Below are 57,671 nucleotides of genomic sequence, written 5' to 3' on the forward strand. Positions count from 1 at the left end.
ATGACCCGCGTCCGCGAGGAAGCACTGCAGATCGGTACGCGCCGAGGTGTTCTCCGTGGGCTCACGGTCACCGGCGGAGTCATCACCTCGGCCGGCGTGGTCCTCGCGGCGACGTTCTCCGCCCTGGCGGTCATCCCGCTGATCTTCTTGGCGCAGATTGCGTTCATCGTCGCCTTCGGCGTCCTCCTCGACGCGTTGATCGTCCGGACCCTGCTCGTCCCGGCGCTCGTCTACGACATCGGCCGTCCCGTGTGGTGGCCCAGCGCGCTGGCCAAGAAGGAGGATGTCCCGGAGGACGACAAGTTGGTGGAGGCAGGACCAAGGCAGAGCTAGGAAAGTCCGGACTCTTCATACCGAACAGCCGACGGTCCCGGCCCTCAGGAGCCGGGACCGTTCGACCGCTGGCAGGATCAGCACTCGACCTGGCCGATGACGGCGGTGCTCGCGATAGGATCGGTCCCGATGAGCCGGAAGAACAAGCAGTCCCGTGGCGCCAAGCGGACCGAGAAGGCGAAGAAGCGGGCTGCCCGCCGAAACAGCAACGTGATCCCGATCCGGGGTCGCGACACCTCGGAGATGGGCGTCCTGTTGCGCGAGTTCGAACGATGGCTGCCCAGCGAGGAATTCGAAGACGATCCGGACAAGCAGGCAGCCATCGTCGACGCCGTCAGAGCGCTGGACTTTGCCGTCGGCTACGCATTGCCAGACCATCGGCCCACCGAGTGGTCGCTCGATGAGGTCGATGCGGCAATCGACTTCGCCGAGTACATGGAAGAGGAAGAGGACGACGCCTTACCGGCAAGCATCGCGGTCTTCGCACTGCGCCTGTTCATCGATTTCCTCGTCACCACTTCCAGGTGGACAGGAGCCATCAGCGCCGATGTCGTGATGGGGGCTTGCCAGGGATACCTCCTCGACTCCATGGGCGGGCTGAAGGTCGAGGTCGACGACATCGACAGCTCCGCCGAGCGCGATGCACTGGAAACGGTTCGGGTTTTGCAGCGGCTCGATGTGTTGATGGACTGGATCGGCCACAAACGGCCGGTGACGCCGAGTGGATGGCTCAAGCCGGCACTGCTTCCGGACCTTCTGCAGGCCCTTCAGATCGAGCAACCGTCAGCAGCACTCAAGGCAATGAAACATCATCGCGTTCTTGCCGAGATCTGGGAGCTCGCCCGGGATGCCCAGTTGATCGCAATCACTTCATCCCATGTCTACCCGGGCCCGGCGGCCGCGTACTGGCGTGGACCACAGTCGCTGACGACGCGACGCAGCACGCTGGCTGCGGCCGTCGGCAGGGCGTTGACCTCTGATTCGAGTGCAATGGCACAGTTTGTGGACGGTATCGTCGCGCGCGTCGTATACCACGGGCTGACGATCATGCCGTTTGCCGCCGATCGCTTCGCCGCCCTGCGCGATGACGGGCTGATCTCACCGGAGATTCCCAAGGCTCATTCTCGCGTCGAGCACATCATCGAGGACGGGTGGCTCGTCCTCAACGATGACGGTGACTACGTCGTCCCCGAGGGGTTGCGACCCGCGGTGTGGGACGGATTTCCGGAACGTCACAATCCGGAAAGCGGGGGCGAGGCGACCATGATCACGGTTCGCGTCGAACTCGCCGGCGTACGACCCAGAGTCTGGCGACGGATTCGAATTCTCGCGCTGGTTCCATTGAACGAACTCCATGAAGTGCTCCAAGCTGCTTTCGCCTGGGACGACGCGCATCTCTACGCCTTCACAACGCCGTGTTCTGGCCACGCGCACCGGTACCTGTCCGACGAAGCGATGGACACCGCACGGGTCGACCGATACACGGAGTCTGTCTTCGACTCGACCCTGGGCGAGCTGATCGACGAACCCGGCGACGTGGTGACCTACGAGTACGACTTCGGCGACGGCTGGGAAGTGAGCATTGTCGTCGAGGCATTCGCGCCGATGAACGACGACGAACCGCCGGTGACGTTCATCGACGGTGGTGGAACCGCCCCGTTCGAAGACGTCGGCGGAGTGCCTGGATGGGCGGACTTCATCGAGGCGGTCAACGATCAGACGCACCCTCGCCATCTGGAGCTACGCGAGTGGGCGGGCATGTCACCTGGTTCTGCCTTCGACCCGACGTCTTTCGACATCGATGCGGCGAGGCGCCGCCTGGGGGTGTGATCCTCTGCGGCGTCAGGCCGACGCGGCGGACCGGGATGTTAGACGACGGACAGCAGCGCCGATGACCGTGATCGGGTGATTGAGCAGCGTGGCGATCCGGCCGGCGAGGGTGTTCGGATCCCGCGCGACCCCGAGCTGCATGAACATTTCCAGACGGTCGAAGTAGGCGCGCTCCGCAACCAGATCTGAGCCCGCGAAGGTGAACACCGCGACGATGGGCAGGTCGAGAGACCGACCCGTCGGGGCGAGCCCGCGGTATGGGCCCAGATGTGTTCCGCGAACTCGCGTCTCACAGATGACTCGATCGTCGTGATGGCACAGCGTCTCGGGGTCGACATCGAAATGCATGTCCGGCAATGCGGTGAACAGTTCGTGATACGAGGCCGACACCGCGTCGTGGCCATCGGCGATCTCACCGGGCAACTCGGTACGTGCCGCGCCGTCTTTGAACGTCGCCAGCGTGGCACCGACGTCGTGCCGATTCTCGGCCTCGAGATGCGCCAGAACGGTGGCCTCCCGCGTCGCGACGAGCGCTGCTGCATTCGGATCGGTTGGGTTCATGAGGTCCCCGCAGTCATCGGCCCCGCTCCGAACAGCGGGTATGCGCAATCACGGTACCGGGCGGACGCAACGTGTGCGACCGAGATTCGCCGAATGGACGACGAGCACGTCCGCCCGGACCGCCGACGGCTCAGCCGAGTCGCTCGTAGATCGTCGCGTTGGCCAATCCGCCTGCCTCACACATCGTTTGCAGGAGGTAACGACCGCCGCGCTGTTCCAGCGCGTTCAGTCCCGTGGTCGCGAGGCGGGCACCGCTGGCACCCAGCGGGTGGCCGAGCGCGATCGCACCGCCGTTGACGTTGACTCGATCCACGTCCACCCCGAACTCCCGCGACCACGCCAGTACCACCGGCGCGAACGCCTCGTTCACCTCGAACAGGTCGATGTCCTCGACTCGCAAACCACTGCGTGACAGTGCCTTCCGCGTCGCCGGGATGATGCCGGTGAGCATCAGGAGTGGGTCGTCACCGGCGACCGCGATGGTGTGCACACGAGCGCGCGGACGCAGACCGAGTTCGGCGGCTTTCTCCTCGCTCATCAGCAGCACCGCCGACGACCCGTCGCTGATCTGACTCGCACTCGCCGCGGTGATCCGCCAGTCGATCTCGGGGAACCGGTTCGCGATCGCCTCGTCGTAGTAGGCCGGTCGCAACCGGGCGAGGTCGTCGAGGTTGCCCCCGAGCCGGATGCCCTCGTCCGACGTCAGCCCCGCGATGGGGGCGAGTTCGTCGTCGAAGAGTCCGTTCTTGGTGGCGGTGGCGGCGAGATCGTGTGACTGCAGCGAGAATTCGTCGATCTCGCGTCGCGAGATGTCCCAGCGGGCGGCGATCAGTTCCGCCGAGATCCCCTGACCCACGAGGCCCTGCGGGTATCGTTCGCCGAACGCCCGTCCGTTGAGATCGGCGGTACCGGCAACGGCCGAGCCCATCGGGATACGGGACATCGATTCGACACCCGCGGCGACCGCGATGTCGTACGTGCCCGCGATGATGCCCTGCGCGGCGAACGCGATGGCCTGTTGCCCGCTTCCGCATTGGCGGTCGACGGAGACCCCCGGCACGGATTCGGGGTAGCCGGCGGCCAGGAGCGCGCGCCGCGCGATGTTGAAACTCTGCTCCCCCACCTGACTGACGACACCGGTGATCACGTCGTCGACGAGTTCGGGATCGACACCCGAACGGTCCACGACTGCTCGGAGGCTGTGCGCGAGGAGGTCGACGGGATGAACGTCGTGGAGGGCGCCGGTGGGCTTGCCCTTGCCGATGGGTGTGCGAACAGCGTCGACGATGACCGCAGATCTCATGACTGATCCTCCGTCAGTGTGCGGATCGGAACGCAACCCGATCCGGATGATGGCTGACTTTTGTCTGCCAAAGTCAGGTCTACGCTCTGGCTATGGTCTTGTCAAGTCAGGGTAGGCTGGGGGCATGATGCACCTGAAGGGCCCGCTGGCCGAACGCGACAGCTGGGAGGCGAGCGGCTGCTCGATCGCGAAGGCGATCGACCTGGTGGGCACCCGGTCGGCGATCCTTATCCTGCGGGAGGCCTTCTACGGCGCCACCAGGTTCGATCAGTTCAGCCGGCGGGTCGGGATCAGCGACGCGGTCGCGTCGGCCCGCCTGCGCGAACTCACCGAGGCCGGGATCTTCACCAAGGTCCCCTACCGCGACGCCGGCCAGCGCGAACGGTTCGAGTATCAGCTCACCGACATGGGCCGCGATCTGTTTCCCGTGGTGATGTCGTTGATGCAGTGGGGCAACGACCATCTGCAGCCCGACGGCCCGCCGCTCACCGTCACCGACCGAGCCCAGGCGCCCGTACGCGTGGGCGTCGTCGCCGAACCCACCGCGGTTCTCACACCCGAGGACGTCGAGGTGCAAATCGCCCGGCGCCGCCGCTGAGTCCGTGCCGGCAGAGAGGTCGCGATGATCCTCCCCACAGTGTTCGACCCCCGCTTGGTCACCATCCGTCGTGGCGGGACACTCACCGACGCCGATCACCACTTGCTGGCGCTCTGGGCGGCACGGTGTGCGGAGCACGTTCTGCCCTTGTTCGAGTCGGCACGGCCGGATGACGCTCGCCCCAGGGAGGCAATCGCGGCGGTCCGCGCGTGGACCCGGGGCGAACTGGCGATGATGGAGTCGCGCGCCGCCGGCGGACACGCCATGGGTGCCGCCCGCGATCTACGTGGCGCACCGCGGTTCGCCGCCTACGCCGCCGGGCAAGCGGCGGTGACCGCGCACGTCGCATCGCACGACCTCGGTGCCGCGGCGTACGCGATCAAGGCGGTCCGGTCCGCACACGGGGTCGACGCGGGTAGACACGAATGCGCTTGGCAGCGAAGACATCTCCCTGTTCGGGTACGCGAGTTGGTGCTCGACGACCAACGTGCCCGCAATTACCTGTGCTGGCAGGTCTTCATCGACGATCGACATCAGGTCGGCAATCGGTGATTCGCGTTCACCGGGGTGTTCCTGTTACTGTCGCAGTCACGCTCCTGCGGTGCTGTAACCCGCATGTCGAGCCAGAGGCCGGGGTGATTACAGAAACCCCCGGTCTTGTCCAAACTTCGAAGGTCGTCCCGGTTTGCTGCCGCGACCACCGGGTACGCGTCTCGTCATGACCTTCCATCGTGACGTCGTCCCCGGCATCCACTGGCTCGAGTACGCCTACACGAATCAGTACCTGATCGAGGACCAGGACCGGCTGATCCTCGTCGACTGTGGACTCCCCCGTTCGTACGAACCCCTCGTCAAGGCCATCCGGGAACTCGGCCGTGACACCGATGCCGTGACCGACCTGATCATCACGCATGGTCATTTCGATCACGTCGGCACCGCGCGCCGCCTGGCGCGCGAGTGGCGGATCCCGGTCCACGTCCATCGCGACGATGCGTGGCTGGCGTCCCATCCCTACCGCTACGCGCATCAGAACGCGACCAGATTCGGAGTGCCCCTTCGTCATCCGCGTTCGCTACGCCTGCTCGGACGCATGGCGGCGGCCGGTGCGTTCACGGTGCGCGGCGTCGATCACCTGGATGTGACGCCTTTCGGCGATGATGCCCTGCTCCCCGGTGGCGCGCAGGTGGTGCCGACTCCCGGTCACACCTACGGCCATGTGTCGCTGCACTTTCCATTGCGCGACGCGGTCATCGCCGGCGACGCGCTCGTCACCCTCGATCCGTACACCGCGGCGACCGGCCCGCGCATGATCGCCGGTTCCGCAACCGCCGACCTCGATCGCAATCGGGCGTCGCTCGACGCGCTGGCAGCGACGGACGCGAAGTCTCTGCTTCCCGGGCACGGGGTGCCGTGGCATCACGGGGTGGCCGTCGCGGTCGACCGGGCGCGTCAGACCAACGGCTGACACGTCGGACAACCGGCCGCCAGATCACGAGCCGGACAGCGAGACGGGCCGACGCTTCCGCATCGGCCCGTCCGGCCATCGCCGATCGTCCGGCTACTCGGAGGCGGTGCGACGCAGCTTGGTGTTGACGAACTCGCCCATGCCCCAACGCCCGAGTTCGCGACCGTAGCCGGACCGTTTCACCCCGCCGAACGGAAGGCCGGGCAGCGTGGTGCCGTGTTCGTTGACATACGCCATGCCGACCTCCAGCTGATCGGCGACCTCCTCGGCCTTGCCGATGTCACCGCTCCACACCGATCCGCTCAATCCGAACTCGACATCGTTGGCGAGCGCCACGGCGTCCTCCGGAGAGGACACCTTGTAGACCATCGCGACCGGCCCGAAGATCTCCTCGGAGTAGGCGTCCATGTCCGGGGTGATGTCCGTCAGCACAGTGGGTTCGAAGAAGGCTCCGTCGCGCTCCAGCGGCTTTCCACCCGTCCGCAGGGTGGCGCCCTGTTTCACCGCGGTCTCGACCTGTTCGGCCACCGTGTCGCGCGCCGACAGGGACGACAGCGGACCCATCTGAGTGGAATCGTCGGATGGATCACCGACCACCGTCGACTCGAACTGCTTGACCACACCGTCGACGAAGTCGTCGTACAACTCGTCGAGAACGATGAACCGTTTCGGCGAATTGCACGCCTGGCCCGCGTTCGACAGCCGTGCGCCCGCCGCGATCTTCGTCGTGCGTTCCATGTCGGCGGAGTCGAGCAGGATGAACGGGTCCGAACCGCCGAGCTCGAGCACGGACTTCTTCAGGTTCTCCGCCGCAACCTTTGCCACGGCTGCACCCGCTTTCTCACTGCCGGTGAGCGATACGCCGCGTATCGCGTTGTGCGCGAGCAGGTCTGCGATCTGATCACTGCTTGCATACGCGTTGATGTACGCGTCGGCAGGGACACCCGCGTCGTGCAGGATCTCTGCCATCAACGCCGACGAGGCCGCGCAGATCGACGCATGCTTGAGAATGACGGTGTTGCCGGCCAACAGGTTCGGCGCGACGAAACGTGCGACCTGGTAGTAGGGGTAGTTCCACGGCATCACGCCCACCAGTGGTCCGATCGGCGCGACCTGCACGATCGACGCGTCCGCGCCCTGCGGGTCGAGGACCTCGGTCTCGAGCAGATCCGGTCCGTGCTCGGCATACCAGCGATAGATGTCCGCGGCCAGCTGAACCTCTCCCGCCGCCTCCTTGGCGGGTTTGCCCATCTCGGTCGTGATGACGGCCGCGAGCTCATCGGCTCGCCTCTCGTACTCGTCAGCGGTCCGGGAGAGAATTGCGGCCCGTTCGGATGCCTCGGTCGCTCGCCACTCCTGGTATGCCGCGAGTGACCGTTCGGCCACGCCGGCCACCTCGTCGTCCTTCAGTCCGGGAAATTCCCGATCGGTCGTACCGGTGGTCGGATTCGCGGTGACATATGTGCCCACCAGAGCACCTACCTTCCTCTGTCGTGTGAATCCCGACTGTCCACAGCCCGGGATCATTCGGGTACCCGGGTCCCTGTACGCAAAACCTCGGTCGTCGGCGCGCTTCGGTCACACGGCGGCCCCAGACCTGCTCTAATGGGTCCGCGGTCCGTGTCCGGACCCGTGATCGACCGACACGCGGCGAATGCCGGACGTCGACCTGGGGGTGGGTCGCCGGTCGTGACGGCAGTGTCCGAGGGGGAACGAAGAGTGTCACGCTGGCAGCGAGCCGCAGGGCTCGGTTGTGCATTTCTGATCGCGGTCGTCGCGAGCGTCTCGACGGGGCAGCCGGCGGGAGCGACCCCGCCGAGGCTCGGCGACTCGGCGCGGATCCTTGCGGTGTCCTCGGAGACGGCGACACGCACGACGATGACCGTGTATTCCGCCGCCATGAAGCGGCCCGTTCGAGTGAGCGTGCTCGCCCCCCGCGAGCGGACCGGCCCACGGCCGACCGTGTACCTCCTCGACGGGATCGACGGTGGGGTCTACACCAGCTACACGCAGAGCGGGTGGACCTTTCAGACCGACATCGCGCGCTTCGTCGCCGACAAGAAGGTCAACGTGGTTCTGCCCATCGGGGGTACGGGCTCGTACTACACCGACTGGCGCCGAATCGATCCCGTCCTGGGTCGGAACATGTGGGAGACCTTCCTGACCGAGGAACTCCCTCCGCTGGTCGACGGACGCTTCCGGGGCAACGGACGGAACGTGATCGGCGGGCTGTCGATGGGGGCGCTGGGCGCGATGTCCATCGCGGTCCGCAACCCAGATCTCTACCGGGGTGTGGTCGCCTTCAGCGGGTGCCTCGATCAAGGGTCGCCGGAGTTCCGGCAGGCGACCGCCACATCGGTCACGACGAGAGGCGGGAACCCGGAGAACATGTGGGGCCCGCTCGATCACGACAACTGGGATGCCCACAATCCCGCCGGTCACGTGTCCGCGCTACGCGGTAAGCCCGTGTATGTAGCGGTCGGCAACGGTCTGTCCGACCCGGCCCTAGGGCTGGCCGGGCTGGCCTCACCCGTCGGAGGCGTGCTCGAGGGCATCGTCGCCCGATGCACCGAGAGCTTCAAGCGTCGCGCAGACCGAGCCGGGGTCGACATCACCTACGACTTCCGTGCCGGTCTCCACTCGTGGGGCTACTGGAACCAGGATCTGCACCGAGCCTGGCCCACGATCGCCCGGGCACTGAAAAGCGCGGGCTGACGCGAGCGTCGGCGTCAACGCGCGCTTTTCCTCTTCCGAATCAACGAGACATCCTCGAGTGCCCGTTTTCGCTCACGACGTTCCTTGAGTTCTTGCCGCCGCTTTTTCGAGCTCGAATTCTTTTCCGCCATTTATCCTCGAATCGGTCGTGGTCTACAACGGTTCGCTCCCGCTCTCCTTCGTGACCATAGCCCAGAAATGGCAGAAGTCCAGCCCGTCCGATCTGATGCCGACTTGCCGACTTCATACGTTGTCACACAGTACGTTTCATTTACTGTGGGCCTGCGAAATGCGCCGGACTGGCTTTTATTTTTTTCTGGGCTAGAGTCCATGGCACCGGTCGCAGATGGCCGGTAGCAGCGAAAGGAAGAGTGGCCGTGAATGCGGTTGTGATGGAGTGCCGAATACGCGTGTGTGGCTCCCCCGGTCGGGTCAGAGAATTCGTCGAGCAAGCGTCGACTCGCGCGCACGACGCCTTTTCCCACCCCGCCAGGTGTTCGGTTGTCGTCGAGGAGTCGGAGTCGTTGCTCCTCCGACGGCAATGGCACCGCGAGAACGACGTGGACGTGTTCGGAATACCCGAGGGGCGGGATGTGTGCTTCGGTTTCGCGGACTCGTCCGGACGACTGACCGTCGCGAGACTCGAGAGCCTGTCACGCGACATCCTGGCCCACCTCGAACTGGATCCGTGGGTGTCCGACGACGCCGAGTCGGTGCCTTGGATCCTGACGCTCACCACTGGTGCCGATCCGACGTCCAGGCATGAGATCGTGACCCGACATCCGTCGCTCCAGGTGCGACGACCTGTTCTGGCCCGCGCGTGATCCGCGCATAGCGGTGCCCGACCGGACTGCTCCGCAGGTGAGCGGGTCCGACCACCTCACTGCGGACACACCGCGGTCGTCGTCCGACGGACCGGTCTGCGGTCGAATTCCTGTCACTCGATAGGGTGCGGGTGGCGGCGTGCTCACCTGGGCACGTCGCCGTCCCACACCTACGGAGAAGGAAGTGGTCGCCATCGTGCTCGACGAGAAGATCAGCGATCTGTACGCGCAGGTTGTTGCGCGGAACCCTGGGGAGGCCGAGTTCCACCAGGCCGTCCGGGAGGTCTTCGACAGTCTGGGTCCGGTCTTGGCGAAACATCCCCACTACGCGGACGCCGGGATCATCAAGAGACTGACGGAGCCCGAGCGCCAGATCATCTTCCGAGTGCCGTGGGTCGACGACCAGGGGCAGGTGCAGATCAACCGCGGGTTCCGGGTCGAGTTCAATTCCGCACTCGGCCCCTACAAGGGCGGCCTTCGATTCCACCCCAGCGTCTACCTGGGCGTGATCAAGTTCCTCGGGTTCGAGCAGATCTTCAAGAACGCACTGACCGGGCTCCCGATCGGCGGCGGCAAAGGCGGCGCCGACTTCGATCCCAAGGGACGCTCCGACGCGGAGATCATGCGGTTCTGCCAGTCGTTCATGACCGAGCTCTACCGCCACATCGGCGAGTACACCGATGTACCCGCGGGTGACACCGGCGTCGGCGGTCGCGAGATCGGTTATCTCTTCGGCCAGTACAAGCGCATCACCAACCGTTACGAGTCCGGCGTGCTCACCGGCAAGGGACTCGCCTGGGGTGGGTCGCAGGTCCGCACCGAGGCGACCGGGTACGGCGTGGTGTTCTTCGTCCGCGAGATGCTCGCCGCGGCCGGTGATGATCTCGACGGCAAGACCGTGGTGGTCTCGGGCTCGGGCAATGTGGCGATCTACGCCATCGAGAAGGTGCAACAACTCGGCGGTCGCGTGATCGCGTGCTCGGACTCCGGGGGCTACGTCGTCGATGATGCCGGTATCGACCTCGAACTGCTCAAGGAGATCAAAAACGTTCGGCGCGGCCGTATCTCGGATTACGCCGACGCCCGCCGCGGGTCCGCCCGTCACGTCGACACCGGATCGATGTGGAGTGTGCCCACCGACATCGCCATCCCCTGCGCGACGCAGAACGAACTGAACGGGGTCGACGCCACTCAACTGGCGAAGAACGGATGTCGCATCGTCGCCGAGGGCGCGAACATGCCCAGCACCCCCGAGGCGGTGCGCATCTTCGCAGACGCCGGCGTCGGCTTCGCCCCGGGTAAGGCCGCGAACGCGGGCGGCGTCGCCACCAGCGCACTCGAGATGCAGCAGAACGCTTCTCGGGATTCGTGGACGTTCGCGCACACCGAGGACCGATTGTCGGAGATCATGACGGCCATCCATGACCACTGCCTGCACACGGCAGACGAATACGGGGCACCGGGCAACTACGCGACCGGCGCCAACATCGCGGCGTTCACTCGCGTGGCCGACGCCATGCTCGCACTCGGTCTCATCTGACCCGAACGGACGCCGACACGGTTCCACTTGACCTTCAGGTAGGTCGAAGCCGGATGATCTGCGATATGCCGTCCGTTCCCGAAGTCAGCGAACTCGTCCCGATCGGCGCGTTCGCGCAACGCACCGGCTTGACCGCGTCCGCGCTGCGGTTCTACGACGACTCGGGGTTGCTCACCCCGGCCGCCGTCGACGCGTCGACCGGATATCGCCAGTACAGCGCGTCGCAGGAGCGGCACGCGATCGCACTCCGGCGACTCCGCGAGAACGGGATGTCGCTCGCCGACATCCGCACGGTCCTCGCCGCCGAGCCGGGTACCGCCGGCGGACTGATCGACGAACACGTGCGCACCGTCGCTGCCGAAGCCGATCGGGTTCGGCGCGAGGCCAGGACGATCAAGATGACGATCGCCGCGGAGTCGACAACCCTGCTCGCCACCGTGCGTGGACCGATCCTGGCCGCCGCGCTCGGCCAGGTGCTCACCGCAGCCGCCCGTGACGTGGCCCATCCCGTCCTGGACGCTGTCGAACTCCGGCTGGAAGACGGGGCCGTCACCCTGACCTCGACAGACCGCTACCGGCTCTCTTCCCGGTCGCTACCGACCGTCGAACCGTGCGGCACCCGGTGGTCGGGAACGCTGTGTGCGGCCGACCTCCGTGATGGTCTGTCCGACCTGACACGGGGCGGCGTCGTCGACATCGACGCCGCGGCCGGCGCAGTTCGATTCCGGCTCGACGGTCGGGACGACATGTGGTGCCGCCTACTCGACGGGCCGTTTCCCGCGCACCAGGCGATGATCGAAGCCCTGCCCACGGTGACCATGCGTGCGAGTGTCGCGAAATCCGCTGTGTTGCAATCGTTGGAGCGCTGTGCAACCGACCGGGTGCACCTGGACTTCACGTCGGCGGCACTCACACTGAGCGACGCCTCGTCGGCACAACTCGCCGTCGTGCCAGCCGAGACCTGCGGCCCCCCGATCGCACTGTGGTTCGAGGTCTCGACGCTCTACCCAGCGGTCCATGTGTCGATCGGGGGCGAGATGATGATCGACGTCCGCAATCGGGACCTCCCGATGACGATTCGGTCCGCAGACGGCGGCGACCTCACCACGGTCGTCATGCCGGTTTCCCACAGCCACCACAATGACTGAGCAGCAAAGGATCTCCGGGAGTGTCAGGATCCGACGCCTGAGCGACGGGGCAACGAGCAGCCGCTCAGGTCACGGCGATCTGCGCCGTACCATCTCGGCGATCCAGACCGGCGCATACGGCGAAGTGCAGCCCGGGGAGGTCGGGTAATCCTCCAGCACTCGCAACCGCTCACCGATGTCGATTGCACGAGAACGGAAGTCGGGATTCTCGATGCCGATGGTCGCCAGGCATGTGTTCATCGCCCACTGCAGGCGTGGCGGCGCGTTCCCCATGTCGGACTCGATGGTGTCGAGCAACCCGGCCATGTCGAGGTCACCGGGCTTCTTGACCACTCGATCAGCGGTCAGGGCCCATCCCGCCGCGGCGACACCGGGCTCGGCGTCGGCCATCCACGACCTCCGCAACTCCTCGGCATGCGGACTCTTTTTGACGACGTAGTTGACGAGCCAATCGTGGACCTTCGGCCGGTCGGCCTCGCGGATCATCGTGTCGAGCTGCGCGGCGTCGAACGCCCGCGGGCGACAGATCAACAGTGCAAGCAGGCGCGGCGCGGTGTCGCCCGTCGCCCACAGCTCCGCGGAAAGTTCGGGCTGCGTTCGCAGTCGTTTCGCGATCGCCCTGAGCTTCGTGAGATTGACCCCGTAGTCGTCGCCGTGTTTCTCGTTGACCGCTCGGATCCGCGGGTCGTCGAGACTGCGGAGCTCGCCGAGGACGTCGGCGAGAGTCTGTTGGATGTCGGACATTCCGGTCATGATCCCCTCTGGAAGTGCGCACACAGCCTACGACGCTCGATGTGGCCGCGGGTTGTGTGCTCATCAATCCGGAGGGCCCGCCAATATCCGCACGTCGGCGACGTCGTACTCGGCAACGGACGCCGACCGGATCGCCCGTGACTGGTCCTCGCCGACCCCGTCGCCACGGAACGCCTCGACCGCCGACTGCGAGTCCCAGCGCTCGAAGATGTTGATCCGGCCGGGGTCCATCGAGTCCGCGGAGATTGCGAAATCGAGACACCCCGGTGCCCGACGGGCGGCACCGACCACCTCGTCGCAGCCGGCGATGTACGCCGCGCGCTGGTCCGGGTCCACTCGCAGACTGCCGGCAACGATCACCATTGGTTGCTCCTCCATCGATACTCCGGTGCACCGGTGTCCCGGCGCGAGACGTCACCGCTATGGTGAGGGCGACAGGAGTGCAGACCGGCACGACCCGGCGAACTCATCGCTCACGATCGACGTGGCCGCGCGACGCCGCGCCACGGCCTACTCTGATCGAATGGCTTTGGTTCTGGGTCCGATCCTCCGGCACGTCGACGAAACCTCCGCGCTGATCTGGGTGCAGACCGACGAACCCGGCGAGGTCGAAGTCCTCGGCTGTGCGACCCGGACGTTCGAGGTGTCCGGTCACCACTACGCGCTGGTCGAGGTCAGCGGCCTGGTGCCCGACACGGTCTCCGAGTATCAGGTCCGCGTCAACGGCGCCCTCGAGTGGCCCCTCCCGGACACCGAGTTCCCGCCCAGCGTGATCCGGACCCGGGGACCGGACACCGCGGACCGGCACCGGTTCGTCTTCGGGTCCTGCCGGTATCCGCGGGCCGAGGACCCCAAGCTCGACGAGAAGCTCGGACTCGACGCATTGGACTGCTACGCGGTCCGAATGCGCCACCTCCCGGTGGAGGAGTGGCCGGACACCCTCATTCTGCTCGGCGACCAGGTGTACGCGGACGAGCTGACCCCGCAGGTGAAGGAGTCGCTGGAGTCGAGCCGGGCCTCGACCGCCGGACCGTCCGACGAGGTCGTCGACTTCGAGGAGTACGAGGGACTGTATCGGCACACCTGGGGAGACCCCGAGATCCGATGGATCCTCTCGACCGTGCCGACGGCCATGATCTTCGACGATCACGACATCCGTGATGACTGGAACACCTCGGACACCTGGCGTCGGCAGATGAGCGAGAAGCCGTGGTGGCAGGACCGGATCCGCGCCGGCCTCGCGTCGTACTGGGTGTATCAGCACCTCGGCAACCTCTCCCCCGCCGAACTCGCCGAGTCCGAGGACTACCGCCGCGTCCGCGAGATCGACGGTGACTGCTGGCCCCACCTGGTCGAGGTCGCGGATCGCGCCGACCGGGAAACCGACGGAACCAAGGGTGTCCGGTTCAGTTTCCGGTGGAACCTGGGCAACACCAGGCTGGTCATGATCGACTCCCGCAACGGTCGCATCCTGTCCGACGGAACACGAAAGATGGTGAGTGACAACGAATTCGATTGGGTAGAGAGCCAGGTCGACGACGACATCGAGCGACTCGACCACCTGGTCCTCGGCTCATCACTGCCGTGGTTGCTCCCGCCGGTCATCGGTGATGCGGAGACTGTGAACGAGATCGGCGCCCGGCGGCCGGGCGGTCGTGGACAGCTGGCCGAGAAGATCCGGCAGGGTGCCGACCTCGAGCACTGGCCGGCCTTCTTCGATTCCTTCGTCCGGCTCAGCGAGATGATCCGGCAGGTTGCGGCGCGCGACCCCGGGCCCGCGACCGTCAGCGTGCTGTCCGGCGACGTCCACCACAGCTATGCCGCACGTGCGGTTTTCCCGGACACGACGAGCGCCGACGTCCACCAGCTCGTGTGTTCGCCGGTGCACAACGCGATCCCGCCGTACATCAAGGTGGTGTTCCGGTTGGGGTGGTCGAATCGGCTCGCCTCGGTCGTCCGGCGTTGGGCGCGTCGTGGTGGCTCACCCGAACTGCCCGTCGCCTGGCGGAACACCCTGGGCCCGCTGTTCGGCAACACCATCGCGACGCTCTCGGTTCAGGGACGCTTCGCCGAGGTCACTTTCGAGCAGCCCGACCTGGACGGGACGCTCGGTAGAGCCGGAAACATCTGTCTGACACCGGAATTCGTGGCAACAGAGCGCACATAGCGCGCATTGTCGCCACGAAATCCCTAGTCCAGACAGAACTCGTTGCCCTCGGGGTCGTGCATCACGATGTGTCCCTCGCCGAGCGGAGGTGCGGGGTCGTGTCGTTCGACCCGGGTCGCACCGAGTCCGACGAGCCGGTCGGCTTCGGCCTCGAGGGCGCGCATCCGGTCGTCGCCACTCAGGCCAGGGGCAGCACGGACGTCGAGGTGCACCCGGTTCTTCGCCGTCTTGCCCTCGGGTACGCGTTGGAAGAACAACCGTGGCCTGCGCTCCTCCGGGTCGATAACGGCCGAGGCGTCGTTCCGACGCTCCGGAGGCACACCGAATGCGTCGAGCGCCGACTCCCAGCTGTCGAATCCGGTAGGCGGGTCCTGGAGCCGGTAACCGAGCACCTCGGCCCAGAATGCGGACAGAGCAGCCGGGTCACCACAGTCGAAGGTCAGTTGAAAGTCGGTTGTCATGAGTCCACTGTGCGACACGACGAGGACAACCCGGGTCCTCGATCGTGAAAATCAGCGCAGACGTTCGCCGTACACCCGGTCCACGGACATGACCATCAGGACGCGGCGATCGGCGACCATGACCCTGCGGTATTCGTCCCAGTCCGGGTGCTCGCCTGCCGCCTTGCGGTAGTAGTCGACGAGCGCCTCGACCTCGGGCCCGTCCGGTTCGGTGCCCGGTCCGATCAACGTCACAGTGCCCTCGGCGGTCGCCCACGTGTAGCGATCGGGCCCGGTGATCTCCAACGCGGCGCGCGGATCGCGTCGGAGGTTGGCGGTCTTGGCCCGGCCCTCGGTCATCGAGACGTAGATGGTCCCGGCGTCGCGGTCGTAAAAGGGGGTCACCGGGGACAGCTGTGGTAATCCCGAGGACTTGATCGTGGCGAGGACACCGACTCCGCCTTCGGCGAGAAGATCACGAGGGTCATACGCGGGTTGGTTCATGCCTGCGGCAACCCGGCGTACGTACAGGCTATTCCGGACGGGCCGCACACCCCGGGCATGGCTCCGCGATGCGTTGCGACATTCTTCAGATCCTGTGTCTTTACACGTACGATCGTCGACATGCATGTGCGCGAGATCCTGACCACCACGCCTACGACGACCGCTGAGGCCCTCGACCTGTTCGACTCCGCCCCCGCGGTCGAACCGGACTTCATGATCGGCACCTGGCGTGGCGCCGAGCTGCCCACCGACCACCCGTTGGACGGCTTCCTCGCGGCCAGCGGCTGGTGGGGCAAGCAATTCGTCGACGCCGAGACCGTCCACCCCCTGCTCTTCCCGACCCGCGACGGTTCGGCACTGTGGGCCATGAACCCGGCGATCGCTTTCGGCGGACTGGGGATCGCCGAGAAGGCACCCGGGGTCAAGTCGTTGTCGCTGGGGACGCCGATCGCCGCGACCAGGCTTCTCAGTCAGACCCGACGAGCACGGGCCCGGCTGCGCACCACTCGGTACCGCGGCACGGACACCGCGACCATGTCGTACGACCAGCTGCCGATCAACGACGTCTTCCACCGGATCTCCGATGATGCCGTCCTGGGCGCCATGGACCTGAAGGGGTCGCCGAAGCCGTACTTCTTCGTGCTCCGCCGCGACGACTCACTCCGCCTCGTCGGCCACTGATCCTCGTCGGCCACTGATCCTCGTCGGCCACCGATCCTCGGCGACGCGAGGACGGCGCCGACGAACCACGAGCCGGCGAGCCGGCGGAGGCGTTCAATGGGTAGATGGACACCTCACCCACCGCCCACCTCCGCCGGGGTGCCGTCGCGGTCGCTGCGGGCGCCCTCGCGGGCGCCGTGACACTGGCCGCACCCGGGACCACCCAGGCTGCACCGCCGATGCCGTCCGGGTATTACCGCGGCGACGTCACCAGCGCCCCGATCGCCGACACGGTGTGGTTCGGCAAGAACTTCACGGGTTCGCGAGTCGTCAACAACACCGCGATCGGGTGGGCCTTCCCCGGCGCGGTGTACCCCGGGCGTTCCGTGCAGGACGGTGCACCGGTCATCGTCGTCGACTACTCGGGAACCGCCGTGGGATTCGTGCGTGACGAGCTCCGAGCCGACGGCCGTGGCGGCTATTGGGGCCGCGCGCTGAACGGCACCACCGAGCTGCTGCGTTTTCACTTGACACGCTGACCGTGGGCGACGGGCAACCATGGTGGAGACTTCGGGTTCGACCCCTTCGTCGGCTCACAGCTCGGCGAGCGCCGAGCGGATCTCATTGGTGGCCGCGACGGCTTCACGGAGCGCGATCCGCGCCTCGGCCCGGCCCTGTTCCGCAGTCGAGAGTCGTTGCCGCGCGAACCGCAGCGATTCTTCGCAACGAGCCAGCTCGGCCCGCAACTCCTGAGCCCGCCGGACGATCTCGTCGACCTCCGACGAAGCCCCGTCCACAGTTCGGGAGGCGGCGTCGAGGTCGGATCGGGCCGTTCGCTCCCCTGTCTCGGCCTCGGCCAGTCGGGCTTCGAGGTCACGTCGACGACGCTCCGCTTCGTCAGACGCTGTGTGGTCCGAGTCGTCGGCGTCATCCCTGTCGGCACCCTCTTCGTCGGCACCGTCTGCGTCCGCGCCGCTTGCCTCGGACTCGTCCGCGACTGGTTCCTGCAACGGCTCCGGGACGACGAACACGCCGGCGGGCCCGAAGCCGCTGTATTCGGCGGATGCGGTGAGGTTTCCCCGCAACACCTGCTCGAGCACTTCCGGGTCGGCCACCGCGGCTCGCAATGTCTGCGTGACCTCGCGAATGGTACTGTCTCCCAGCGTCACTCGCAGATCTGCGGCCGTGGCGGCGACCGCGGTCACCGAATCGTTGATCAGATCCTGACGGCGTCGCGACAACGTCTTCATCTTGTCGACAGCCGAGCGGCGCTGGGCCGCAGTCAAATCCGACGCCAACCCAGCGATGAGGGCACTGTCGTCGGGGTGCGCGCGAACCCATTGGTTGATGGCCCATGCAGCTTGCGTGGGCCGACGCAATTTCGCGATCCGCCCCGCCAGGTCACGGTCGCCGTCCGCTTTGATCTCCCGAGCGAGTTCGTTCCGGCGTGTCACGAACGCCGCCGGCGCCAGACCGTACAGCTCGTCGACGATCTCGTCGTACGGGGTCATAGGGCTGCCCGAGCGGTGGTCGGCGTCACTGTCCGCATGAGCAGATACTACGACGGCGCCCGTGACGGCCACCTCACTTCGCCTTCTAAACTTGAATCATTCCAGATAAGACTGCACGATGGTCACCATGCTCACCGACGAGGACTGCGCCCGGCACCTGCGCGCCGCCGGACTGCGGGTGACCCGTCCGCGGGTCGCGGTCATGCAAGCCGTCCGAGCACATCCTCATGCGGACACCGACGAGGTCCTCCGAACCGCTCGCGAACGGTTGCCGGAGGTCTCGCAGCAAACGGTGTACGACGTTCTGGGCGTACTGACTTCGGCCGGCCTCGTGCGACGCATCCAGCCGTCCGGCCACGTGTCTCGATATGAGTCACGCGTCGGGGACAACCATCACCACGTGATATGCCGTACATGCGGATCCATCGGGGACGTCGACTGCGCAGTCGGCGAGGCCCCGTGCCTGACCCCGTCCGACGACCGGGGTTTCGTCATCGACGAAGCCGAGGTCATCTACTGGGGTCATTGCCCCGACTGCATCCCCGAACCCAACCGACCCGCTCCGGGCGCCGGCCCCGACCGATAGACCCCGACCCACGACGCCTCCCTCCCCTGCGATCACCGACCCGGCGATCGCAGTTCTCACCGTGCCCGAAAGGAAACCCCGCATGGCGCAGCAAGACCACGAGCCCGTCCGTGACGCGAAGGAACATCCCCCATCGCCGAGGCGAACACCGAGCCCGCCGCGGGCGGTTGCCCGGTCGCGCACGGTCGGCTCACGCCGCCCACCCAGGGCGGCGGCAACCGCGACTGGTGGCCGAACCAGCTGAATCTCAAGGTGCTTCAGCACAATCCGGAAGTCGCGAATCCGATGGACGCCGACTTCGACTACGACTCGGCGCTCGAGGATCTCGACGTCGAGGCGTTACGCGCCGACCTGACCGCCCTGATGACCGATTCGCAGGACTGGTGGCCCGCCGACTTCGGCCATTACGGAGGCCTGTTCGTCCGTATGTCCTGGCATGCCGCGGGTACCTACCGGGTACAGGACGGACGCGGTGGTGCCGGAGCCGGGATGCAGCGATTCGCCCCGCTCAACAGCTGGCCGGACAACGCGAACCTGGACAAGGCGCGCCGACTCCTGTGGCCGATCAAGAAGAAGTACGGTACGGCACTGTCCTGGGCCGACCTCCTGGTCTTCGCCGGGAACGTCGCCCTGGAGTCGATGGGGTTCACCACCGCCGGCTTCGCCTTCGGGCGCGTGGACGAGTGGGAGCCCGACGAGGTGTACTGGGGCCCCGAACTCGAGTGGCTGGCGGATCAGCGGTACCCGGGCGACCGCGAACTCGAAACACCGCTTGCGGCAGTGCAAATGGGGCTCATCTATGTGAATCCGGAAGGACCGAACGGCAATCCGGACATCCTCGCGTCCGCGGTCGACATCCGCGAGACGTTCGCGCGGATGGCGATGAACGACGTCGAGACCGCGGCTCTGATCGTCGGGGGCCACACCTTCGGCAAGACCCACGGCGCCGGTGACGCCGGCCTGGTGGGTCCCGAACCCGAGGCCGCCGCCGTCGAGGACGCCGGTCTCGGCTGGACCAGCTCGCACGGCTCCGGCAAGGGCGCGGACACGATCACCAGCGGCCTCGAGGTGATCTGGAATCCGACCCCGACCCGCTGGGACAACGCTTTCCTCGAGACTCTCTACGGCTACGAGTGGGAGCTCTACAAGAGTCCGGCCGGAGCCAACCAGTGGCGTCCGAAGGACGGCGCCGGGACCGGTACCGTCCCCACGGCATTCGGCGACGAGAAGACCCACCCGTCGATGCTGACCACCGACCTCGCGATGCGCTACGACCCCGGTTTCGAGAAGATCACCCGGCGGTGGCTCGATCACCCCGAGGAACTGGCGCACGAGTTCGCCAAGGCCTGGTTCAAGCTCCTGCACCGCGACATGGGACCCGCCGTCCGGTATCGGGGTCCGCTTGTTCCGACCGAGACGTACCTGTGGCAGGACAATGTCCCGGCGCACGAGGGCCCACTCGTCACCGATGCCGACGTGGCAGCCTTGAAGGCGACGCTCCTCGACTCGGGACTGACTGTGGCGCAACTCGTGAAGACCGCGTGGGCGGCGGCGTCGAGCTTCCGTGGCAGCGACAAGCGCGGCGGCGCCAACGGCGGCCGGATCCGCCTGCAGCCGCAGGCATCCTGGGAGGTCAACGAGCCCGACGAGTTGGCCACCGTGATCCGCACCCTCGAAGGCATCCGGGGTGCGTTCACCGGCGAGGCCGGCGCGAAGGTCTCCTTCGCCGACCTCGTGGTCCTCGGCGGCACGGCAGCAGTCGAGAAGGCGGCGCGGGATGCCGGAGTCGAGATCACGGTACCGTTCACCCCTGGACGTACCGACGCCACCCAGGACGAGACGGACGCCGATTCGATGGCACATCTCGAGCCCACCGCCGACGGGTTCCGCAACTACGTCGGCAAGACCAGTGGCCTTCCGGCCGAGTTCACCCTCGTCGACAAGGCATCGCTGCTGACCCTCAGCGCCCCCGAGATGACGGTGCTGGTGGGTGGCCTCCGGGTGCTGGGCAACAACTTCGGCGGCTCGGCGGCCGGCGTCCTGACCGACCGTCCCGGCGTCCTCACGAACGACTTCTTCGTGAATCTGCTGGACATGTCGACAGCCTGGTCGGCGTCGGAAGACGAGAACCTGTACGTCGGGCGCGATCGCGCCACCGGCGAGCAGACCTGGACCGGCACTCGCGCCGATCTGGCGTTCACGTCGAACTCACAGTTGCGCGCCCTGGCCGAGGTCTACGCGGCCGACGACGCAGCGGAGAAGTTCGTGAACGACTTCGTCGCGGCCTGGGACAAGGTGATGAACCTGGACCGGTTCGTACTCTGAGCAAATCGGTTCATCGTCGAACCGATCAGATGCGGCGGCGGCACCCTTCGTGGGGTGCCGCCGCCGTGGCGTTTCGCATCACCCGGCGCACAGGGACTTCCGGAACTATGCTGGCGCTTTCCCTCCGTGGCGGGTGACCGCCTCGAGACGAAGGTGAGGACGACGACGATGTCCGGCGAACACAGGTCCCTGGGCCATATCCGACTGACCTCACACAGCGGCGGGGTCGACGCTCCGCCCATCCACTGGGGGGGCGGCCACCGCGGCGGAACGCGGTCCCGTCATCGGGACGACGGGCACACGTGCGCATCGCAATGTCATCGGCACCCACAGCGGCTCCTACAGCGTCTATCGCGCACTGGCCGTCGCCGCCGGCGCCCTTGCACGAGAGCACCGAGCCGATCTCACCAACACCTCGCCCACCGACCACATCGGACCGTATCCACAGTGGGGCAATCCGCGCGCGATCGTCTCGCTGGATCCTTGGGGTGCGACAGTCGCCGAGAGTTTCCCCGACGAGATCGCTCGCGGTTACGACATCCGGCCGACCATCGCGGTGACCAAGGCGCACGTCATCCTTCCCGAGATCGCCGAGGCGATCGAGAAGGGCCGTCTGGTCCCCGACGGTGAGGTTCTGCTGCCGAGTGGCGCGGCTCTGGTCACCAAGGCGGCCGTGGAACCGGTGTGGCATCTTCCCGGCGTCGCCGAGCGGTTCGGCTGCTCCGAGGCCGAGCTGCGCCGGGTGTTGTTCGAGGAGACCGGCGGCATGTATCCCGAACTCGTCACGCGGTCGGATCTCGAGGTGTTCCTCCCGCCGATCGGCGGGCAGACGGTCTACATCTTCGGCAACGCCCGCGACCTCGCCGACCCCTCGGTGGAACTCACCGCACGGGTGCACGACGAGTGCAACGGCTCCGACGTGTTCGGCTCCGACATCTGTACGTGCCGCCCATATCTGACGCATGCAATCGAGGAGTGCATCCGCGGCACCCAGCGCGGCGGCGTCGGCTTGGTCGCCTACTCCCGCAAAGAGGGACGCGCCCTCGGCGAGGTCACCAAGTTCCTGGTGTACAACGCCCGTAAACGCCAACTCGGCGGTGACACCGCGGACCAGTACTTCGCCCGCACCGAATGCGTTGCGGGCGTACAGGACATGCGGTTCCAGGAGCTCATGCCCGACGTCCTGCACTGGTTCGGCATCACCAGGATCCATCACCTGGTGTCGATGTCGAACATGAAGTACGACGCCATCACCGGCTCGGGTATCGAGGTCGGCGAACGGGTCAACATCCCCGACGAACTGATCCCCGCCGACGCCCGCGTCGAGATCGACGCGAAAATGGCTGCCGGTTACTTCACGCCCGGACCCGTGCCCGATGCCGAACAGCTGCGTCAGGTCAAGGGCCGGGGGTTGTGATGACCGGAGCACCAGAGGTGGAACTCTCCGCCTCACAGGCCGCCCGGCTGCTGCGCTCCACCGCCACCGTCCGGAGCCGGTCGCGACAACTCCTCGAACGGGCGCGGGCCGGCGAATCGTCGTGGTTCATCGTCCACGACGATGCGCGGGACGCGGCAGCTGACATCGTCGTGGAAACGACTCGGTTGCGATATCCCGACGGAGACATCCCTTTTCACAGCAGGTGGCGACATTTCGAGGCAGGCGGTATCGACCGCCTCGGCGCTCTCGACGCCGCCTTGCCCCCGGCCGGCTCGGCGGAGCGAACCCGCGCGCTCATCGACGTCGTGCTGGTCAGCGTCCTCCTCGATGCCGGCGCGGGACCCGAGTGGTCGTTTCGGGAACGGTCGAGCGACCTGGTTCTCACCCGTTCCGAGGGGCTCGGCGTCGCGAGCTGGGTGGCGTTCTGCGAGGGGGTGTTCTCGAGCGACCCGGCCGATCCCCTGCGGGTCGACGCCACCGGTCTGGGCCGCGTCACGGCGGACACTCTCGGCGCGGCCTTCCAGGTGGGTCCCGACAACCCGCTCACGGGCCTGCCCGGGCGGGTCGATCTCCTGCGCCGCCTGGGCGAGGTGTTGTCGAGCCGCCCCGAGATCTTCGGTCCGGACGCCCGGCCGGGCGGCCTGTTCGATCACCTCACCCGCGGTGGTCGTGCGGAGGTGCCCGCGGTCGACATCCTGAGCGGGGTACTCGAGTATCTGGGCCCGATCTGGCCGTCGGACAACACGATCGACACCCACCCACTGGGCGACTGCTGGCATCACGACGCCGTCGTCGGCCCGGGCCTCACCGCCGGCTGGGTGCCGTTCCACAAACTGTCCCAGTGGCTGACCTATTCGCTTCTCGAACCGTTTCGCTGGGCCGGTGTCCAGGTGACCGGACTCGACGAGCTGACCGGCCTCCCCGAATACCGCAACGGTGGCCTTCTCCTCGACTCGGGTGTGCTCGCGCTGCGTGAGGAGGCCTGGGCGGACCGGGAGTGGGAGGTCGGCGACGAGCTCGTCGTCGAATGGCGGGCGCTCACCGTCGCCCTTCTCGACGAGATCGCCGACCTCGTACGCGATCGCCTCGACGCCGATGCGGCCTCGATGCCCCTGGCCTGCGTGCTCGAGGGTGGCACGTGGGCGGCCGGCCGCGTGCTCGCGAGCCGACTTCGCGATGGGTTGCCGCCGTTGATGATACGCAGTACCGGCACCGTTTTCTGAGCCGACCACCGACCGAGAGGAACCCATGGGCAGCGTCGCCGTCATCGACCATCCGCTGGTACAACACAAACTGACCCTGATGCGTCGCAAGGAGACGTCGACAAACGACTTCCGCCGTCTGCTCGACGAGATCTCGATCCTGATGGCGTACGACGTCCTGCGTGACATCCCGATGCACGAGATCACCATCGACACACCGCTCGAGACCACCACCGCCCGGGTCATCGACGGCAAGAAGCTGGTGTTCGCCGCGGTTCTGCGGGCCGGTGCCGGTATCGCCGACGGCATGCTGACCGTTGTTCCCGGCGCGCGCGTCGGACACATCGGCCTCTACCGCGACCCGAAGACCATGGTCGTCGTCGAGTACTACTTCAAGATGCCGTCGGAGCTGTCCGAGCGTGATGTCGTGATCGTCGATCCGCTTCTGGCGACCGGGCATTCGGCGGTCGCCGCGATCGACCGGATCAAGGAGTACGGTCCGAAGTCCATCAAGTTCGTCTGCCTGCTCGCCTGCCCGGAGGGCATCGAGGTGCTGCATCGCTCACACCCCGACGTGCCGATCTTCACCGCGGCGGTCGACCGCGAACTCGACGACAACGGCTTCATCCGCCCCGGACTCGGTGACGCCGGCGATCGCATCTTCGGAACCGCCTGACCTCGAGAACAGGAAGGAACCCTGCTCCCGGAGGTGCGAGCGAAGCGAGCCGCGAAGGGTGTAGCAACACGTCTCACCAGGCCCTTCGAGGCTCGTCGCTTGCGCTCCTCACACCTCAGCCTGAATCTTTCACGGGTGGGTAGGGTTTCGCCGATCGGTTGTCGGTGTCGCCTTTTGATGGTTGGTGCTGGTGTGTGGGCAGGGTGGATCGCCAGCGTTGGGTTCGCTGGTTGTTCGGGTTCTGAGGTGGGGTGGGCGGCGGTGACGGGGCGCGGTGACCGAGGGGCTGGTTAGGCGGTGAGGCGTTGCCAGCCGTGGCGTATGTGGTGGTTGTAGGGCCAGTCGGTGGGTAGTCGCAGGGTGGTGGTGCGGGCGTGGGTGATGATCTTGCCGCCGACGGTGAACAGGCGGTGGCGCAAGCGTTTGGGTTCCCAGCGGCGGATGGGGTCGTGGCGGTGGTAGCCGAGGGTTTGAGTCCAGGCAATGAGGTCGGAGGCCAGGGCGACGATATCGAGCCACAGTTGGTTTTTGGCGAATGAGTCGAACGGTAGGTTGGCCATGCCGGTGTCTTTGAGGCAGCGGATACGGTCTTCGGCGCGGGCACGTTGACGGTGACGCAGTTCCAGGATCGGCAGTGTCCAGCCGCGGCCGCGGGTGTTGGTGGCGAACACGGTGTAGCGGCGGCCCTCGATGTCGGTGATGAGGTGTTGGGCTCCGTTGTGGGGATATTCGCGGCGCGCGATCAGCCGCATCCCGGGTGGCCAGGGCTCGTAGGCGGTTTCGGTGTCACGGACCGAGCGCGGCATGTGGTCGGTGATCTCGGCGACCTGGGCATCAGCTCGTGGATCGGCGTCGTCGGTGTTGATCGCGGTCACCCAGGCGGCCTCAGGCAGCACGTCCAATGCGTCTTTGACCAGTTCGGAGATGGTGAACCCGACCGAGTACTGCAGGCGTTGCTCGGCCAGGTGGGCCAGGAACTTTTTGGCACACCCGGCCGAATCGGTACGTATGAGCACCTGGGCGCGTTCAGCGGCGGGCAGCTGGGCCAACGCCGCCTCGAGGGCCGCGATGTGCATGTCCGCACCTTTGGGTGAGGCACCTCCACGCCGCAGGTCCAGGTTCAGTGTTTCCCCGGTGCCGAAGGCGCCGTGGTCGACGAACGAACACATCGGGGAATGCCCGAACACCCGCTTATACGTTTTCTGGGCCTGTTCTTTGGCCGAGCCGGCGGTCACGGTCGTGGCATCGAGATCAACGATCACCAGCCCGCCATCGATGCTGCCCGCAGTGCCCTCCAACGGGCGGGCAATGCCCCACACCCGCTCCCGCGCCGCGGCGCGAGCCGCGCTGATCGCGGTACTGACCGCCTCGACATCGGTAGCCAGCCTGCTGATCACCCGCGAAATCGTCGGATCAGAGGCCACCTGCCCGTACAACTGTGGCTGAGCCCGGACTGTGGCCACATCGGCCACACAGTCACCACCGGTCGCCAAGGTGAGCGCCAGATCCAGCACGATCTTGGCCGGATCATGGACCGTCGCCGCGGTCCGCCACGGCGCCATCGCCGCGGTCAGCTCGGCTCCCAGGCCCGAGACCTGCACGGTTTTCGTCAGCAACACCCCGCCCGAGGTCGTCAGCACCGACTCAGTGCGCGTAGGGTCCACCATCAACTCGGGATACACGTTATTCTTCACCTGCGAGGTGCCTTTCTTCTTGTGACTATTTGTTTGTGGTGAATCAATAATCACAAGGCAGACAGGCACTTTCGCGTATCACACGCCGAACACCAGCAACATCAGTGAAATATCCAGGCTCAGGGAGCAGGGGTTATGGGCTTCTTTCGGATTAGGGAGCAGGGTTCGTGGTGCTGTGGCGCGCCGGAGGTGTTCGGTCTACGACACCTGCCAGGCCACCGCGGCACCGATCGCCCCGGTGGCGTTCAGTGCCCAGTGCAAGGCGATCGGTGCGAGGAGGCTCGTGGTGCGTTGCCGTAACCACCCGAGCACGAAACCCGCGGCCCCGGTTGCCACGACCGCGCCTGCGATGCCGGCGATCTGTGCAACCGTCCCGGCACCCAGTACGCCGCTCAGGCCTTCGTTGCCCGCGGTGAGACCGGTCGAGGACAGGATGTGCCACAAACCGAAGGCGATCGCACCGACGACCAGCGTCGTCAACGGGGCGAACAACCGGCCCAGAACCCCTTGCAGCACACCGCGGAACAAGACCTCCTCCGGGAGAACGGTCTGCAGCGGGATGATCACGAACGCCGCCAGGAGGGCCTCGGAGGTGTCGTCGTAGCGGTCGGACAGGAAGAACTCACGCGTCGCCGGGATCGCGACCGCTGTCGAGACCACCGCCGCGACCACGAGGACCGCGGCCACGGCGACCGGGATGCCGGCGCGCAGTTCCGCACGGCTCAGGCCGAGGTCCCGCCAGCCGAGGCCGGCGAGGCGGGCGATGCCCACGGCCACGACGGCGGCAACCGGGACGATCGCCACCGACAGCGGGCCGTCCGCGAGATGCGCACCGATGTTCACCGCGACGAGGAACACGATCACCACGACCAGTAGCGCGACGTCGGTGCGACGGGACGGGGTGATCACCCGGTCGAGTCTGCCGTACCGCGCCATGGCGGTGTCGGTGAACGCGGCCGCGGTGTCGCAGAATGATTCGGTGCCAAGACCCGCGACCGTCGTCGACCGCCTCGAACGTCACCAGGTCGCCCTCTACCTCGGCGCGATACTCGCCGGACTGTGTGCGGGACTGGCCGCACCCGGTCCCGCCGAGGGCCTCGAGTCGGCGATCACGCCGCTGCTCGCCGCGCTGCTCTATGTCACCTTTCTGCAGATCCGCCGGTCCGATCTCCTGGAATCGCTGCGTGACCGACGGTTCCTGGTCGCGGTGCTGTTCCTGAACTTCGTCGTGGCGCCTCTTGTGGTGGCCGTGTTGTCCTCAGCGCTGCCCGCCGACGACGCGATCCGTCTCGGCGCGCTACTGGTGCTGCTGTGTCCGTGCGTCGACTACGTCGTCGTGTTCGCCGGGCTCGGCGGCGGGGACGCCCGACGACTCCTTGCCGCGACGCCGCTGCTGCTCCTCGCCCAGATGCTGCTGACACCGCTGTATCTGGTGCTGCTGCTCGGTGACGGACGGTCGGTGATCGAGCCGGAGCCGTTCCTCTGGGCGTTCGCTGTCCTCATCCTCTGCCCGCTGGCACTGGCGTGGCTCACCCAGGCGTGGGCGGAACGATCCGAGGCGGGTCGTCGAGCCTTGGTCGGCGCCACGATGACGATGGTCCCGCTCATGGTGGCCGTACTCTTCGTCGCCGTGAGTTCCCAGGTACCTCTCGTCGGTTCGCGTTTTGCCGACATCGTCGGGGTGATCCCGGTCTACGCCGCGTTCCTCGCGATCATGGTGGCGGCCGGTGTCGCGGTGGCACACATGTTCCGCCTGGCCCCGGAGCCGTCGACGGCGGTCGTCTTCTCCGGAGCCACCCGCAACTCGCTCGTCGTCCTGCCACTCGCGCTGGCGCTGCCGGTCGGGGCGGAACTGGCCGCGGCGACGGTGATCACGCAGACACTCGTCGAACTGATCGGGATGGTCGTCCTGGTGTGGGCGTTCACTTGTGTGGCACGTCGGCGCTGAGGCCGCCGTCCATCACGAACTCGGCACCGGTCGCGTACGAGGACTCGTCGCTGGCCAGGAACACCACGAAGGTCGACACCTCGCGTGACTCCGCGGCCCGACCCATCGGCACGGTCACCATGTCGTCGGGGATCCCCTCGGTCATCGGCGTCCGGATGAGACCCGGGTGGATGGAGTTCACCCGCACGTTGTGCGGAGCCAGTTCGAGCGCAACCGATTTCGCCAGACCACGCACGCCCCACTTGCTCGCGACATAGCCGTGCGCCCAGGGACTTCCGCGCAGGCCCTCCACCGACGAGACGTTGATGATCGAGCCACCGCCGGCGTCGATCATCAGGTCCGCGACCGCCTGGATTCCGAGGAACGTGCCCGTCAGGTTCACGTCCAGGATCTGCTTCCACTTGTCCAGCCGGAACTTCTGGATCGTCGAACCGTTCACGATGCCGGCATTGTTCACCAGGACGTTGACCTTGCCGAACTCGTCTACCGCGGTGGACACCGTCGTCTGCCAGTCCTCGGGCGAGGTGACATCGAGGTGGACGTAGCGCGCCGCGTCCCCCAGTTCGGCGGCCAGCGCCTTGCCCTCATCGTCGAGGATGTCGCCGATCACCACCTTCGCCCCCTCGGCCACGAGGGCCCGGGCGTGCTCGGCGCCCATGCCCCGCGAACCACCGGTGATCACTGCAACCTTGTCGTCTACGCGTCCCATGGGCGGCAACGCTACCGCGACGAGCGCGAAAATAGAACAGGTTCCACCGAAAAATGGTCTACTGAACAGACAAACGTCCGGACAGGTGTACACCACGCCCCACCGGCGCCGATCGAACACAAGGAGTTCCACGCCATGTCCTTCCGGGTAGCTCTCGTCGGAACCGGCAACGTCGGCCGGTTGTGCCTCACCCAGCTGATCGAGGACCCGCGGTTCGAACTCGTGGCCGTCTGCGTGTCCACCCCTGAAAAAGTCGGTGTCGACGCCGCGACGCTCGCCGGGCTGGAGACACCCACCGGAGTCCTGGCGGTGGGCGACCTCGACGAGGTGATCGCGACGAAGCCGGATTGTGTCGTGTACTGCGCCATGGGTGACACACGTCCCGTCGAGGCCTTCGACGATGTGGTGCGCATCCTCGCCGCCGGGATCGACGTCGTCGGGTCCTCCCCGAACACGCTCCAGTACCCCTGGGACGTGATGCCCGCGAAGGCGATCGCCAAGATCGACGAGACCACCGCGGGCAGCGGCGCCAGCCTGTTCGTGACCGGGGTCGATCCCGGTTTCGCCAACGACCTCATCCCGTTCGTCTTCGCAGGCACCTGCCAGCACATCGAGCAGGTGCGCTGCATGGAGATCGCCGACTACGCGACCTATGACGGGGCGACCGTCATGTTCGACGTCATGGGCTTCGGCAAACCGCTCGACGAGACCCCCATGCTGTTCCTGCCGGGGGTACTGGGGTTGGCATGGGGCACGACGATCCGGCAACTGGCCGCCGGTCTCGGCGTCACCGTCGACGACATCGAGGAGATCTCCGAAAGCGAGCCTGCGCCGGAGGATTTCGACATCGCGGCCGGTCACATCGCTGCGGGCACCCGCGCGGCCGTGCGTTTCGAGATCATCGGCAAGGTGGCCGGCGAACCCGTGATCGTCATCGAGCACGTGACGCGGCTTCGAGGTGACCTGCGGCCGGACTGGGCGCAGCCGGCTCAGCCCGGCGGGTGCTACCGCGTCGAGATCACCGGCGAACCGTCGTACACCGTCGACATCATGCCGACGAGCCGCAAGGGTGACCACAACCACGCCGCCATCGTCGCCGCGGCCGGCCGGATCGTGAACGCCATCCCCGCGGTGGTCGACGGGCCCGCGGGACTTCGCACCACACTCGACCTTCCGCTGGTGACGGGCCCGGGGGTTTCGACAGGCTCAACCGGCGGGTAGGCGGCTCCGCGCCCACGGAATTCGCAAACCCACCCCTTTTCCGTAAACGCACCACGCTCGGACCGGGTGGGTTCACGAAAAAGGGGTGGGTGTGTCGACGTCACACCATCCCGGCGTCGTGCATCAGGATCGCGACCTGGACCCGGTTGCCCGCGTCGAGTTTGGTGAAGATGTGCGAGATGTGCGCCTTGACCGTCGCAAGACTCATGTAGAGCCGTTCAGCGATCTCGGCGTTCGACGCCCCGCGGGCGAGCTCGACGGCCACATCACGCTCGCGTGCGGTGAGTCGGTCGACACGTTCGACCGCGGACGAGGTTCGGTGACCGCCGCTGGTGACGACCTGCTTGATCAACGCGGCGGTCACCGAGGGACTCAGGGCAGGTCGACCGTCGAGCACTTGGTGGATGGCCGCGACGATGTCGTCGGGTGGCGTGTCCTTGAGCAGGAATCCGTCGGCACCCATCGCGAGTGCGCGGACGACGTAGTCGTCGGCGTCGAAGGTCGTGAGCACGATGATCGCGGGTGGCGAGGCCAGTGCCTTGAAGCGGCCGGTGGCCGCGATCCCGTCGAGCACCGGCATCCGCAGATCCATGAGGACGAGATCCACGGGCGCCGTGGCATGGGTGTCGAGGGCCTCCTGCCCGTTGCCCGCCTCGGCGACGATGTCGAGGCCGGCATCACCGCCGAGGAGGAGCCGGAGTCCGGAACGGACGAGGGGGTCGTCGTCGACGATCATGATGCGGGCGGTCATGACTGCCACGGTAACCAGACGTGCAACAGGAACCGTTTGTCCTCGCTCACGGTCACCGACTGCCTGCCGCCGTGCAACCCGACCCGCTCGGCCAGGCCGACGAGGCCGAATCCTGGTGTGGGACCACCTGAACCCGCCGTCAGCGGTAGCGGATTCTCGACGAGCAGATCCACACCGTGCTCGGGTCCGCCCCGGATGTGCATGGTCACCGGCGCGCTCGGCGCATGACGCCGCGCATTGGTCAAGGCCTCCTGCACACACCGATACAGCGTGCGTGAGATCGCCGGGCCCAGCGAATTCACATCGATGTCGCATCGGCTGTCCACACGCATCCCCAGCCGGCGCGCCTCCTCGATCAGCGCGGCCAGGTCCGGAACCCCTTGCGGTTCCTCGGGCGCGGCGTCGCCGGGCCCCTCCCGCAGAACCCCGAGCACCTCCCGCAGCTCGGTCAACGCCAGGTGCGAGGTCTCCTGGATGGTCTGCGCCGTCTCGCGGATCTGCTCTCCGGACAGGTCCGAACGGTAGGCCAATGCGCCCGCGTACATGCTCATCGCCGAGATCCGATGCGCGAGGATGTCGTGCATCTCGCGTGCGATCCGCGCCCGTTCGAGCGAACGCGCCTGCATCACCTTCGCCTGCTGTTCGGCCTCGGAGGCCAGCGCGCGCGCCTGCCAGCTGGCGAGAAGCTCACGCCGCGAACCGATGTAGAGACCCCACGCGACCATCGCCGCCGTCGCGACCACCGTGACCGAGTAACTGACGATGACGGGATCGTTCGCCTCGGTCGGAGTGGCGAAGAAGGCGAGGGCGATGATCCCCGCGACAACGGACAACACCGCCTGCGGGATGATCTCGCGCCACCGACGCCGGGTCGACAGGGACACCATGGCGAGAATGCCCGGTCCGAGAGACGACGACGACACGATGGTCACGATGTTCGTGAACGTCGTGACCGGTACGGGATGGCTTCGGCGCCACCAGATGACGATGTAGGAGAGCACCCCGAGTGCGAGGTCGGCGACGAACCACCACCGGGCCTGGTCCCACAGGTACGACGCACGGGTGGCGAAGGTGCCGGCCGAGACGCAGAGCATCACCGCGAGCCGCCACAATCGGCTGGCCCACGTCATCGGTGGTTGGTACTGCTCAGGACGCACAACCGTCACCGTAGTCGGGCGCCGGTGGTGCCCGCGTCCTCCCGATGGGTGTCGACCCCTACGACTTTCGGTCGATACGACGCTGTCCGGAGGTCCGATGTGCACGCCGTGCGGAAACGACACGATGGACGACATGATCACAGTGAAGAATCTGACGAAGCGCTACGGCGACTACGTCGCAGTCGACGACGTGTCGTTCACCTGCCGCCCCGGGCAGGTGACCGGATTCCTGGGCCCCAACGGCGCCGGGAAGTCGACGACGATGCGGATCATCGCCGGGCTGACGCCGCGACGTCGGGGGTGGCGCAACTCTACGGCGTCGACTACCGGTCCATCCCGAATCCCGGCACGCAGGTCGGCATCCTCCTGGACGCCTCGGCTCAGCACGCCGGCCGGACGGGCGCGGAGGTCCTGCGACTGTCGGCGATGACCATGGGCATCGGCCACGACCGCGTCGACGAGATGCTCGAGCTGGTCAGCCTCACCCCGGAGGAGGCCGGGCGACGAGTGCGCAACTACTCCCTCGGCATGCGCCAGCGTCTCGGTATCGCCGCAGCCCTGCTCGGGGACCCGAAGATCCTGATCCTCGACGAACCGGCCAACGGACTGGACCCGGCGGGCATCCACTGGATGCGAACCCTGCTGCGCGGGTACGCCGATCGCGGCGGCACGGTGCTGCTGTCGTCGCACCTGTTGCACGAGATCGAGATCGTCGCCGACGACATCGTCGTGATCGGCAACGGCCGGATCGTGGCCCAGGGCACCAAAGACGAACTGCTCGCCGGCGCCGGGACACGCGTCCGATCACTCGACGACGCGACCCTCGGCGAGGCGCTGAACGCAGCCGGGATCACCGTGCAGCGCAACGCCTCCGGCGGACTCGATGTCGACGCCGACCCCATCGACGTGGGCCGCGCCGCGGCCGCCGTCGGCGTCGTCCTCACCGAGCTGCGGCCCGCGGACGGCGCCCAGCTCGAGGCGATGTTCCTGCAGCTGACCGCGGACACCCAGCGTGAACACACCACACTCGAAGGAGCAGCCCGATGACCCTCGCCGACTTCGGCACCCCCGTGCCCCACACCGACGTGATCGACGTCGAGCGCCCCGGAATCCCGTTCTCCCGACTCGTCCGCGTCGAACTGCGCAAGCTCGTCGACACGCGTGCGGGTTTCTGGCTGACCGCCTCGATCGGAGTCATCGCGGCGATCGTCGTGATCGCGATGCTCATCGCGAACCGCAACAGCCCCGAGAACCTCAACCTCGGACAGTTCTTCGGGATGATGAACATCCCGACCGCCATCATTCTGCCCATCCTCGCGATCCTGCTCGTGACCGGGGAGTGGAGCCAACGCACCGCGCTGACGACATTCACCCTCGAACCCCGACGGCAGCGCGTCGTCGGAGCGAAGCTGGTGGCGGCGCTCCTCACCGCCGTCGCGGCGGTCGCGGTCGCGCTCATCCTCGGCGTCATCGGCAACGGGATCGCCGGTCTGGCGTTCCCCGATCCCGCCGGCTCCTGGGACCTCACGCTCGCCGGGTTCGTGAATTCGTTTGTCTCGCAGACCTTCGGCTTGCTGCTCGGTTTCGGCTTCGCCGCCCTGATCCTGAACACCCCGGGCGCGATTGTCGCCTACTTCGCGCTGCCCACCGCTCTGACCGTGGTCAGCCAGCTGGTCCCGTGGTTCAAGGACAATCTCGGCCAGTGGGTGGACACCGGCTTGACGAACGTGCCCTTTCAAGAGGGCGACTGGGCGACCGGGGGCGAATGGGCGAGGATGCTCGTCTCGGCAGTGATCTGGATCGGACTGCCCCTGGCGTTCGGGGTGCTACGGATTCTGCGGTCTGAGGTCAAGTAACGGACGCCGCTGGATGGCACGACGGTCACGGTCGCCGTAAGCGCCGCTGCCACACCGCGATCGGTGTTACGGTTTTCGGGTTCTCGAGAAAAGAGGAACCCACGTGTCGTCGACCACGCCCACCTCGCAACCACCTGCCGCTCCGGAACCGGACGACGCACCGGTTCCGGAGCAGTCCGGCGCCACCGGCCCGGCAGAAGAGAAGACGCCGTCGTGGTGGCGGCGGCGGCTCCACCGGTATTCCTGCGTCGGGTTGACGGTCGCGCTCGTCTTTCTGTGGCTGTCGGTGACGCCGTCGCTCCTGCCGCGCGGGCCGCTGTTCCAAGGCATCGTGAGCGGGGCCTCGGCCGCGGTCGGGTACGGCCTCGGTGTGCTGGTGTCCTGGCTGATCCGTTACATGATCTCCCGGGAGGAACCCTGGCCCGCGCCGATGCGCCGGCTCTGGGCGGCGCTGGGCCTGGCCGCGATCGCGGGCACCGTCGTCATGCTGGTCGCGTTCCAGCGGTGGCAGGACCAGGTCCGGACGATGATGGGGGTCGACCTCCTGTCCTGGACGGCCTACCCGCAGATCCTGCTCATCGCCGTGGTGGTCTTCGCCCTGCTGATGACCATCGGGCAGGCGTGGGGCGACGGGGTGAAGTGGCTCGTCCGGAAACTCAATCGCGTGGCGCCGCCGCGTATCTCGGCCTTCGCCGCGGCGACCATCGCGATCATCATCACGGTGCTGGTCCTCAACGGCGTCGTCGCCAACTACGGTATGCAGGCGCTGAACTCGTCGTTCGCGGCGGTCAACGACGAAACGACGGCGGACTCCAGTCCGCCGACCACCCCGCAGCGTTCGGGCGGTCCGGGTTCGCTGGTGACCTGGGATTCGCTCGGGCGTCAAGGCCGGATCTTCATCTCGGTGTCGCCCACCGTGGAAGAGCTGAGCGCGTTCAACGGGTCCCCCGCCATGGAACCGATCCGCGCCTACGTCGGGCTCGGCTCGGGTACAGATCTGCGTGCCAATGCCGAACTCGCCGCAGAGGAACTCGTGCGCGCCGGCGGGTTGCAGCGCAAACTCATCGCGGTCGCCTCCACCACCGGCACCGGATGGATCAACCAGGCGACGGTGGACTCGCTCGAGTACATGTACAACGGCGACACGGCGACGGTGAGCATGCAGTACTCGTACCTGCCGAGCTGGTTGTCGTTCCTCGTCGACAAGGAACGCGCGCGGCAGGCCGGGCAGGCGCTCTTCGAGGCGGTCTCGGAACGGGTGCGCGAGGTACCTGAGGCCCAACGCCCCAAGCTCGTCGTCTTCGGCGAGAGCCTCGGCTCCTTCGCGGCCGAGTCGGCGTTCGGGACCATCCCGGCGCTGAGCGCGCGCACTGACGGTGCCCTGTTCAGCGGACCGACCTTCAACAACAAATTGTGGGTGGACACGACCGGGTCACGCGACGACGGGACGCCGGAAGTGTTGCCCACTTACGACGACGGTCGACAGGTCCGATTCATCGCCGACGCACCGGACCTCGACAAGCCGACCACCGAGTGGACGTCGCCGTCGGGTCGCGCGGTTTATCTGCAGCACGCCTCCGATCCGATCTCGTGGTGGAACCCGCGACTGATCCTCCGCGAGCCGGACTGGCTCGAGGAGGAACCCGGACGCGACGTGCTGTCGGCGATGCGGTGGATCCCGTTCGTGACCTTCTTGCAGGTCAGCGCCGACATGGCGGTGTCGGTCGGAGTCCCCGACGGCCACGGACACAACTACATGTCCGCGATCCCGGCAGCCTGGGCCAAGATCCTGCAGCCGCCGGGCTGGACCGAGGCCAAGACCGAACGTCTGATCCCCCTGCTGACGAGGGACTGATCGGCACCGCCGCCCGGTGGAGCAATTTCGGTCGGGCGGGAACGGCTTTCGCGGTTCCATACTCAGAGGGTGACCTCTACCGACCGTGACCGTCTCCGGCAGCTTCTCGACGCGGTGCTGTCCGAGGACAACACCTCGCTCGACGACATGGCCTCGGGCGCCTACGCGTCGCCGTTCCACTTCACCCGGCAGGTCCGGCGCGGTGCCGGCGAGGCACCGGTGGCCCTGCGGCGCCGCGTCCTCCTCGAACGTGCGGCGTGGCTCCTCCAGCGGGGACAGTCGGTGACCGACGTGGCCTTCGAGTCCGGGTACTCGTCCGTCGACGGCTTCTCGCGTGCCTTCAGCCGCGCCTTCGGACACAGTCCCGGCCGCATGGGTGCGGTGGGAGAGCACAGCCACTGGCTGCCGGCGCCGAACGGCATCCACTTCCACTCGCCCACTGCGCTGTACGTCGACAGCGGCTCACCCACGACCGAGGATGCGGGCAACGTGGTGATGCTCATGATTCGCCACGACCTCGACGACATCGAGGCGCTCCTCGACGCCGCGAAGGGGCTCGACGCCGCGTCGTGGACCGCGCCGCGTTTCGCGGGTAACCAGCTGCTGTCCTGGAGTGGACCGGAAGAGTCTCTCGCAGAGGTCATTTCCCATCTCGTCGGCGACAAACTCCCCTGGTTGTCGACGATCGAGGGAGCCGACCTGCCGCCGGCCGCACTGACCCAACTGACCGACCTCATCGAGTTGCATCGCGACATCGCACCGCGCTGGCTCGCCCTGATCCGTGACATCGACCGACGCGGCGCGTGGCAGGACCGCGTGATCGACGCCTTGTGCGACCCACCCGAATCGTTCCTGCTCTCCCAGATCGTCGCGCACGTGTTGACGTTCTCCGCACATCGTCGGCTCGTCGCCCGCTGGATGCTGCGGGACTCCGGCGTCGACGTCACCGCCCCGACTCTCGATCCCGACCCGATCATGTGGCACCGCAAACACTCCGGAGGATTCTGATGGCATTCCGCTACTACACGGCAACGACCCTCGACGGCTTCCTCGCCGACGACCGGGACAACCTCGACTGGCTGCTCAGCCAGCCGCTCGAGGAGGGCGGGCCGATGAACTACGACGACTTCTTCCGGCAGGTCGGTGTCGCCGTGATGGGCGCGACGACCTACCGGTGGATCCTCGACCACGAGGTCTCCGACGGGAAGCCGTGGCCATACGACATACCGACGTTCGTCTTCACCCATCAGTCACTGACGCCGGTGTCGGACACCATCTCGGTGGTCGCCGGGAGCCCCGCAGACCTCCGTGACCGTCTGGTCGACGCAGCGGGCGACCGCCACGTCTGGGTCGTGGGCGGCGGCGACCTCGCCGCGCAGTTCGCCGAAGCCGGAATGCTCGACGACGTCATCGTGTCGATCGCGCCCGTCACCTTGGGGTCGGGCCGACCACTCTTCCCGCGCGCCTACGACTTCGAGTTGCAGGACTTCGCACGCAACGGCGCGTTCCTGTGTGCGCGCTACTCACCCGTAGGGCCGCGATCGACTCCCGCGGAGGTCTGACCGGTCGTCGGGCGACGGGCCGGCCCGCGGCGTTCAGCCCTCGCCGACCGAGTTCCGCATGGCGTCGGGCACCTCACCGCGAGCCCACCGCGGCAGGATGAAGATGCCCTCGGACTCGGCCGTGAGCTGGCCGTCGACCGAGATCGTCCCTGTGACGAACGTCTTCACACCCTCGACCCGATCGACGCGCGCCTCGCCGCGGATCACCCCGAGCGGCGTACCGCGCCGATACCGGACGGTGAGGGTGCCGGTCATCCCGGGCACACCCTGGAACTCCGCGGTCGAACCCAGCAGCTGGTCGAAGACGAGCGCGAGCACGCCGCCGTGGACGAGTCCGGCCGGACCCTCGTACTGGGGACCGAGTGCGACCTCGAGCCAGCTGTACTCGGATTCGTGATGGAGCTCGACCGGCGGTGCGATCGGGTTCCGCCGCCCCAGAACGGCATTGCCCCAGGACCGTTTGGTGCCGTCGGAGTTGAATCGGATGCCGAACGGGCCCGGCAGCTGGTCCTTCCGGAGGATCTCGGTGGCGGCGGCGATGAGCCGCCTCGCCTCCGCGATGTCTGTCTCACCGACCTCGGTGCGCACCGTCGCATCGATCAAGTCCCGGACGCTGCCCGCGATCGCGGACGCGAGTTCGGTCCGGTGCGCGAGTTCCTCCGGGTCGATGTCCTCCTGGATGTATCCGCTCATGTACCCATCTAACAGGGTCGACGCACCGCTCTCGGCCCGACCGGTCGCCGTCGGCGGACCCGGACACCGCCGGTTCTGACCGCCGAGTAGGCTCCCTCGCATGACAGACCACGCCTGGAACGACCGCGCCTGGACCGCGTTCGACATCACCGTCTCCGACCACATCGCCGAGGTCACCCTCATCGGCCCGGGCAAGGGCAATGCCATGGGACCGGACTTCTGGCAGGAACTCCCAGAGCTGTTCGGGCACCTCGACACCGATCCGGAAGTGCGCGCGGTGGTGCTGACGGGGTCGGGCAAGAACTTCTCCTACGGCCTCGACCTCGTCGCGATGGGCGGGACGCTGTCGGCCGTCCTCGCCGGGGACGCCAAAGCCGCGCCGCGCACCGAATTCCTCGACTCGCTGCGCACACTCCAGGCCGGCATCACCGCGGTCGCCGACTGTCGCAAGCCGGTCGTCGCGGCCGTGTCCGGCTGGTGCATCGGTGGCGGCGTGGACCTGATCTGCGCGGCCGATGTGCGCTACGCCAGCGCCGACGCCAAGTTCAGCGTGCGTGAGGTGAAGGTCGGGATGGTCGCCGACGTGGGCACACTCGCGCGCCTGCCGTTCATCATCGGCGACGGTCACATGCGGGAGCTGGCGCTGACCGGCAAGGACATCGACGCCGCCCGCGCCGAGAAGATCGGTCTGGTCAACGACGTCGCCGACGATCAGACCGCCGTGCTCGAGCTCGCCCGCTCGACCGCCCGCGAGATCGCCGACAACCCGCCGCTCGTGGTCCACGGCATCAAGTCCGTTCTCGACCATTCGCGCAGCGCCGCCGTCCACGACAGCCTCCGCTACGTCGCCGCGTGGAACTCCGCGTTCCTGCCCAGCGAGGACCTCACCGAGGCCATCACCGCCGTCTTCGAGAAGCGCAAACCCGAGTTCAAGGGCCGCTGAGTCGCCCTGAGCTTCGAGGCTCGTCGACCTCAACGCGCTCCGTGGTCGCTTGCTCCGCCCGGCGGCTTGCGCTCCTCGCACCTCAGTACCTGCGGCCTGGCGGCCGTCGTGGACTACGAAAGAACACGCGTGGGCTTCCACATCTCTGCTCCCTGAGGTGCGAGCGAAGCGAGCCACGAAGGGCTCCGCAACCTGTCTCACCAGGCCCTTCGTGGCTCGTCGCTGGCGCTCCTCGCACCTCAGGGAGCAATGGTCATGTCGTTCCTTTGGATTAGGGAGCAATGGGGGCCGCTTCTTTCGGCTCAGGGAGCAGAGGTCCCACGGTAGACGTGCTCGGCCAGCGGGTGTGCGGCGTCGAGATCGGTGAGGAGTCGGACGCCGTCGAAGGGCGGGCCGTGCGGCGGTTCCACGGACACCTCCGGGGCTCGGCGAGAGATGGTGTCGACGAACCGGTTTCGGAGTCGATCACTGGCCGACATCACACCGCCGACCCAGCTCACGCGTGCTGGCTCGCCGGGCCCGCGGCCGCTGCGGTCGAGCGCGGTCATCGCCGACGTCGCCAGTTCGTCGGCGGCGTCGTCGATGACCTGTTGGGCCGCCGCATCCCCGGCCTCCGATGCGGCGTCGACCGCCCGGGCGAACGCGGCGATGCGTGCGACGCGGTCGGGGTCGGCCTGCACCGACATGTACAACTCGGCCAGCGGACCGAATTCCTCCTCGGTGGCCACGCGGAGTGCCGTCTCGGGCCCCCGGCCGTCGAAGGCGCGCAGTGCCGCGGTGATGCCCGACCGCCCGATCCAGTAGGCACTACCGGCGTCGCCGAAGAGGTATCCCCAGCCGTCGACCCGGCGGACACCGCCCCGGCCGACCCCGAGGGTGACCACGCCCGTCCCGACCGCGGTGACCGCGCCGAACTCGTGACGATTCGCGGCCAGATACGCGGTCACCGAATCATGGGCGAGGGCAACGGAGTCGACGCCTGCGTCGGCGAGCGCGGCGAGGAGATCGATGGGGCGGGAGGCGCCGGGGGTCAGTCCGGACACGCCGGCCGCGACCACCGACGGGCCGGGCGACCCGTCGGGACCCGACCTCACCATCGCCGTTCGAAGGATGTCCCGCACGGTTGCGGCGATCTGCTCCACGACCGGTCGGTCGGTACGGATCGGGGGCGCGTCGTGGTCGGAACCACCGTCGGGCGTCTCGATCCGCACGCGGGTGCCGGTCTGGCCGCCGTCGATCAAGATGTGCGTCACGCTGTCACCGGTCGTCACGGACCGCAACGCTACCTCGGTGCCCATCCGCCCGGAGGGCATCGAACCGTCACGGCGTCGGCGGAGACTCGACACGGGTCCGGGGAGTCGACGTCGATTCGCCGAATCCCCGTGACACACTGGGCGCATGACGGTGCGGCGCGGACTCGCGGTGAAGATCGGGTCGATCTCCTGGATGCCTCGCTTCCTCCCGCAGATCGTCAGGTGCGACAGCGTTCTTCAATCTGTGTCGGGACAGCGGCTGAGCCTGCTCGACATCGGTGATCTGCCGAACATCACGATCCGGGTCCCGGGCCGCAAGAGTGGTGCGATCCGGACGACGCAACTCCTGGCCGTCCCGGACGGGTCGGACTGGTTGATCGCAGGCTCCTACTTCGGCGGTCCCAAGATGCCGGCGTGGGTCTTCAACCTCCGCGCTGCCGACGAGATCGAGATCATCGTCCACGGTGAGGTGTCGGAGGCGGTGCCCACCGAACTGGTCGACGCCGAGCGGGACGCGGCCTGGCAGACGCTGCGGGCGGTGTGGCCGAACTTCGATCTGTACGAGAAGCGCACCGACCGCCGCATCCCGGTGTTCCGGCTGCGACCGCGCTGACCCGACCTGGTCGGAACTCGGTGGGTCAGCCGTCGGTGACGAACTCGGGACTGCTCTCGGTGAGGTCGACATGGCCCACGAGGTACTGCTCGTCGACGGTCTCCACCCGGGGGCCGTCCGCGTCGTACTCGGGGGTGTAGGACACCCGCCAGCGCACCGGGCCGACGACGTCGACGACACCCAGACCCGACCCGTCCCGGCTGCTGTCCCCACTCGCATCCGAAACCGGAACACGGAGCAGATAACGCAGCCCGGACAGGTCTTTCGGAGCCGTCCACCGCACACTGCCGTCCACCGCGGAGCGGTACAACCGTTGGGTACAGCCCGCGACCTGCCGCCCCGCATCGGCCTGGGTCGACGCCGCACACGCGGTCAGGTGCGCCGACACCGAATCGCTGACGGCTCCGGCGCCGGTGGCGCTCAGTTCGCCGACGACGCGGACGGACATGGGTCCTCTCGGCGTGGTCGGAGGATCGTCGTCTGCGACGCGCGCGACGAAGTCGGTGTCGCGGGAGCCCCAGCGCTGCGGTCCGGGGAACACGTGCACCGTGTCCCCTTCCTCGACCTCGCCGCCGAAGAACGTCGGTTGCACAACCCGTAGCGACTCGATCCGGACCGCGATCGCGCCGTCGACGACGGCCCAGCCGTCGGCGACCCGTACGGTCCGGATCTCGGTGTCGATGACCCGGGCACCCATCCGGTATCTTGCCCGGACGTTCTCCTCCGGCGCACCGTCGGCAGCAGACCGGACCTCGATGTCGCCCAGCGGCGCCGCGGAGTGTTGAGCCCGCAGGACGTTGTCGGACAGAAACCGGGTGTCGGGGCGCGGATCGATGACACCCAGAGCCGCGTCGGCGTCGGCATCGGCGAGCGCGTCGAGATAGGTCTGCACCGCCTCGGACGGGGTGGCCGCCCGCTCGTCCTCGCGGGCCAGCCCGACGACGAGCGCGGCGACCAGCACCACCGCCAGGACAACCGCCACGCCGCCGAAGACGACGATCCGTCTTCGGCGGCTCACGTGCGGCGTACCCGTGGTCTGGACAGACCGATCAGGACTCCGAACCGGCCGACGGTCCGCTCGCCGCGAACGATTCGGTCAGCCGACCGGCCAACAGCTTCGCGAACTCGGCCGGGTCGTCGAGCTCACCGCCCTCGGCGATCACGGCCATGCCGTACAGCAGCTTCGCCGTCGGCACCAGTTGTTCGTGATCCCCGGCTCCGTAGGCCTTGTTCAGCGCGGCGACGAGCGGGTGATCAGGGTTGAGCTCCAGTGCCCGCTTGGACTTGGGGAATTCCTGACCGGACGCCCGGTAGAGCTTCTCCAGCTGCGGAGACATCGAGAACGTGTCACCGACCAGGCACGCCGGCGACTCGGTGAGGCGCGACGAGAGTCGCGTCTCACTCACGTCGTCGGAGAGGGTGCTCGTGAGCCACCCCAGCAGGTCGGCGTAGGTCTTGTTCTGCTCCTCCTTGGCGGAATCGTCGGCGTCCTCGTCGTCACCGTCGAGGTCGACGGCGCCCTTGGCGATCGACTGGAACGACTTGCCGTCGAACTCCGCACCCGCCGAGACCCACATCTCGTCGACGGGATCGGACAGGACGAGAACCTCGATTCCCTTGGCGCGGAACGCTTCCATGTGCGGCGAGTTCACGATCTGCTGACGCGATTCGCCGGTCATGTAGTAGATCGTGTCCTGACCGCTCTTCATCCGGCCGATGTAGTCGGCGAGTGTGGTCAGTTCGTCCTCGGAGTGGGTGGTCGCGAACGACGAGGCCTTGAGGAGCGCCTCGCGGTTGTCCGGATCGTTGACCAGACCTTCCTTGAACACCCGGCCGAAGGCATCCCAGAACGTGCGGTAGTCGTCGGGCCGGCCGGCGCGCATCTCGGTGACCGTCGAGATCACCTTCTTGGTGAGCCGGCGACGGATCGCGCGGATCTGGCGGTCCTGTTGCAGGATCTCGCGGGACACGTTCAGCGACAGGTCGGCCGCGTCGACGACACCCTTGACGAAGCGCAGGTACTCCGGCATCAGTTCGGCGCAGTCGTCCATGATGAAGACGCGCTTGACGTAGAGGTGGATGCCGACCTTGCTGTCGCGCATGAACAGGTCGAACGGTGGCTGCGTCGGGATGAACAGCAGCGCCTGGTACTCGAAGGTGCCCTCGGCCTGCAGCGTGATGGTCTCCAGCGGCGCATCCCAGGCGTGGGAGACGTGCCGGTAGAACTCCTGGTACTCCTCGTCGGTCACCTCCGAGCGCGACTTGGCCCAGAGCGCCTTCATCGAGTTGATCGTCTCGGCCTCGACGACCGTCTTCGTCTCCGGCGCTTTCTTCTCGTCCGCGTCGTCGGCGTCGGAGGCCTCGGTGTCGGGGGTCTCCACCGGAACGGTCTTCTCGACGTCCATCCGGATCGGCCACGCGATGAAGTCCGAGTACCGCTTCACGAGCTGGCGGAGCTTGGTCGGATCCGAATAGTCGTAGAGGTGATCCTCGGTGTCGACGGGCTTGAGCGCCAACGTGACCGAGGTGCCCTGCGGGGCGTCGGGGACGTCGTCGATCGTGTAGGTTCCGTCGCCGGTCGACTCCCAGCGGGTGCCGGTGCTCTCCCCCGCCTTACGGGTCACCAGCGTGACCTTGTCGGCGACCATGAACGTCGAGTAGAAGCCGATGCCGAACTGACCGATCAGTTCCTCGGCCGCCGCGTCGGACACCCCGTTCGCGCGAGCCTCCGCGAGCGACCGGCGCAACTCGGCCGTGCCCGAACGGGCCAGCGTGCCGATCAGGCCGACGACCTCGTCGCGGGTCATGCCGATGCCGTTGTCGGCCACGACGAGGGTCCGGGCCTCGGCATCGGGGTCGAGCGTGATGTGGAGGTCGGAGGTGTCGACGTCGAGGTCTTTGTCGAGCAGGGACTCCAGCCGCAGCTTGTCCAGTGCGTCGGACGCGTTGGAGATCAGCTCGCGCAGGAAGCTGTCCTTGTTGGAGTAGATCGAGTGGACCATGAGATCCAGCAGCTGCCGGGTCTCGGCCTGGAACTCGTGGACTTCGGGCTGAGCGCTCATCGCAGACCTCCATGTTCTGTTCTCGTGCACCGGACGGATGAAAATCTCCGCGCCGGTGCGACACGTGTGACGGACACCGACTTTACCGAGCGGTGGTGTGGCTACCCTGGGTCGGGGACCGACTACCCCGCACGACATCCGTGCCGTGCGGGAACGATCAGGAAGCCAGGTGGATGGGCACACCCCGACTGCTGTTGGTGCACGCGCACCCCGACGACGAATCACTGTGGACCGGTGGCCTGATCGCGCGTCACACCGACGCCGGCGGCGAGGTCGACCTCGTGATGTGCACCTGGACCGACGGCACCGTCCGGCACCGCGAACTCGCCGACGCGGTCGACATCCTCGGCATGCCGCGCCCGCCGATCATGCTCGGCTATGCCGACGACCGGCGACCAGAATCCGCACCCGATGCGCAGCGGCTGTGCGAGGCGTCGTTCGACGAACAGGTCCGTGCGCTCACCCACCACATCCGGGCAGTGCAACCCGACATCGTGATCACCTACGACCCGCTGGGTATCTACGGTCACCCCGACCACGTCCACGCGCACCGGCTCGCGTGCGCGGCGGCCGACGCGGCGGCGTCGACGAAGCTCTATCACCGCGCCGGGCCGGCCTGGCGCGTGCGTTCGCTGTACTTCGCCACCATCCCGAAGTGGATGATGGACATCCTCGCGGAGAGTCTGTTCGCGGACATCCCCCGGGAGCAGCTACCCGGCACTCCGGAGTCGGAGATCGACGTGGTGGTCGACGTGTCGGATCTCGCGGCCCGCAAGAGGGCGGCCGTCACCGCCCACCGTTCCGAGATCGATCGCAGCCGGGCCATCTCCGGCTTCATGTCGCTGCCCGACGACATCCAGGAGAAGCTGCTCGGCGTCGAGTGCTATCAGCGCCGCGACCTCGTCCCCGGTGGTTGCGACCTGATCTAGTGGTGTGTCTCGCAATTGTCTAGCTCGTTGTTCGGTAGGCTGGGTTGATGAGTGCACCGGCAGCGTGTTTGCGGTTGACGAAAGCCGAGCGGGAGACGTTGGAAACGTTGGCGCGGGCGCAGACCGCGCCGCACCGTGAGGTGTTGCGGGCCAGGGTTTTGCTGATGGCCGCCGACGGCGAAGCGAATCGGGTGATCGCCGAGGAACTTGGGGTGACCGCGGTGACAGTGCGGGCGTGGCGCACACGTTTCGCCGAGGACGGGTTGACGAAGTTCGGGCAGGTACGAGCTGGTCGGGCCGTAAGTCTTCGATCAGTGAGGAGAAGGTCGCCGAGATCGTGCGGTTGACCAAGACGAGCACTCCACCCGGGCATACCCATTGGTCGTGCCGCACGATGGCCGCCCATGTTGGGGTGAGTCCGGCTACCGTGCAACGCATTTGGTCTGATCTTGGGCTTAAGCCGCATCGGGTGGACACGTTCGAGGTATCCAACGATCCGCAGTTCGAAGAGAAGCTGATCGATGTGGTCGGCTTGTACCTGACGCCGCCGGACAAGGCCATTGTGCTGTGTATGGACGAGAAATCACAGATCCAAGCCCTCGACCGAACCCAGCCGTCGTTGCCGATGGTCACCGGCCGTGCCGCCACGATGACCCACGACTACAAACGCAACGGCACCACCACCTTGTTCGCCGCGCTCGACGTGCTCACCGGCACGGTGATCGGACAATGCTTACCCAGACATCGCCACAGCGAGTTCATCACGTTCCTCAACACCGTTAACCGTGAAGTCCCCAAGGGATTGCAGGTGCACGTGATCCTGGACAACTACGGCACCCACAAACATCCCGAAGTCCTGCGATGGTTGGAGCGGCACAAACGTTTTCACTTCCATTTCACCCCGACCTCGTCGTCGTGGCTCAACCAGGTCGAACGCTGGTTTCGGGAGTTGACCGACAAGAACATCCGCCGTGGGATCTTCGCCAGCGTGCCCGACCTCATCGAGAGCATCGAGGAATACCTCAACGCCCACAACGACAACCCGACACCATATGTCTGGACCGCAACCTCCAGGTCGATCCTGGCCAAGGTCGCCCGCGCCCGCGCCGCACTCGAACAAGGAGTTAGCTAAAACCGAGACACACCACTAGGAGCGGTCGTACGGAGTCACGGCCGATCGCAGACCGCTGGCCCGCTGCACGCGGCGGTCGACCGCCGCGGCCAGCACCTCGGGTGTCCCGACGATCCGCACGTGGTCGCGGGCGCGGGTGATGGCGGTGTACAGCAACTCCCGGGTGAGCAGTTCTGAGCCCGTGGGTGGGAGGATCACCGTGACCTGTCGGAACTGGCTGCCCTGGCTGCGGTGGATGGTCATCGCGTGAACCGACACGACGTCGGCTAGCTGCGTCGGGTGCAGGAGTCGCACCGATCCGCCGCGACGGAAGGCGACCCGGACGCCGTCGGCCCCCTGCGTCCGGCCCTCGGGATCGGCGATCACCACGCCCGTGTCGCCGTTGAACGTCGCCGTCTGGCGGTCGTTGGCGGTGACCAGGATGGGCTGTCCCGCATACCATCCGGCCAGCTCGGCGCCGGCTGTGCCCAGCCACTCGGTGATCCTGGCCGACCAGCCACGGACACCCCATGACCCCTCCCGGTGCGCGCACAGCACCCGGTGGGCATCGAGCGCGTCGAGCGCCCCGTCGGCATCGGCACGACGGGCCGCTGCCCGCAGCGCCCGGCCCCATTCGACGAGATCGGCACGGACGGCATCGAGGTCGTCGGGCGCCACGAGTTCGACGTTCGGGACGTCGTCCGCGGCGACCAGTCTCAGGACTTCGTCTGCGTCACCGGCGTTCACGGCCGCCGCGACCCGCGAGATGCCGCCGCCGAAACGGAATTGGCGCCGCAGGGTGATCACGCCACCGGCGAGATGATCGGTGTCCTCGGGTTCCAGTTCATGATCAGCATCCAGGCCCACCGCCTCGAGCGCGGCCTGTGATACCGCCGTCACGGTTCCCGAATCTCCTTGCACTCCAGCGACATCCGCCCGTTCGACGAGATCCGCGAGCACCGCTCCGGCCTCGACCGACGCGAGCTGATGCGGGTCACCGACGAAGATCACCCGTGCATCCGGACGGACTGCGTCGAGCAGACGGCTCATCGCGGTCATCGACAGCATCGAGGTCTCGTCGACGACGATGACGTCGTGCGGCAGGGTCCGCCCGCGGCCGTACCTCGGGTTGGCACCCGGGCGCCAGCCGAGCAACGAGTGGAGCGTGACGGCGTGCGCCGTGACGGGAACCGTCGACTCCGCTTCCACCGAGGCCTGCAGCTGAGCCGCCGCCCGGCCCGTCGGCGCGCACAGTCCGATACGGAGGCCGGGTCCCTGCAGGGCGTCCAGTACCGCGAGAATGCGTGCGACCGTGTAGGTCTTGCCGGTGCCGGGACCGCCCGCCAGGACGGTGGTCCAGCGGGTCGCGGCGACCGCTGCCGCCAGCTTCTGCAGGTGCCCGTCCTCGGGCGAGGTGTAGACGGCGGCTATCGCAGCGCGCAGCGCATCGGCTTCGACCACGGGTGTCGTCTGTGCGCGGCGGGCCAGCGTCTCGCGGATCGTCTGTTCCTGCCGAAAGTACTTCTGGAGGTACACCAGCGGCCCATCGATGGACCGTCGCACCACCAACGGACGCAACGGACCCGCCTCGCTGCCCGCGACGAGCGGACTCTCGAGCAGTGCGTCGAGCACCGCATCGGACGACGGGATGGTGAGGTCGGCGGTGTCGTCGCCGGCCAGCTCGCCCAAACGGTCCAGCGCGAGGCACGTCGAACCGAGCCGCACCGCACGGACCGCCAGCGCGGCGCCGAGACGCGCGGTCTCGGACACCGGCTCGGCGCACATCGTCACGAGACGGTCGGTGATGTGCACGTCCGCGGCGGCTAGGACTCCGGCCTCGTTCCACTCGGCGAGCACACCGGTGGCCCACTCCACCACCTGGACGTCGGACACGGTCATCGGGACGCTCCCGCCAGTGCATCGGACAATGCGAGGATCAGGTCTGCGGGCAGATCCCACTCGAACACGCCGCAACCGGGCGGCGTGCCCGGCCCGGCCATGCCGCGCACGAAGTGGTACTGCACCGGGCCGAGATGCCGGACCGGATCGTAGCCGACGACGCGCCAGCGCAGATACCTGTGCAGCGCAACCGAATACAGCATCGCCTGCAGCGGATAGTGGGCGGCGATCATCTCGCCTGCCATGGCCGCGGTGTCGAAGTCCTCGACGACCAGGTCCCCCGCCCGGATGCGGTTGGTCTTGTAGTCGACGACCACGTAGCGGCCGTCCGGGGTGCGCAGCACCGAGTCGATGCTGCCCGTCAGGAAGCCGCGCAGTTCACGATCGGGGAGCTCGCGGAGGTGATCGACGTAGTCACGCAACGGATCGTCGTCGGGCAGATACCGGTCCAGCAGTTCGGCGAACACCCCCGGCGTCGCCCCACGGGCGCCGGGGGCGCGATCCGGCGGCCCCAGCGGGAGCTCGAAGTCGAGCTCGGCGAGGCGATCTCCCGGCTCGACGCCCCAGAGATCGCCGAAACCGAGTGGCGTGGTGAGGACGCCGACGAGCGCGGCGACCAGTACGTCGGCGTCGATGTCGGCCGGCAGGACCCCGAGTGCGCGCGAACACAATTCGCGCACATGGGTCTCGATGTCGGGCGCCGAGGTGTCGACGTATTCGAGGACCTCGTGCACCAGGGTGCCGAACGTCGCCCCGTAGGGCAGGCCGTTCATCAGCGACGGCGTTCCCGCTCGGTGACCCTCGGCGGGCGGTTCGTCGAGCTCGACCGGGCCGGCCGGCTCGTCACCGAGGATGTCGTCGGCCGGTTCGCTACCGGTGGTGACGACGGAACCGGCGGGTGCCCCGGGTGCGCCGTGCGCGACATCGGCGACGATGGCCGAGTACGACGTGCGACGCCATTCCTGATCGATGGCGCGCCGGAACCGCGCGACCCCGAGGGTCGCCGGCTCGACATCGGCGTGCGGCGGGGCCGCCACCGCACCGGCCTCGATCCGGCCGGCGGGCTCGACCGAGATCGCGGCATCGCGCCCGGTCAGGGTACGTAGGACGCCGACACACGTGGCGTCGTCGTCGGGGATGGGGACGTCGGAGGCGACCGACCACACCGATTCGCCGGTCTCGGAAGGGATTCGGGTTGCGGTATCGCGCCCGAAGATCAGCCGGTGCAGCGGCCCGCTCGTGGTGTTCATCGACGGCGCCCACCACGCCACGACCTGCGATTGCGCCCGCGTCAGCGCGACGTAGAGCAGCCGGAGGTCTTCGCCGGCCGTCTCCTCGGCGTACCGCTTGCGCCGCGCCGCGCGGCCGGGCGCCTGCGCGCCACCGACATCGAGACGCCGGGTACCCGACTCGTCGTGGTAGGTGATGTTGCCGCGGTCGCCGATCCACGTCCCGTCCCAGCCGTAGGGCACGTAGACGATCGGGAACTGCAGGCCCTTGCTGGCATGCACGGTCATGATCTGGACGGCCTGCGTGTCGCGGTCGAGGCGCCGACTCTGGTCCTCGTATCGCTGGCGCGCGGACGTGTCGGCGATCCGCTCGGCCAGCCACTCGACGAGGCCACTGACTCCCGCCGAGGTCTCGACCACGTGCTTGTTGCAGAGCGCGGACACCTGCAGAAGATCGGTGAGGATGCGTTCACCGTTCTCGGTGGCCAGGACGCGCGCGGCGACACCGTGCGAGTCGAGCAGGCGCTGCGCCATCGCGGCGAACCCGCCCTGCACGAACACCCGTCCCAGCGATGCCAATTCGGCCCCGAGCTCGGCGACCTCGGGTTCGCCTGCGGTGGCCACCTTCTCGATCGACCAGCCGAGCAGGGTCGTGAGCGCCGCCAACCGCGCGCGGTCCGCGCGGGAGGGTTGTTCGACGGCACGCATCACCCACAGCCAGTGCTGGGCCGCGGTCGTGGAGAACACGTTGACCCCCGACCCGATCACCGAGTTGATGCCGCGCTCGGCGAGCTCCCGCTGGAGCGGTTCGATGGTGCTGTTGAGCCGCACCAGGATCGCGATGTCGCCGGGATCCACCGGGCGGGAGGTTCCGTCGACCTCGAGCCGAGCGCCCTGGGCGAGGGTCTGCGCGATGTCGTCGGCGACATCGACCGCGATCCGGTCGCGGACGTCCTTCACCGCGGGCAGGTTGTAGGCGTTACGGGACGTGAAGTCGGTGCGCAGGAACGCGCGGATGCGTAGCGGCGGACGACCGTCGAGCCGGCTGCCCGGGTGTGCCGCCGAGACCGGATGCACCACGATGCCCGGATGTCCCAGCGCCGCTTCGCCGTACAGATGTCCGAGGGCGTCGACGAGCGCGCCGTCGGATCGCCGGTTCACGTCGAGCGCCTGCAAGGTGTCGGCCGAGGACACCGCGGCGAGGTAGCTCAGGACCTCGGCACCGCGGAATCCGTAGATCGACTGTTTGGGGTCGCCGACGAGGATGAGTCGGCGATGGCCGTGGAAGCACCGGCGCAGGATGTCCCACTGCAACGGGTCGGTGTCCTGGAACTCGTCGACCAGGACCACGGTGAAGGTGTTGCGGATACGTTCGCACGCGCGCTCGCCGACCACCGGGTCGGTCACGATGCGTTGCAGGATGGCCTGCAGGTCGTCGTAGGTCCGTACGCGCGCATCACGTTTGCGCGCCTCGACGATGCGGCGGACCGCGGACGCGAAACTCACCCGACGGGCGGCCACCGCATCGCCACCCGGCCCGTCGGTCGACTCGGAGGTGTCCGGCGCCAGTGCGACCGACGCCTGGCGTACCGCGTCGCGGGCGATCGACCGCGCCTCGGTGAAGTCGAATTCCGGTGTGTCGCTTGCCCAGAAGCCGCGCAGGTAGAGGTCCAGCGCCACCTCTTCGGTGAGTTCGTCGACCTCTTCGACGATCGAGTAGACCAGTTCACGCTCACCCAGGAAGCCCAGCGCCTCCAGCATGCGGTTGCAGAACGTGTGGGTGGTCGCGATCGTCGACGCGTCGAAGTCGCTCAGAGCGCGGGCGAGATTGCGACGACGGGTGGCGACCTCGTCCGGTGATCCCTGCGCCAGCATCTGCAGCAGCGCGTCGTGGCCGGGGGCGGCACCGGGACGGTCGAGTCCGTCCAGCAACTCGCGCACGCGGTCTCGCATGCGTTCACGCAGCTCGGCGGTCGCGGCCCGGCTGAAGGTCACCAGCAGCATCTCCGAGATCGGGACTCCCTCGGCGATGTGCCGGGCGGCGAGTCCGACGATGGCGTAGGTCTTCCCGGTTCCGGCGCTCGCCTCCAGGACCGTGGTGTGATCCGGCAGGTCGGCGGTGACGTCGAAGGTGGCCGGCCGTCTCACGTGCCCTCCCGGTGCTCATCGAGTGGCACCCACACGGTTCGCGCCAGCCCGGCGAACAACGGTTCGTCGTCACCCATGGGCAGTTCGACACCGCCGACGGTGCGATGGTCGGGCGTCGCGCCGTCGAGGAGGTCGTCGAAATCGACCTCGGCCAGCACGTCCCCGCCGAATGCGAGCTTCACATATGGGTCGTGCGCGGCACCGAATCTGTCGTCGAAGTTCCGGCGGGCGTTGGCGAGCGAGAACGTGCTGCGCCGGCCGGGCCCGTCGTTCTCGACGAACGTGTACGCGGGTTCCAGCGGCAGCGGCAGCGGACGACGAAGACCCTCGTCACGTAGCCGGACGAGGTCGTGAAGCAACGGAACCGGATCCGCGGGGCGCCGGAGTGTGATGGTGCTGGTCCCGCCGCCTCGCGGGGCCCGCCCGATCAGGACCGCCGAGTCCACCGACCGCGCCGCGGCATTGCCCTGGGTCGCGGCGGCGGCCACCGCGAGAAGCGTGATCCAGCCGCTGAGTTGCTGTTTGGCCTTGAGCTTGGAGTACGTCGGCCGCACCAACGCGGCCGGCACGGTGTCGCCGAACACGTCACCGACCGTTCCGTGCACCCGGCGGCCGTCGGGTAGTCGGACCAGGACGTCGAGGGTCGTGGGAGTCCCTGTGCGCAACGGCTCGACGACGCCGTATAGCCGCGTGACCGTCCGCGAGATCGCGCGGAGCTCACGGGTGCCGAAGGCGAACGGCGGCAGCGTCCCGCGCCGGAGCTCGGCCGCCTCGCACTCCCCGATGGACACCCCGGTCAGCATCCGGGAGAGGAATCGGTCGCCGATCCCCCACTTGTCCAGTGGTTCCAGTTCGACATCGAGTTGGTCGTCGTGTGGCCGGTCGTCGTCGGGGATGCGGGCACCGAGGCGCTGGCGGACGAACGCCACGATCGGGTCCACGTGGAAGTCGATGAGGGTCGCGAGGTCGATGTCCTCGGTGTCGGGGGTCCGTTCCGGCGCGGGCAGCACCTCGGCAGCGGCGACCACCACGCGCCGCGTCGGCTCGCGTAAGGCCTCGGCTCCGCGAAGCATCGACGCGTCGTGGCTGAACGGCCCCGCGATTCCCGGCACGCCACCGGGGGTGAAGTTCCGCGCGTCGAACCCGTGCAGCGAATGCCGGCGAACGGGACTCACGCCGGTCAGACCGGTGAGCGTGTCGACCAGTTCGCTCACGACCACAGCGGGCGGGATCCGCCGGCCGGAGACGGGGTCGGCGCCACTGTAGAAGACGAGGAGGGCATCTTGCGCGGCGCAGATCGCGTCGAGGAAACACTGCCGGTCCTCGTCCCGCGGATTGCGTTCGCCCACCAGCGGATCGACGCCGAGTACGTCATCCCCGTCGATCCGCTGGACACGCGGGAACACCTCGGCGTCGATCCCGAGCAGCACGATCACCCGGTGCGGCACCGAGCGCATCGGCACCATCGTGCACACCGTCAGTTCTCCGGTGCGGAAGTTCGAGCGCGTCGGCCGGCCGGAGACCAGCGCCGATAGGAGGTCCCGCACGTCCGCCAGACGCAGCACCTCCTCCGGCTCGACCGGTCGGGTGTCCCCGAAGGCCTCGCTGAGCATCCGGATTGCCTGTGCGCGTTGCCAATCCTCGGCGGGCTCGGTCGCCGTCAGCGACGAGACGGCGTCGATGAGCGTCTCCGCCCATCGGTGCGCGGGAGCGGCTTCCCGCAGTTCGGCCAGCACCCGACCGAGTCGGTCGAGGAACTCGTCGAACCTACCGACGAGATCGATGCCGGTGCTCTCCACTCCGGCGAGCGGCAGTGCAGTACCGAGCCATTCGTCGTCGGCCTCCTCGGCGACGACGCCGAGGGCGATGCGGTCCAGGCCGGCGTCGAAGGTGCCCTGGCGGAACCGTTCGAGACCGTAGCGGGCGCGTTCGGCGACGCCTATCCCCCACCGGACGTTGCTGTGCGCCAGCCATTCCCGGATCAGATCCAGGTCGTCGTCGGTCATCGCGAACCGGGTTCGTACCGGCGGGGCGCCGAGGAGGTCGACGACGTCACCGGCGGTCACCCGGCCCGCGGCCAGCTCCACGACTCCGACGATCACGTCGAGGATCGGGTTCACATGGCGAATTCCACGGTCGGCGAGCCGAACTCGCAGATCGAACGCCGGATGCGGCAGTCCCGCTTGTCCGAATGCGCCACGGATCAGGGGTGCGTAGGTCTCGACGTCCGGGCACATGATGAGGACATCGCGCGGCTGCAGCTCGGGATCGGCGGCGAACAGATGCAGCAACCGATCCCGCAGGACCTCGATCTGCCGCTCGGGCCCGTGACACGCGTGCACCTCTACGGACGGGTCCGCGGAGACGGTCGGGTCCGACGTGTCGGTCTGGTCCGACGTGTCGGTGAGGCCGGGCGCGGGAGCCAGGTCGTCGCGGATCCCCGACTGGACGACGTGCAGCGCGGTGTCGCCCAGCACCGACTCCCGCGGCACATGGTGCAGGTCCCGATCGACGATCGGAGCGAGCCGCAACTGGAGTTCCTGCAGATCACGGGAGAGACCGGCGAGCAGGGGGTTTCGCAGTTCGGGGAGCTCGCACTCCCCGCGTCGAGGTGGGACCCCGTTGCCGGAGTCGGGGTCGACGAGGGCACCGAGGTCCGCCCACAGCCGCGGACTCGGGTGGGGCACGAACAGGTGGACATCGTGGTGGACGGCTGCGGCCGCGGCGATCTGACGGAACGACTCGGTGATCCGCGTCGGCCCGAAGACCGACAGTCGTTCCGGCAATCTCCCCGCCGCGGGGTCGGTGCGCAGCCGATCGCAGACCGCGGCGAGATCCTCCGCGGGATGCGGCCGGCCGATCTCGGCGCGGACCGCACGCCAGAACCCGGGCTGCCACGCCAGGTCGTCCCGCAGGGGGCGGCCGGCACCGTCGAGATCGTGGCCGGCGGCCCAGTCGGCGATCAGCGACGGACGCGACCGCCCGTACCGGTCGAACAACTCGGCCAGATGGCGTGCGGTGGCGTAGCGGCGCCCGATCCGGGGCGAGGAGGTGTCGCCCGCGCCGATGTGCCGCGCGATCACGTCGAGCGCGGGGTCGTCGACGCGGTCGTCGAGGACACGCAGCACCGGCCACGTCAGTTCGGCCGCGCGCCACGGATCGTCCGGCGCCGTCAGCGAGCCCGAGGTGTTCAGACGCGTGTCACCGAGCACCGCCGCGACGATGGCGTCAGCCAGGCGGGGCGGTCCGGTGAAATCGATGTTGGCCGCGATCCCGTCGTCGCCGGCCCCTGCCCCCAGGCGTCGGGCCAGATGCTGGGCGAGCCACCGCTCGACTCCCGCGGCGGGAACCGACACGATCTCCGGGCGCATCGGGTCGCCCAGCGGGTGCGCGAGGACCTCGGCCAGCGCATCGGCCAGCGTGTCGGTGCGTTCGGCGCGGTGCAGGATGAGCATGGGACGGCTGTGACTCCGGGGCCCGGCCCGGTCAGCCCGCGGCGTTCGACCGGGGCGTGTGGAAACGCACCGGCTCGCCGAGGCGCGCGGTCAGCAGCGGCCGGGCGTCGTCGGGAATCGGGGTGGGTCGGCCGGTGTCCGGGTCGACGACGACCATCGTGGTCTCGGCCGTGGCGCACAGCGTCCCGGACTGGTCGAACAGGCGCAGGGCCATGACGAACGACGACCGGCCCACGCGTCCGATGCAGGTGCGCACGTGCACCGGGTCGAGCGAGTAGTGCACGGGAGCGGAGAACTCGATGTCCTGACGCGCGACGAGGAACGAGAACTTCCGCGGCCGGTCGGGCATCCATTCATAGAACGAACGCACCCGGCTCTCCTCGAAGATCCGGGAGATCTGCACGTTGTTGATGTGGTTGTTGATGTCCATGTCGCCCCAGCGCAGCGCGACCGGGATGTCGAGGACGTAGTCCGGTCCGGCGGAACCGGCTGCGGTTGCCTCGGGATCGAGGGCATCTGGGTCGGGGGCATCTCGGTGGGGGGCCACGGCGCGATCTTAGTGCGGGACACGCGTACGACGAACTGCAGGAGTCACCGCCGACCAGACCGTAGACTCACTCGCCGGGGCAGGACGTCAGGCGTATCGGTGCGCGCACCCCCGGCGCGCGGTGAGGGGCTCGGGTGAACATCGACACGGCACGGGCTCGGCTGCGCCCGGTGTCCGCCGTCGATGTCGACGAGCTCGTCCACCTCGACAGCGATCCCGAGGTCATGCGGTACGTGAGCGGCGGTGCCGCGACACCGCGCGCCGTGATCGAGGACTGGGTGGTCCCCCGCGCCGAGACCGAACACCGCAGACACGGCACCGGCACCTGGATCCTGTGCGACCCCGCCACCGCCGCCTTCCTCGGCTGGATCTCGCTGCGCACACCACGGCACAGCAACCGTGCCGAACTCGAACTGAGCTATCGCCTCCGGCGCACGGTGTGGGGCCGCGGCCTCGCGACCGAGGCGGCGTTCGCCCTCGTCGCGTTCGCGTTCGACCACCTCGGCACCGAGCGGGTGTTCGCGAGCACGGTAGCCCGCAACGCGTCGTCGCGCCGCGTGATGGAGAAGCTCGGGATGACGCTCTGCGCCATCCACCTCTGCGACGACGCCGCGGACTCGGCCGAGCTGCTGACCATCCACCCGGACCGCGACCGGTCCGAGGTCGAATACGAGCTCCTCCGGGCCGACTGGCAGGAGCGATCGCAACGATGGTCGTCGGCCGGGGGTCTCACCGCGTGAGCGCAACACCCCTCTGGCCGCGCCCATCGGATCATCATTGACTACCGTTGAGAACATGCACGGTCGTACTCCGGCCCCGGCGCTACACGGCCCCCTCGGGTAGCACCCCACTCGGGTTCGCCGAAGTCCGCACGACCGTCGCCCAACGACCTGGAAGGAGATGTCTGGAGATGAGCAGCCCCGCCGTCCAGGCCCCCGCTGGAGCAGCCACGACCCGTCGGAAAGTGGTCATCATCGGTTCGGGCTTCGGCGGATTGTTCGCCGCCCAGCGACTGGCCAAGGCCGATGTCGATGTCACGCTGATCGCCAAGACCACCCATCACCTGTTCCAACCGATGCTCTACCAGGTGGCGACCGGCATCGTCGCCGAGGGCGAGATCGCACCGGCCACCCGCGTGGTCCTGCGCAAGCAGAAGAACACCGCGGTTCTCATGGGTGACGTGTACGACATCGACCTCGAGGCCAAGACCGTCACCTCCCGCCTGCTCGAGCGCATCACGGTCACCCCGTACGACGACCTCATCGTCGCCGCCGGCGCCGATCAGTCGTACTTCGGCAACGATCACTTCGCCGAGTACGCGCCCGGCATGAAGACCATCGACCACGCACTCGAACTGCGCGGACGGATCCTGGGCGCCTTCGAGCAGGCCGAGCTGTCCCACGACCCCGCCGAGCGCGCCAAGCTGCTGACCTTCGTGGTCGTCGGCGCCGGCCCCACCGGTGTCGAATTGGCCGGCCAGATCGCCGAGATGAGCGACAAGACCCTCAAGGGCGCGTTCCGCAACATCGACCCGACCGAAGCCCGGGTGATCCTGCTCGATGCCGCGCCGGCCGTCCTGCCACCGTTCGGCCCGAAGCTCGGCGGCAAGGCCGCGGCCCGCCTCGAGCGCATGGGTGTCGAGATTCAGCTGAACGCGATGGTCGTCGACGTCGACTACGACGGCCTGGTCGTCAAGGAGAAGGACGGCACTACCCGCCGCATCGAGTCGCAGTGCAAGGTGTGGTCGGCCGGCGTACAGGCCAGCCCGCTCGGCCAGCAGCTCGCCGAGCAGTCGGGCGTCGAACTCGACCGCGCCGGCCGGGTGAAGGTGCTCCCCGACCTCACCATCCCCGGCCATCCCGAGGTGTTCGTCGTCGGCGACATGATGGCCGTCGACGGGGTCCCGGGTGTGGCGCAGGGCGCGATCCAAGGCGGCCGCTATGCCGCGGACGCCATCAAGGCCGAGCTGAAGGGGCAGACCCCCGACCAGCGCAAGCCGTTCAGCTACTACGACAAGGGCTCGATGGCGACCATCTCGCGGTACTCCGCGGTGATGCAGGTCCCGATCCCCGGCATCAAGAAGACGTTCGAGACCGAGGGCTACTTCGCCTGGCTCGGCTGGCTGGCGCTGCACCTCGTGTATCTGGTCGGGTTCCGCAACCGCCTGAACACCCTGATCAACTGGTTCTTCGCGTTCACCACTCGCGGCCGTTCGCAGCTCGCGGTGACCGAGCAGCAGGTCTACGCGCGCACCGCGATCGGCCAGTTGTCGGCGCTCGAGAAGGCCGGCGAGACATCCGATGCGGAACCGGCGAAGACCGATGCCGGGACGGTGGGCACCGCGTCGACCGCTCCCGGGGCGACGGGCTCGGTACCCACCGAGGGCAAGGACGCTGACGGCAAGGAATCCGAGGCCGAGGCCAGCTGATCCGCGGACGGCGGCCGGCCCGCCGGCGG

General features: G+C 67.7%; 48 protein-coding genes and 3 pseudogenes (1 of these 51 only partly in view). 30 read left to right on the forward strand and 21 right to left on the reverse strand.

Features of this window, described 5'->3' with window-relative positions; genetic code table 11:
• Positions 1 to 333, forward strand: the end of a protein-coding gene (locus tag QAD21_RS13495; protein WP_280359669.1) for an MMPL family transporter. Its footprint begins 1,749 nt before the window's first position; only the last 333 of its 2,082 coding nucleotides appear in the window; the start codon falls outside the window, past its left edge; its stop codon occupies positions 331 to 333.
• Positions 334 to 576: 243 nt separating this feature from the next.
• Positions 577 to 2,163, forward strand: a complete 1,587-nt coding sequence (locus tag QAD21_RS13500) for a plasmid pRiA4b ORF-3 family protein (RefSeq protein WP_280359671.1) — start codon at positions 577 to 579, stop codon at positions 2,161 to 2,163.
• A gap of 12 nt (positions 2,164 to 2,175) precedes the next feature.
• Here QAD21_RS13500 and QAD21_RS13505 read toward each other — a convergent pair whose 3' ends face one another.
• Together QAD21_RS13505 and QAD21_RS13510 are read right to left on the reverse strand one after the other, a co-directional pair.
• Complete coding sequence (locus QAD21_RS13505; protein ID WP_058253482.1) at positions 2,176 to 2,724, reverse strand: ester cyclase; 549 nt, start codon at positions 2,722 to 2,724, stop codon at positions 2,176 to 2,178.
• A 130-nt stretch (positions 2,725 to 2,854) separates the two neighbouring features.
• Positions 2,855 to 4,027 carry an acetyl-CoA C-acyltransferase gene (locus QAD21_RS13510; RefSeq protein ID WP_159370898.1) on the reverse strand — a complete coding sequence of 391 codons (1,173 nt, stop codon included), beginning with the start codon at positions 4,025 to 4,027 and terminating at the stop codon, positions 2,855 to 2,857.
• Between the two features lie 124 nt (positions 4,028 to 4,151).
• Here QAD21_RS13510 and QAD21_RS13515 point away from each other — a divergent pair, with 124 nt between their 5' ends.
• From QAD21_RS13515 to QAD21_RS13525, 3 genes are all read left to right on the forward strand, one after another.
• Positions 4,152 to 4,625: a helix-turn-helix domain-containing protein gene (locus QAD21_RS13515; RefSeq protein ID WP_065631647.1), complete on the forward strand. Its 474-nt coding sequence runs from the start codon at positions 4,152 to 4,154 to the stop codon at positions 4,623 to 4,625.
• A 24-nt stretch (positions 4,626 to 4,649) separates the two neighbouring features.
• Positions 4,650 to 5,177 carry a putative immunity protein gene (locus tag QAD21_RS13520; RefSeq protein WP_068970448.1) on the forward strand — a complete coding sequence of 176 codons (528 nt, stop codon included), beginning with the start codon at positions 4,650 to 4,652 and terminating at the stop codon, positions 5,175 to 5,177.
• A gap of 166 nt (positions 5,178 to 5,343) precedes the next feature.
• Positions 5,344 to 6,090, forward strand: coding sequence for an MBL fold metallo-hydrolase (locus QAD21_RS13525; RefSeq protein ID WP_068970458.1), 747 nt, complete (start codon positions 5,344 to 5,346; stop codon positions 6,088 to 6,090).
• Between the two features lie 93 nt (positions 6,091 to 6,183).
• Here the strand turns inward: QAD21_RS13525 and QAD21_RS13530 are convergent, their stop codons facing one another.
• Positions 6,184 to 7,560, reverse strand: coding sequence for an NAD-dependent succinate-semialdehyde dehydrogenase (locus QAD21_RS13530; protein WP_068970449.1), 1,377 nt, complete (start codon positions 7,558 to 7,560; stop codon positions 6,184 to 6,186).
• A 249-nt stretch (positions 7,561 to 7,809) separates the two neighbouring features.
• Here QAD21_RS13530 and QAD21_RS13535 point away from each other — a divergent pair, with 249 nt between their 5' ends.
• From QAD21_RS13535 to QAD21_RS13550, 4 genes are all read left to right on the forward strand, one after another.
• Complete coding sequence (locus QAD21_RS13535; protein WP_259935589.1) at positions 7,810 to 8,805, forward strand: alpha/beta hydrolase family protein; 996 nt, start codon at positions 7,810 to 7,812, stop codon at positions 8,803 to 8,805.
• 566 nt (positions 8,806 to 9,371) lie between these two features.
• Positions 9,372 to 9,629, forward strand: coding sequence for a hypothetical protein (locus tag QAD21_RS13540; RefSeq protein ID WP_223258860.1), 258 nt, complete (start codon positions 9,372 to 9,374; stop codon positions 9,627 to 9,629).
• A 184-nt stretch (positions 9,630 to 9,813) separates the two neighbouring features.
• Positions 9,814 to 11,169, forward strand: a complete 1,356-nt coding sequence (gene gdhA / locus QAD21_RS13545) for an NADP-specific glutamate dehydrogenase (protein ID WP_277244488.1) — start codon at positions 9,814 to 9,816, stop codon at positions 11,167 to 11,169.
• A 65-nt stretch (positions 11,170 to 11,234) separates the two neighbouring features.
• Positions 11,235 to 12,317 carry a MerR family transcriptional regulator gene (locus QAD21_RS13550; protein ID WP_280359680.1) on the forward strand — a complete coding sequence of 361 codons (1,083 nt, stop codon included), beginning with the start codon at positions 11,235 to 11,237 and terminating at the stop codon, positions 12,315 to 12,317.
• Positions 12,318 to 12,386: 69 nt separating this feature from the next.
• On the opposite strand, the gene QAD21_RS13555 is transcribed toward QAD21_RS13550, so the two are convergent.
• Both QAD21_RS13555 and QAD21_RS13560 read right to left on the reverse strand, forming a co-directional pair.
• Positions 12,387 to 13,070, reverse strand: coding sequence for a DNA alkylation repair protein (locus QAD21_RS13555; protein WP_269554832.1), 684 nt, complete (start codon positions 13,068 to 13,070; stop codon positions 12,387 to 12,389).
• Positions 13,071 to 13,133: 63 nt separating this feature from the next.
• Positions 13,134 to 13,433, reverse strand: a complete 300-nt coding sequence (locus QAD21_RS13560) for an antibiotic biosynthesis monooxygenase family protein (protein ID WP_247449334.1) — start codon at positions 13,431 to 13,433, stop codon at positions 13,134 to 13,136.
• 160 nt (positions 13,434 to 13,593) lie between these two features.
• On the opposite strand from QAD21_RS13560, the gene QAD21_RS13565 reads away from it, so the two are divergent.
• Positions 13,594 to 15,237 carry an alkaline phosphatase D family protein gene (locus QAD21_RS13565; RefSeq protein WP_280359685.1) on the forward strand — a complete coding sequence of 548 codons (1,644 nt, stop codon included), beginning with the start codon at positions 13,594 to 13,596 and terminating at the stop codon, positions 15,235 to 15,237.
• Between the two features lie 23 nt (positions 15,238 to 15,260).
• Here QAD21_RS13565 and QAD21_RS13570 read toward each other — a convergent pair whose 3' ends face one another.
• Both QAD21_RS13570 and QAD21_RS13575 read right to left on the reverse strand, forming a co-directional pair.
• The gene (locus tag QAD21_RS13570; protein WP_137810586.1) at positions 15,261 to 15,698 is read right to left on the reverse strand and encodes a VOC family protein; all 438 of its coding nucleotides are present in this window, start codon (positions 15,696 to 15,698) and stop codon (positions 15,261 to 15,263) included.
• Between the two features lie 51 nt (positions 15,699 to 15,749).
• Positions 15,750 to 16,181: a PPOX class F420-dependent oxidoreductase gene (locus QAD21_RS13575; protein WP_058253495.1), complete on the reverse strand. Its 432-nt coding sequence runs from the start codon at positions 16,179 to 16,181 to the stop codon at positions 15,750 to 15,752.
• Positions 16,182 to 16,301: 120 nt separating this feature from the next.
• Here QAD21_RS13575 and QAD21_RS13580 point away from each other — a divergent pair, with 120 nt between their 5' ends.
• A complete protein-coding gene (locus QAD21_RS13580) occupies positions 16,302 to 16,862 on the forward strand; it encodes a GXWXG domain-containing protein (RefSeq protein WP_137810585.1) in 561 nt (186 codons plus the stop codon).
• Positions 16,863 to 16,966: 104 nt separating this feature from the next.
• Positions 16,967 to 17,380: a hypothetical protein gene (locus QAD21_RS13585; RefSeq protein ID WP_240199260.1), complete on the forward strand. Its 414-nt coding sequence runs from the start codon at positions 16,967 to 16,969 to the stop codon at positions 17,378 to 17,380.
• A 54-nt stretch (positions 17,381 to 17,434) separates the two neighbouring features.
• Here the strand turns inward: QAD21_RS13585 and QAD21_RS13590 are convergent, their stop codons facing one another.
• Entirely contained in the window at positions 17,435 to 18,352 is a 918-nt protein-coding gene (locus QAD21_RS13590; RefSeq protein WP_137810584.1) for a hypothetical protein, read from the reverse strand.
• Positions 18,353 to 18,479: 127 nt separating this feature from the next.
• On the opposite strand from QAD21_RS13590, the gene QAD21_RS13595 reads away from it, so the two are divergent.
• From QAD21_RS13595 to upp, 5 genes and pseudogenes are all read left to right on the forward strand, one after another.
• On the forward strand, positions 18,480 to 18,938 hold the full coding sequence (locus QAD21_RS13595) for a Fur family transcriptional regulator (RefSeq protein WP_058253521.1): 459 nt from the start codon (positions 18,480 to 18,482) through the stop codon (positions 18,936 to 18,938).
• A gap of 132 nt (positions 18,939 to 19,070) precedes the next feature.
• The gene (gene katG, locus QAD21_RS13600) at positions 19,071 to 21,263 is read left to right on the forward strand and encodes a catalase/peroxidase HPI (protein WP_137810583.1); all 2,193 of its coding nucleotides are present in this window, start codon (positions 19,071 to 19,073) and stop codon (positions 21,261 to 21,263) included.
• A gap of 168 nt (positions 21,264 to 21,431) precedes the next feature.
• Positions 21,432 to 22,680: pseudogene (locus QAD21_RS13605) on the forward strand (GTP cyclohydrolase II).
• Positions 22,680 to 23,924, forward strand: a complete 1,245-nt coding sequence (locus QAD21_RS13610) for a URC4/urg3 family protein (RefSeq protein WP_137810581.1) — start codon at positions 22,680 to 22,682, stop codon at positions 23,922 to 23,924. Before QAD21_RS13605 ends, QAD21_RS13610 begins: the two are co-directional and overlap by 1 nt.
• 25 nt (positions 23,925 to 23,949) lie before the next feature.
• Positions 23,950 to 24,579: a uracil phosphoribosyltransferase gene (upp, locus tag QAD21_RS13615; protein ID WP_058253501.1), complete on the forward strand. Its 630-nt coding sequence runs from the start codon at positions 23,950 to 23,952 to the stop codon at positions 24,577 to 24,579.
• Between the two features lie 290 nt (positions 24,580 to 24,869).
• Here the strand turns inward: upp and QAD21_RS13620 are convergent, their stop codons facing one another.
• A complete protein-coding gene (locus QAD21_RS13620; RefSeq protein ID WP_275892326.1) occupies positions 24,870 to 26,246 on the reverse strand; it encodes an IS1380 family transposase in 1,377 nt (458 codons plus the stop codon).
• Between the two features lie 225 nt (positions 26,247 to 26,471).
• Entirely contained in the window at positions 26,472 to 27,182 is a 711-nt protein-coding gene (locus tag QAD21_RS13625; protein WP_078114053.1) for a CPBP family intramembrane glutamic endopeptidase, read from the reverse strand.
• 70 nt (positions 27,183 to 27,252) lie between these two features.
• On the opposite strand from QAD21_RS13625, the gene QAD21_RS13630 reads away from it, so the two are divergent.
• A complete protein-coding gene (locus QAD21_RS13630) occupies positions 27,253 to 28,221 on the forward strand; it encodes a bile acid:sodium symporter (protein ID WP_226513419.1) in 969 nt (322 codons plus the stop codon).
• Here the strand turns inward: QAD21_RS13630 and QAD21_RS13635 are convergent.
• Positions 28,196 to 28,930, reverse strand: a complete 735-nt coding sequence (locus tag QAD21_RS13635; protein WP_055475422.1) for a glucose 1-dehydrogenase — start codon at positions 28,928 to 28,930, stop codon at positions 28,196 to 28,198. The genes QAD21_RS13630 and QAD21_RS13635 overlap by 26 nt on opposite strands.
• A gap of 135 nt (positions 28,931 to 29,065) precedes the next feature.
• Here QAD21_RS13635 and QAD21_RS13640 point away from each other — a divergent pair, with 135 nt between their 5' ends.
• On the forward strand, positions 29,066 to 30,151 hold the full coding sequence (locus QAD21_RS13640) for a diacylglycerol kinase (RefSeq protein WP_055475421.1): 1,086 nt from the start codon (positions 29,066 to 29,068) through the stop codon (positions 30,149 to 30,151).
• 100 nt (positions 30,152 to 30,251) lie between these two features.
• Here the strand turns inward: QAD21_RS13640 and QAD21_RS13645 are convergent, their stop codons facing one another.
• Together QAD21_RS13645 and QAD21_RS13650 are read right to left on the reverse strand one after the other, a co-directional pair.
• Positions 30,252 to 30,902: a response regulator transcription factor gene (locus tag QAD21_RS13645; RefSeq protein WP_055475420.1), complete on the reverse strand. Its 651-nt coding sequence runs from the start codon at positions 30,900 to 30,902 to the stop codon at positions 30,252 to 30,254.
• Positions 30,899 to 32,032, reverse strand: coding sequence for a histidine kinase (locus QAD21_RS13650; RefSeq protein WP_231632669.1), 1,134 nt, complete (start codon positions 32,030 to 32,032; stop codon positions 30,899 to 30,901). The genes QAD21_RS13645 and QAD21_RS13650 overlap by 4 nt, the downstream gene beginning before the upstream one ends.
• A 160-nt stretch (positions 32,033 to 32,192) precedes the next feature.
• Between QAD21_RS13650 and QAD21_RS13655 the strand changes: the two are divergent.
• From QAD21_RS13655 to QAD21_RS13675, 5 genes and pseudogenes are all read left to right on the forward strand, one after another.
• Positions 32,193 to 33,106: pseudogene (locus tag QAD21_RS13655) on the forward strand (ATP-binding cassette domain-containing protein).
• On the forward strand, positions 33,103 to 33,915 hold the full coding sequence (locus tag QAD21_RS13660) for an ABC transporter permease (protein WP_055475417.1): 813 nt from the start codon (positions 33,103 to 33,105) through the stop codon (positions 33,913 to 33,915). Before QAD21_RS13655 ends, QAD21_RS13660 begins: the two are co-directional and overlap by 4 nt.
• Before the next feature lie 103 nt (positions 33,916 to 34,018).
• Positions 34,019 to 35,770 carry an alpha/beta-hydrolase family protein gene (locus QAD21_RS13665; RefSeq protein WP_055475416.1) on the forward strand — a complete coding sequence of 584 codons (1,752 nt, stop codon included), beginning with the start codon at positions 34,019 to 34,021 and terminating at the stop codon, positions 35,768 to 35,770.
• A 69-nt stretch (positions 35,771 to 35,839) separates the two neighbouring features.
• Positions 35,840 to 36,778: an AraC family transcriptional regulator gene (locus QAD21_RS13670; RefSeq protein WP_055475415.1), complete on the forward strand. Its 939-nt coding sequence runs from the start codon at positions 35,840 to 35,842 to the stop codon at positions 36,776 to 36,778.
• Complete coding sequence (locus QAD21_RS13675; RefSeq protein WP_055475414.1) at positions 36,778 to 37,332, forward strand: dihydrofolate reductase family protein; 555 nt, start codon at positions 36,778 to 36,780, stop codon at positions 37,330 to 37,332. Before QAD21_RS13670 ends, QAD21_RS13675 begins: the two co-directional genes overlap by 1 nt.
• Before the next feature lie 33 nt (positions 37,333 to 37,365).
• Here the strand turns inward: QAD21_RS13675 and QAD21_RS13680 are convergent, their stop codons facing one another.
• Positions 37,366 to 38,025, reverse strand: a complete 660-nt coding sequence (locus QAD21_RS13680) for a PaaI family thioesterase (RefSeq protein WP_055475413.1) — start codon at positions 38,023 to 38,025, stop codon at positions 37,366 to 37,368.
• 100 nt (positions 38,026 to 38,125) lie between these two features.
• Here QAD21_RS13680 and QAD21_RS13685 point away from each other — a divergent pair, with 100 nt between their 5' ends.
• Positions 38,126 to 38,968 carry a crotonase/enoyl-CoA hydratase family protein gene (locus QAD21_RS13685; protein ID WP_065629864.1) on the forward strand — a complete coding sequence of 281 codons (843 nt, stop codon included), beginning with the start codon at positions 38,126 to 38,128 and terminating at the stop codon, positions 38,966 to 38,968.
• Between the two features lie 302 nt (positions 38,969 to 39,270).
• On the opposite strand, the gene QAD21_RS13690 is transcribed toward QAD21_RS13685, so the two are convergent.
• On the reverse strand, positions 39,271 to 40,266 hold the full coding sequence (locus tag QAD21_RS13690) for a BadF/BadG/BcrA/BcrD ATPase family protein (RefSeq protein WP_065629863.1): 996 nt from the start codon (positions 40,264 to 40,266) through the stop codon (positions 39,271 to 39,273).
• A gap of 100 nt (positions 40,267 to 40,366) precedes the next feature.
• On the opposite strand from QAD21_RS13690, the gene QAD21_RS13695 reads away from it, so the two are divergent.
• Positions 40,367 to 40,834, forward strand: coding sequence for a nitroreductase family deazaflavin-dependent oxidoreductase (locus tag QAD21_RS13695; protein WP_065629862.1), 468 nt, complete (start codon positions 40,367 to 40,369; stop codon positions 40,832 to 40,834).
• 25 nt (positions 40,835 to 40,859) lie between these two features.
• Here the strand turns inward: QAD21_RS13695 and QAD21_RS13700 are convergent, their stop codons facing one another.
• Together QAD21_RS13700 and htpG are read right to left on the reverse strand one after the other, a co-directional pair.
• On the reverse strand, positions 40,860 to 41,852 hold the full coding sequence (locus tag QAD21_RS13700; RefSeq protein WP_065629861.1) for a hypothetical protein: 993 nt from the start codon (positions 41,850 to 41,852) through the stop codon (positions 40,860 to 40,862).
• A 31-nt stretch (positions 41,853 to 41,883) separates the two neighbouring features.
• Positions 41,884 to 43,896: a molecular chaperone HtpG gene (gene htpG, locus QAD21_RS13705; protein WP_065629860.1), complete on the reverse strand. Its 2,013-nt coding sequence runs from the start codon at positions 43,894 to 43,896 to the stop codon at positions 41,884 to 41,886.
• A gap of 173 nt (positions 43,897 to 44,069) precedes the next feature.
• Between htpG and QAD21_RS13710 the strand changes: the two genes are divergently transcribed.
• Positions 44,070 to 44,825, forward strand: coding sequence for a PIG-L family deacetylase (locus tag QAD21_RS13710; protein WP_065629859.1), 756 nt, complete (start codon positions 44,070 to 44,072; stop codon positions 44,823 to 44,825).
• 47 nt (positions 44,826 to 44,872) lie between these two features.
• Positions 44,873 to 45,957: pseudogene (locus tag QAD21_RS13715) on the forward strand (IS630 family transposase).
• A 15-nt stretch (positions 45,958 to 45,972) separates the two neighbouring features.
• On the opposite strand, the gene recD reads toward QAD21_RS13715, so the two are convergent.
• From recD to QAD21_RS13735, 4 genes are read right to left on the reverse strand one after another with little or no spacing between them, the layout of a single operon-like run.
• A complete protein-coding gene (gene recD / locus QAD21_RS13720; RefSeq protein ID WP_068972428.1) occupies positions 45,973 to 47,835 on the reverse strand; it encodes an exodeoxyribonuclease V subunit alpha in 1,863 nt (620 codons plus the stop codon).
• On the reverse strand, positions 47,832 to 51,212 hold the full coding sequence (locus tag QAD21_RS13725; protein WP_068972429.1) for a UvrD-helicase domain-containing protein: 3,381 nt from the start codon (positions 51,210 to 51,212) through the stop codon (positions 47,832 to 47,834). Before QAD21_RS13725 ends, recD begins: the two co-directional genes overlap by 4 nt.
• Complete coding sequence (gene recC / locus QAD21_RS13730; RefSeq protein WP_165630003.1) at positions 51,209 to 54,667, reverse strand: exodeoxyribonuclease V subunit gamma; 3,459 nt, start codon at positions 54,665 to 54,667, stop codon at positions 51,209 to 51,211. The genes QAD21_RS13725 and recC overlap by 4 nt, the downstream gene beginning before the upstream one ends.
• A gap of 31 nt (positions 54,668 to 54,698) precedes the next feature.
• Complete coding sequence (locus QAD21_RS13735; RefSeq protein ID WP_065629855.1) at positions 54,699 to 55,214, reverse strand: thioesterase family protein; 516 nt, start codon at positions 55,212 to 55,214, stop codon at positions 54,699 to 54,701.
• Positions 55,215 to 55,348: 134 nt separating this feature from the next.
• Between QAD21_RS13735 and QAD21_RS13740 the strand changes: the two genes are divergently transcribed.
• On the forward strand, positions 55,349 to 55,954 hold the full coding sequence (locus tag QAD21_RS13740) for a GNAT family N-acetyltransferase (RefSeq protein WP_058253204.1): 606 nt from the start codon (positions 55,349 to 55,351) through the stop codon (positions 55,952 to 55,954).
• 170 nt (positions 55,955 to 56,124) lie between these two features.
• Positions 56,125 to 57,642, forward strand: coding sequence for an NAD(P)/FAD-dependent oxidoreductase (locus QAD21_RS13745; RefSeq protein ID WP_165630002.1), 1,518 nt, complete (start codon positions 56,125 to 56,127; stop codon positions 57,640 to 57,642).
• Positions 57,643 to 57,671 lie beyond the last annotated feature (29 nt).

The organism is Gordonia sp. SMJS1 (assembly GCF_029866425.1).
GTDB lineage: Bacteria > Actinomycetota > Actinomycetes > Mycobacteriales > Mycobacteriaceae > Gordonia > Gordonia hongkongensis.

Coding starts and splice junctions, on each gene's coding strand:
- QAD21_RS13500 (WP_280359671.1), top strand. CDS start 577: ATGGGCGTCCTGTTGCGCGAGTTCGAACGATGGCTGCCCAGCGAGGAA.
- QAD21_RS13505 (WP_058253482.1), bottom strand. CDS start 2,724: ATGAACCCAACCGATCCGAATGCAGCAGCGCTCGTCGCGACGCGGGAG.
- QAD21_RS13510 (WP_159370898.1), bottom strand. CDS start 4,027: ATGAGATCTGCGGTCATCGTCGACGCTGTTCGCACACCCATCGGCAAG.
- QAD21_RS13515 (WP_065631647.1), top strand. CDS start 4,152: ATGATGCACCTGAAGGGCCCGCTGGCCGAACGCGACAGCTGGGAGGCG.
- QAD21_RS13520 (WP_068970448.1), top strand. CDS start 4,650: ATGATCCTCCCCACAGTGTTCGACCCCCGCTTGGTCACCATCCGTCGT.
- QAD21_RS13525 (WP_068970458.1), top strand. CDS start 5,344: ATGACCTTCCATCGTGACGTCGTCCCCGGCATCCACTGGCTCGAGTAC.
- QAD21_RS13550 (WP_280359680.1), top strand. CDS start 11,235: ATGCCGTCCGTTCCCGAAGTCAGCGAACTCGTCCCGATCGGCGCGTTC.
- QAD21_RS13555 (WP_269554832.1), bottom strand. CDS start 13,070: ATGACCGGAATGTCCGACATCCAACAGACTCTCGCCGACGTCCTCGGC.
- QAD21_RS13560 (WP_247449334.1), bottom strand. CDS start 13,433: ATGGTGATCGTTGCCGGCAGTCTGCGAGTGGACCCGGACCAGCGCGCG.
- QAD21_RS13565 (WP_280359685.1), top strand. CDS start 13,594: ATGGCTTTGGTTCTGGGTCCGATCCTCCGGCACGTCGACGAAACCTCC.
- QAD21_RS13570 (WP_137810586.1), bottom strand. CDS start 15,698: ATGACAACCGACTTTCAACTGACCTTCGACTGTGGTGACCCGGCTGCT.
- QAD21_RS13575 (WP_058253495.1), bottom strand. CDS start 16,181: ATGAACCAACCCGCGTATGACCCTCGTGATCTTCTCGCCGAAGGCGGA.
- QAD21_RS13580 (WP_137810585.1), top strand. CDS start 16,302: ATGCATGTGCGCGAGATCCTGACCACCACGCCTACGACGACCGCTGAG.
- QAD21_RS13585 (WP_240199260.1), top strand. CDS start 16,967: ATGGACACCTCACCCACCGCCCACCTCCGCCGGGGTGCCGTCGCGGTC.
- QAD21_RS13590 (WP_137810584.1), bottom strand. CDS start 18,352: ATGACCCCGTACGACGAGATCGTCGACGAGCTGTACGGTCTGGCGCCG.
- QAD21_RS13595 (WP_058253521.1), top strand. CDS start 18,480: ATGCTCACCGACGAGGACTGCGCCCGGCACCTGCGCGCCGCCGGACTG.
- QAD21_RS13610 (WP_137810581.1), top strand. CDS start 22,680: ATGACCGGAGCACCAGAGGTGGAACTCTCCGCCTCACAGGCCGCCCGG.
- upp (WP_058253501.1), top strand. CDS start 23,950: ATGGGCAGCGTCGCCGTCATCGACCATCCGCTGGTACAACACAAACTG.
- QAD21_RS13620 (WP_275892326.1), bottom strand. CDS start 26,246: ATGGTGGACCCTACGCGCACTGAGTCGGTGCTGACGACCTCGGGCGGG.
- QAD21_RS13635 (WP_055475422.1), bottom strand. CDS start 28,930: ATGGGACGCGTAGACGACAAGGTTGCAGTGATCACCGGTGGTTCGCGG.
- QAD21_RS13640 (WP_055475421.1), top strand. CDS start 29,066: ATGTCCTTCCGGGTAGCTCTCGTCGGAACCGGCAACGTCGGCCGGTTG.
- QAD21_RS13645 (WP_055475420.1), bottom strand. CDS start 30,902: ATGACCGCCCGCATCATGATCGTCGACGACGACCCCCTCGTCCGTTCC.
- QAD21_RS13650 (WP_231632669.1), bottom strand. CDS start 32,032: ATGACGTGGGCCAGCCGATTGTGGCGGCTCGCGGTGATGCTCTGCGTC.
- QAD21_RS13660 (WP_055475417.1), top strand. CDS start 33,103: ATGACCCTCGCCGACTTCGGCACCCCCGTGCCCCACACCGACGTGATC.
- QAD21_RS13675 (WP_055475414.1), top strand. CDS start 36,778: ATGGCATTCCGCTACTACACGGCAACGACCCTCGACGGCTTCCTCGCC.
- QAD21_RS13680 (WP_055475413.1), bottom strand. CDS start 38,025: ATGAGCGGATACATCCAGGAGGACATCGACCCGGAGGAACTCGCGCAC.
- QAD21_RS13685 (WP_065629864.1), top strand. CDS start 38,126: ATGACAGACCACGCCTGGAACGACCGCGCCTGGACCGCGTTCGACATC.
- QAD21_RS13690 (WP_065629863.1), bottom strand. CDS start 40,266: ATGGGCACCGAGGTAGCGTTGCGGTCCGTGACGACCGGTGACAGCGTG.
- QAD21_RS13695 (WP_065629862.1), top strand. CDS start 40,367: ATGACGGTGCGGCGCGGACTCGCGGTGAAGATCGGGTCGATCTCCTGG.
- htpG (WP_065629860.1), bottom strand. CDS start 43,896: ATGAGCGCTCAGCCCGAAGTCCACGAGTTCCAGGCCGAGACCCGGCAG.
- QAD21_RS13710 (WP_065629859.1), top strand. CDS start 44,070: ATGGGCACACCCCGACTGCTGTTGGTGCACGCGCACCCCGACGACGAA.
- recD (WP_068972428.1), bottom strand. CDS start 47,835: ATGACCGTGTCCGACGTCCAGGTGGTGGAGTGGGCCACCGGTGTGCTC.
- recC (WP_165630003.1), bottom strand. CDS start 54,667: ATGCTCATCCTGCACCGCGCCGAACGCACCGACACGCTGGCCGATGCG.
- QAD21_RS13745 (WP_165630002.1), top strand. CDS start 56,125: ATGAGCAGCCCCGCCGTCCAGGCCCCCGCTGGAGCAGCCACGACCCGT.